The following is a 57671-nucleotide window of genomic DNA, read 5'->3' as shown; positions in this document are numbered from 1 at the left end:
CACATCCCCCTTATAAACACGGTCAGGACTGCTAGAATAAAGAAAATGTATATTCCTTAATGGAAAAATGAATAGTAGCCTCATAACTAAAAATATTTCCGTGGAACAGCTGTGCATAGGCTTATATGTGCACCTTGATGTGGGTTGGCTTAATCACTCCTTCGCCCGCAACAGTTTCAAGATCAAAAGCGACAAGCAAATCAGTGCAATCAAGCAACTGGGATTGAAAACAGTCCGGGTGGAGCCTGCGCGCAGCGATTGCCGCCCCCTGCCCGTGAGCCAACATCCCGCAGAGCCTGTAGAAGCGATAGAGCCCAGCCCCGAAGAACTGGAACTGATTCATGCGAAAAGGGCCAGGATAGAAAAGCTGGTGGCAGAAAGCAGTGCCATCGCGCAGTGCGAAAAAGAATTCGAAAAAGCCGCGAATACGCTGAAGAATATCTCCCGCAATTTATTCTCGCGCCCGCAAGAGGCGCAAAGAGAGGCCGACCAGTTGATACAGCAAATGCTGGAGTCGCTGCTTGCCGATAAGGATATTGCGATTCACTTGATGAATGACAAGATCGCCGGCGAAGAAGCTTACTATCATTCGCTGAACGTATCGGTACTGGCCATGATGCTGGCCAAGGAACTGCACCTGTCCGAACCGGACATTAAAATGATAGGCGTTGCCTGCCTGTTTCACGACATAGGCAAGATAGAAATACCGGACAGGATAGTCAACAAGACCTTTGCACTCACCAAGGCCGAACAAAACCTGCTGCAGCAGCATTGCCAGTACGGCGTTGTGATTGCCGAGAAGCTCGGGCTGCCCAAGCAAGTGATCGATATCATCCAGCAGCATCACGAATACGCTGACGGCAGCGGCTATCCGAACCGGCTGACATCCGGCCAGATGTCGCCATTGGCTCGTATCGTCTCGGTCGTCAATGCTTACGACAACCACTGCAATCGTCCAAATCCGGCAGATTCGCTAACACCTTACGAGGCGCTGGCTTTCATGTTCAAGCAGCAGCGCAAGCTGTTTGAGCCGGCAGCGCTGGACATGTTCATCCATTGCCTGGGAGTCTACCCGCCCGGGACCATCGTCCAGCTATCGGATGCCACGCTGGGGATGGTCATGTCCATCAATTCCGGCAAGCCTCTGCGCCCCAGCGTCTTGATTTACGACCCTGAGATACCCAAAAACGAGGCCATCATCCTGGATCTAAGCAAGGAAACAGACCTGGAGGTAGCCGCCAGCCTGAGGCCCAAGCAGCTCGCGCCCGAGGTCTATGAATACCTGAGCCCACGCAAGCGCATGTCGTACTTCATGGATACGCAGCGGACAGGCAATAAAATCCGTTCCTGATCAGACGATAAGCAGGCTAAGCTTTTTCCGGCGGCTACACAGTCGCTGGTCTTGTCAAAATCTACAGGCATTCACTCACCTCACCAAGGTTTGCCCCATTTGACACAGCCACTTGTCCTTTTTGGCTGAAATTGATGTAATCTTGAGACGAAGTTTCCTGCTAACCAGGACTCTGCTCGCCCTTAGGAGGGCGGCAGGGTACGATACACAGCCATACTGCATATCCATTCATCCTTCGCAAAGAGAATAGGTGACCCGATGACCGTGCCAGGAATTCAGGATGACCCAGAGAGCAGAGGCGTGAGCAAAGCCGTACCTGTCGTGTTTGGCGGCGCACAGCCGTGGCTTCCTTATCGAAGCTGGTTCGGATTACGGGAAAAGTTGGTCATGCTGGTACTAGGAGTGGCAATGATCAGCATGCTGTCCGCCGCAGGCGCCTTCCTGTTTGTCAGCCAGCGCTACATGGAAACGTCCATCGAGTCCCATCTTGCCTCCGTCGCGCGTCTGCACGCGCAGCGCATTGATGAATTCATGAACTTCCTGACCTCTGAATTGAGGCTTATCAGTAGTAGAACACCGCTGCGCAAGGCAGTCACGGATTATGTTGACCGCCGGGATAACGCGGCGCTGGACCAGATCAACTCTATCCTGTCAGACGCCAAGCGCTCCGTCTCTTCTTTCGAAAATTTACTGCTATACGGCATAGACGGAAAATTGATTACGTCTATCTCGGCACTGAGCCTGGAATCGCAGCAACTGGACAGCGGCATGCGCGACAAGCTGCTCAGTAATTATCAGGTGACATCGACCATCATCGGTGCGGAAGGACGGCGCGTGATCCAGGTCGGCGGCCCCATGATGGACGGTAATCGCGCGATCGGCATCCTGGTCGTCCTGACCAGCATGGAACCGCTGAGAGCCGCCTCCAGCGGCAGTGGCGGCTGGGTTTCCGAAGAACTGATCATTACCGAAGCCGACGCCAAGGGCCATGACAAGGCCATCACTCCATTGCGCTTTGCAATGGCAGAGGATGTACCGCCGTTGACGCTGACCCAGATCAAGGAGCAGGACAAGATCAAGTCCGACGAACGGAATCTGCTATCCGGCAAGGACTATAGAGGCGTGGCTGTGCTCGCCTCTACCCAGATGCTGAAAAATCCGGCATGGACCATCATGGTCAAGATAGACCAGGATGATGCCTTCCGCCCAATACGCGACCAGAGGGACTTGTGGCTGGCGATGATGCTGCTGGTACTGGTGCTGGTCGCCATCATCGGCGTTTGGCTGTCCAGCTACTTTACTATGCCTATCCTCGGGCTGGCCGAAGTCGCAGTGATGATCGCCAGCGGCGATTTCAAGCGCCGCATGCAGCATTTCTCGCGCGATGAACTGGGCATGTTGTCGTATTCCGTCAACCGCATGGCAGACAAATTGGTGGACGTCAGCGCAGAGCTGGAAACGCAGCTGCGCCTGCAGCATGAACGCGCAGACAGACTGAACGACCAATTGATTCATGCCAACAATGAATTGCACTGGCTATCCCGCACCGATTCGCTGACCAAGCTGTTCAACCGCCGTACGCTGGAAGAAACACTGGAAAATGAATGGCTACGGGCAATACGTACCGGCCATTCGCTGGCCGCCATCATGCTGGACCTGGATTTTTTCAAGAGCATCAACGACATCTCCGGCCATGCCAGTGGTGATGAATGCCTGCGCCGGGTGGGATCGGTATTGAAAGAAACCGTACAGCGCAGCGGCGATTTTGTCGCGCGCTATGGCGGTGAAGAATTCGTGATCCTGGTCATTGATGCCAATATTGAGCACGCCTGCACCTTTGCCGAGCGCATACGCACCCGCCTCGCCGAAGAAGCCATACCGCATCCATCTTCCGATCTGGCGCCGGTCGTGACTGCCAGCATGGGTATCACTGCGATGATACCCAGCAACGATCGCTCCCCGCAAGAATTGCTTGACCTGGCGGACCGGGCGCTTTACCTGGCAAAAGCAAGGGGACGTAACCGGATAGAAACAGTCGGCCCGGATCAGACATAAATCCGGCAATTCCTGCGGGGATATGCGCGCTATCCCACATAAACAATATTCGCACCGCGTTAAGCTGCCTGTATTTACACAGGGAGTAGCGATCATGACGCAAGTGAAAAAGCAGGCAACCCCATCTTCCGCCAATCCAAAAGATGCGAGCAACAGCACCCATATCAATACCGATGAGAAAGTCGTGAACGACGGAGAAAAGCGCCTGCCCCATGAGCGGGATCAGTCGCCGGATGCGCAGTCAATACAACCGAAGAAAGTCATGCAGCAAGCCAAGGCAGACCTGGACGCAGGACAAGTAGACACCGATATGCACGGTGAGCGCGGAGTAGAAAAAGTAAGCGGCAAAAATCCACGCCAGTAGCTGCGAAGATTTTTGACGGCGTGGGGGCTGAATAGCCCCCACGCCCCAACGTCAGAATGCGGCGATGCCGGTCTGTGCGCGCCCCAGTATCAGCGCATGGATGTCATGCGTGCCTTCATAGGTATTGACCACTTCCAGATTCACCAGATGGCGGGCAATGCCGAACTCATCGGAGATGCCGTTACCGCCCAGCATATCGCGCGCGGTACGCGCGATGTCCAGAGATTTGCCGCAGGAATTGCGCTTCATGATGGAAGTAATTTCCACTGAAGCCGTGCCCTCGTCCTTCATGCGCCCCAGGCGCAGGCAGCCCTGCAATCCCAGGGTTATTTCGGTCTGCATGTCGGCCAGTTTCTTTTGCACCAGTTGATTCGCCGCCAGCGGCTTGCCGAACTGCATCCTGTCCATTGTGTATTGACGTGCGGTATGCCAGCAGAATTCGGCTGCTCCCAAGGCACCCCAGGCAATGCCGTAACGAGCGGAATTCAGGCAAGTGAATGGACCTTTCAGACCTTCCACTTTGGGCATCAGGTTTTCTTCCGGCACGAAAACTTCGTCCATCACGATTTCACCGGTAATTGATGCGCGCAAGCCTACCTTGCCGTGTATCGCCGGCGCCGACAGGCCCTTCCATCCCTTTTCCAGGATAAAGCCGCGGATGCGGCCATCGTCGGTCTTGGCCCACACCACAAACACATCGGCAATCGGGCTATTGGTAATCCACATCTTGGCGCCGCTCAGCGCATAGCCGCCGGGCACCGTCTTGGCACGGGTTACCATGCTGCCAGGATCGGAGCCGTGATTAGGCTCGGTCAGGCCAAAGCAGCCTATCCATTCACCGCTAGCCAGCTTGGGCAGGTACTTCTGTTTCTGGGCCTCGCTGCCAAACTCATTGATGGGCACCATCACCAGCGAGCTCTGTACGCTCATCATCGAGCGGTAACCGGAATCCACGCGCTCCACTTCACGCGCAATCAAGCCGTAGCACACATAACTGAGCCCGGCACCGCCATATTCGGTAGGGATGGTTGAGCCCAGCAGACCCAGTTCACCCATTTCACGGAAAATGGAAGGGTCGGTTTTTTCATGGCGGAAAGCTTCCAGTACGCGCGGGGACAGTTTCTCTTCGCAATAAACACGCGCAGCCTCTTGCACCATGCGCTCGTCTTCGCTCAACTGGGTTGACAATAACAAGGGATCTTCCCAATGAAATACAGCTTTTGCCATCTGATTCTCCTGATTTATACGCAGCGGCGCTTAGCCCTGCTGATGTTTTAGTGATAATTCTAATTGCGCCCTGCGTGACAACCACAGGCTGGGGCGATACCGCGGATCTCCGGTATATGCCAGCATATTCTGCAATATCGTCAGTATACGCGATGCGCCGAGCTTGTCGCCCCATGCCAGAGGTCCAAACGGATAGGCAAGGCCCAGTTCCACCGCCCTGTCCAGATCATCCGGCGTACAAATACCTTGTTGCACTATATCGCAACCGATATTGACGACGCATGCCAAGATCCTCTGCGTGACAAAACCTGGGCTATCCTGGATCAGGCTTACACCCTGCCCGCTTTGCAACAACAGGGCGCGCGCCTGCTGGGCAATAGCGGTATCCGTCGCAGGATTGCTCATCAGGCTCAAGTGCCCCTGACAATCAAACAGGCTATCTATGCCCAGCGTGCGGCGCGCATCCAGCTTTTGCCTGACGACACAAGTGCTGACATCTTCACCCAGGGGGGCGACAAGGCATAGCGAATCTGCCGAGGGTTCGGGCGTGTTTTCTATATTGGCGCCGCAACGTTCTAGCAAGGCACGCACCGAAGCGGCGGCCTCAGGATTCTCCGGGCTGATCCAGATCCAGCCAGTCCACGGCTGCGCACCGGCAATGGCGTCGGCAGCATCAGCCTGAGGCACGGTCTGCGCTCCATCCGTGTAATCATAAAAGCCGCGGCCTGTCTTGCGCCCCAGCACGCCGCCCTGCAACCTTTGCGCAGTGATCACGCTAGGGCGGTAACGCGGCTCCTGGTAATACTGCTGGTAGATGGATTCCATTACCGGATGCGATACGTCCAGGCCGGTCAAGTCCAGCAGCTCAAACGGACCGAGCCGAAATCCTGCGGCTTCACGCATGATGGCATCGATAACAGGGAAGGCGGCGACGCCTTCCTGCAACACGCGTAAGGCCTCGGTGCCGTAAGCCCGGCCCGCATGATTGACGATGAAGCCCGGCGTATCCTTGGTGATCACCGGCCTGTGTCCGGTCTGATGGGTAAATGCCACCAGCCGCTGAACTACTTCCGACCTGGTACGCAAACCGGCTATCACTTCAGCCACTTTCATCAGCGGCACAGGATTGAAGAAATGCAGGCCGGCGACGCGCTCAGGCATCGCCGCACCTGCTGCAATTGCAGTCACCGAGAGCGACGATGTATTGGTTGCCAATATGCACCCGGCGCTGACAATAGCCTCCAGTTGCCGGAACAGATCGCGCTTTACATCCAGTCTTTCGACGATGGCTTCAATCACGATTTCGCAATCCGCCATTGCATCCATCGCAGTGACCACTTGCAGTTGCTGTTTTGCAGAGTGGAATTGCTGCTCGGTCAGCTTGCCCTTCTGCTGCAATTTTTCCCACTGCGCCAGTACTGCCTTACGGGCATTCTCGGCAGCATCTGCCTGCACGTCGAATAGCTTGACCTGCATCCCTGCTTGGGCCGCAATTTGCGCGATACCGCGCCCCATGGCTCCCGCCCCTATCACTCCGATAACGCCTATGCTGCCGTGAACTTCGGCTACCGCTGACACTGCTGGCAATTTCCGCTCCTTATTGGTAAATCATCTATATCCATCTAGTCCGGCACGATGGCTGTCACCTCTATCTCTACACGCGCCTGGTCTTCTATCAGGTCTGAGACCTGCACTGCAGTCATCGTAGGGTAATGGCGGCCTATGATGTCGCGATAAGCCTGTCCGATATCCTTGTATGCCGCTACGTATTCCTTCTTGTCCAGCACATACCAGGTCATGCGCACGATGTGCTCAGGGCCGGCATCGGCTTGCGCCAGCACTTCAACGATATTCTGCAATGCCTGCCTCACCTGGCCGGCAAAGTCGCCGGCTGGAAATTGCTGTTGCGCATCCCACCCTATCATACCGCTAACGCAGACAGTTCGCCCGCGGGCGGCTATTCCGTTCGCATATCCCTTGGGACGCACCCATCCCGGCGGCTGTAAAAATTCCATCTTGTTCCTCTCGCTGTATTCTCTTGAATTTCCGCGCATTGTTGCAAAGATCTGCACTAACAAGCTATGTTGCCTTCAATATTTCCCTGGCAATGATTAGCTGCTGCACTTCGCTGGCACCCTCGTAAATACGCAAGGCGCGGATTTCGCGGTAAAGCCTTTCTACCGGGACTTCGCTCACCACACCCATGCCGCCGAAGATTTGCACTGCCGCGTCTATCACTTGCTGCGCCGTTTCCGTTGCGACCAATTTGGCCATTGCCGCTTCCTTGGTCACGCGTTCGCCCTGATCCCGCTGCCATGCTGCGCGGTAGGTGAGCAAGGCAGATGAATCTATGCCCGTTGCCATCTGCGCCAGTTTGGCCTGAGTCAGTTGAAAATCAGCCAGGACCTGGCCGAACATCTTGCGCGAACTGGCCCTTTGCAGAGCCTCATCCATCGCACGCCTAGCGAATCCCAGCGACGCTGCCGCAACCGATGTACGGAACACATCCAGCGTTGCCATTGCCACCTTGAAGCCCTGGCCAGCCTCCCCCACCATTTTGGCGGCGGGAATGCGGCAATTACTGAAGCGCAGGCGTGCCAGCGGATGCGGCGCAATCACGTCAATGCGCTCAGCAATCTCCAGGCCTGGCGCATCCGCATCCACGATAAAAGCGGAAATCCCCCTTGCTCCCGGCGCTTCGCCGGTGCGCGCAAACAACACATAGAAGTCGGCAATTCCACCATTGGAGATCCAGGTTTTTTCGCCATTCAATACATAATGGCCGCCATCTGCACCGGATACAAAGCTCGCCGAGCACTGCATCGCCGCCACGTCGGATCCCGCATCCGGCTCCGATAATGCAAATGCGGCAATCGCCTCGCCGCGCGCCACGCGCCCCAGATAAGCCTGTTTCTGCGCCTCGCTGCCAAACAGGCTGATCGCACCGGAACCCAGGCCCTGCATCGCAAATGCAAAGTCCGCCAGGCCCGAGTGGCGTGCCAGCGTTTCGCGTATCAGGCAAATCGTGCGCGTATCTATCACGTCCTGCGCACCACCATGGCCCCGGCCTGCTACTGCATGCCGCAACCAGCCGGCCTGCCCCAGTTGCCGCACCAGACCACGGCAGGCCTGATCGACATCAGGTGCATGTTCCTGCGAGATGTGCTGGCTAGCCCATGCGTCCAGTTCGCTCTCCAGTTGCAGATGGTTTCCGGCAAAAAACGGCCAGCGCAAATAAGCCTTATCAGACATTGCTTCAGTCTCCTTCAAATACCGGTTTTTGCTTGCCGGCGAAAGCGTGGTAAGCCCGGTGAAAGTCATTGGTCATCATGCAGATGGCTTGCGCCTGCGCTTCCGCTTCTATCGCTTCATCGACGCCCATATTCCATTCCTGCTGCAGCATCTTCTTGGTCATGCCGTGCGCAAAGCTGGGGCCATCGGCCAGATCCCTGGCGTAGGCCTGTGCATCCGCCAGCACTTGCTCAGGGCTGCTGAGGCGATTGAAGAAGCCCCAGCGCTCGCCCTCTTCGCCTGACATGGCGCGGCCGCTATACAGCAAATCGGCGGCGCGCCCCTGGCCGATTACACGCGGCAGCAAGGCGCACGCGCCCATATCGCAACCAGCCAGTCCCACTCTGGTAAACAGGAAAGCCGTCTTGCTGCGCGCTGTGCCGACGCGGATGTCGGAAGACAGAGCCAGGATCGCGCCGGCACCTGCGCAAATGCCATCCACAGCAGCAATCACCGGCTGCGGACACGCGCGCATCGCCTTGACTACATCACCGGTCATACGGGTAAAGGCCAGCAGACCGGGCATATCCAGCTTGGTCAGCGGGCCTATGATTTCGTGCACATCGCCGCCTGAGCAGAAATTTTCTCCGGCGCCGGTCACCACGATGGCCTTCACATCGCTGGCATAGGCCAGCGCGCGGAACAGCTCGCGCAATTCGGCATACGACTCGAAGGTCAAGGGATTCTTGCGCTCGGGACGACTCAGCGTGATGGTCGCAACCCCGTCTGCCGTTTCATACAAAAAATGTTGTGCCTGATAGGCCGACATGCTTGTGCGGTTGCCAGGCAATTGCTGCGACTGGCCTGATAAATACTTCATCGTCTTTATTCCTCTGTAATATGTACTTCACTCACATGATTTTTTACCTGTGACAGCAGCTCGAACAGTTCGCCCTTCTGGCCTGCCTGCAGCGCTGAAAACATTTCCGCTATCCACTCTTCGTGGACTGCCGCCATGCGCTTGAAAGCCTTACGGCCCGCAGCTGTCAGTTTGACGCTGTAGGCGCGCCTGTCCTTGGCATCGGCAACGCGCACCACCAACTTTTCATGCTCCAGCTGGTCAGTAATGCCGGTCACATTGCCGCCAGTTACCATCATCCGCTTGGACAGCTCCCCCATGCGCAGTCCATCCGGATGCCTTTCCAGTTGCGCCATCAAATCAAAACGCGGCAGCGTAACGCCGAACTCGGTGCGCAAGCGGCCACGTATCTGGTTTTCTATCAGCACAGTACAGGACAGCATGCGCAGCCACAGCTTCAAGGACTGGTGATGGTCCTTGGTCATCCTGCTTTCAAGGTCATACACCGGCTCTGTATCACCGGGAATTTCAGCATCTTTTTGCATGGAAGCATTTTTCATTTTTTTGCTCCGTTCACATCACTTCGCCGCCGGCCACGGCTACAGACTGGCCATTCATCGCGGATGCCCCCGGCATGCATAGCCAGACCACCGCATCAGCCACTTCAACCGGTTGCACCAGGCGCTTCTGCGGGTTATTGGCCGATAATTCCGCAAGCGCCTGCTCCTCGCTGCGGCCCGTCTTGCTGACAATATTGGCGATCGCCTCGCGCACGATATCGGTTTCGGTATAACCAGGACAAACAGCATTGACCGTCACCCCTTTGGTCGCAACCTCCAGCGCCAGCGAGCGCGTCAGGCCGATCACACCGTGCTTGGCCGCGCAGTAAGCGGCGACATAGGCATAGCCGCTGAGGCCCGCGGTGCTGGATATATTCACAATACGCCCCCAGCCCGCCTTCAGCATTGCAGGCAATACCTGTTGGGTACAATGAAAGGTGCCAGTCAGGTTGACGGCCAGCATATGCTGCCATAGTTGAGCATCCGTCTTATGGAAAGGCGCCGACTGGGCCTGTCCCGCATTGTTGACCAGAATATCGATGCGCCCGAGCCGCTTGCTTGCCTGCTCAAAAGCCTGCTGCACAGAACCTTCGTCGGTGACGTCCAGCGTTACGTAGTTCACCTCCCCCATCTGTAGCAAACGCCTGACTGCATTTTGCAAATGGGCTTCATCGCGTCCAGCAATCGTTACCCTGGCGCCCTGCAACAGCAAGCCGGCGGCGATAGCCTCGCCTATTCCACGACCTCCGCCAGTGACCAGCGCATGCTTGCCATGCAGGTTCTTCATGTTCTCAGCCATCTCAGCCTTCCAATAGTTTTGCTGCAATCTGCTGCGGCGTCAGCCCGCCGTTGGCAGCCGCCAGTTGCCGCTCACGTTCAAGGTTGCGTTCCAGTTGTGCTTTGCCGGCAACATACTGCTTGGGCCATGGCATGTCGTCGTAACCCAACTTGGCTGCCTCATTCAAGGTCCAAGCAGGATTCGCCAGATGCGGCCTGGCAATCGCGCACAGATCGGCGCGGCCGGCCGCAATGATGCTATTGGCGTGGTCAGCCTCGTAGATGGAACCGACCGCTATCGTCGGTATTTTCGCTTCATTGCGGATGCGGTCTGAAAACGGAGTCTGGAACATACGGCCAAAGACCGGCTTCTCTTGCTTGCTGACCTGGCCGGATGAACAATCGATCATGTCCGCGCCTGCCTGCTCGAACAGACGGGCGATCTCTACCGCGTCGTCCGGTATAATGCCGCCCTCAACCCAGTCATGTGCGGAGATACGCACGCTGATGGGCTTGTCATTTGGCCAGACCGCCCGTATTGCATTAAAAATACGCAAGGGAAAGCGGCAGCGATTTTCCAGGGAACCGCCAAACTCGTCATTCCTGTGATTGGTCAGCGGCGAAATAAAGCTGGACAACAGGTAGCCATGCGCGCAATGCAATTCCAGCCAATCGAACCCGGCCTTGGCCGCTTCCAGCGTCGCCCGCACAAAGTCTGCGGTAATCCGGTTCATGTCGGCCAATGTGGCCGCACGCGCTACTTGCGACACACCTTTAAGATATTGCTGCTCCGACGCCGAAACCAGCGGCCAGTTGCCGCTTTCCAAGGGCTGGTCTATGCCATCCCACGCGCTGCGGGTTGATCCCTTGGCACCCGCATGGCCGAGTTGTACCGCTATCTTGGCATCGGTATTGGCATGCACAAAATCCACGATGCGCTTCCATGCCTGCGTATGCTCGGGTGAATACAGGCCGGGACAAGCCGGCGTGATCCGTGCATCGGCAGAAACGCAGGTCATCTCGGCAAATACCATGGCTGCGCCGCCCATCGCGCGGCTGCCCAGATGCACCAGATGATAGTCGCCGGCGACGCCGTCTTGTGCAGAATATTGCGCCATAGGCGAAACCACAATGCGGTTTTTCAGCACTACATTGCGGAGTTTGTAGGGCGTCAGCATGGGAGGAATCGCGGCATCGCCCGGTGGCAACTCGACACCCGCCTGCCGGTAAGCGCGTTCGGTAATCCACCGCTCAAAACTGCGCACGTAAGACGCATCCCTGACGCGCAGGTTTTCGTGCGACAGGCGCTGACTGCGGGTCAGCATCGAGTAGGCGAACTGCGGCGCTTCCAGTGCGGTATAGCGTGTTACGTTTTCAAACCATTCCATGGAATTGCGCGCAGCGCTCTGTATCTTGAGAACCTCGACCGAGCGTGAGCGCTGATAAGCCTCCAGCACTGCTGGCATATTCGATATATATGGCTGACCGCTTCCACCAAACCGCTTGAAGCAGTTGGCCAGTTCTATGGCGTCCTCCAGCGCCAGCTTGGTGCCGGAGCCTATAGAGAAATGCGCGGTGTGAGCAGCATCCCCCATCAACACTACCGGTACTTGCCTGCCATCCAGCGTATTCCAATGCACCCAGTTTTTGCATATTATGCGGGGAAACTTGATCCAGTTTGCAGCCCCCCGCAAATGCGTGGCATTGCTCATCAATGCATTTCCATCCAGGTATTTGGCAAATATTTTTTCGCAGAAGGCGATCGCCTGCTCCTGGTCCATTTTGTCTATGCCGGCCTTCAGCCATACTTCTTCAGGTGTTTCGACGATGAAGGTGGCGGTATCGCCGTCATATTGGTAGGCATGGGCCTGGAACCAGCCGAATTCAGTTTCTTCAAAGGCAAAAGTAAACGCTGGGAACAGCTTGCGGGTACCCAGCCAGACAAAACGGCATTTGCGGGTATCCACATCCGGCGCATAGGTGCTCTGGTAGCGGCTGCGCACGCGGCTGTTCAAACCGTCGCAGGCGATCACCAAGTCGGCATCATATTCGCGGGCCAGGGCCTGGTCGTCATTGGCATCGGTCTCAAATACAAGGCGAACGCCAAGTTCCTCGCAGCGCTGCTGCAGGATGTTCAGCAGACGTTTGCGGCCTATGCCGCAAAAACCGTGGCCACCGGAAGTCACCACCTGCCCTTTGAAATGGGTATCGATGTCATCCCAATGATTGAAGGACTGCAAGATGGAGCGCGCTGTCTCATCGTCTGCATTCACCAGATTGCCCAGGGTCTGGTCGGAAAAGACAACGCCCCAGCCGAAAGTATCGTAGGGCTTATTCCGTTCTATGATCGTGATTTCATGTGCCGGATCCTGCTTTTTCATCAGCAAGCCAAAATACAAACCGGCGGGGCCGCCGCCTATACAAATTATTTTCATGTTCTCTACTTTCCGCTATCCGGCTCGCGCAGCTTGTAGCGCTGTAACTTCCCGGTTTCTGTGCGCGGCAATGAAGCCTGGAATACCACGGCGCGGGGATACTTATATGGCGCAATGCTCTCCTTGACCAGGCACTGCAACTCCTTGACCAGTTCATCCGAAGCCTGCACCGCAGGCTTCAATACGACGAAGGCCTTGACGATCTGTCCGCGTTCTTCATCCGGCCAGCCCACCACCCCACATTCGGCAACCGCCGCGTGTGTCAGCAACACTTCTTCCACCTCCGGACCCGCAATGTTATAGCCGGCCGACACTATCATGTCATCGGTGCGCGCCCGGTAATAGAAGTAGCCATCCACGTCCATTTCATACGCGTCACCGGTCAAATTCCATCCGTCCTGGATATAGTTCTTTTGGCGGGCATCTGCGAGGTAACGGCAACCGGTCGGACCTTTTACCGCTAGGCGCCCAATGGCGCCAGCTGGGAGCTGCTTCCCCTGCTCGTCCAGAATGCAGGCCTGATAACCGGGCACCACCTTGCCGGTTGCCCCTGCCCTGGCCTCGTCGCCGGACGCGGAGATAAAGATGTGCAGCATTTCGGTGGCGCCTATGCCGTCTATCATGATGAGGCCGGTGGCCTGTTGCCATGCCAGCCGGGTAGACGCGGGCAGGACTTCGCCGGCCGACACTGCCTTTTTCAGGCTGGACAGATCAAAACTTCCGGCCAGCGATGTCATTTGCCGGTAAAAGGTAGGGGCAGTGAAACAGACGCTGGCACGAAACTCGGAGATCGCCTTCAACAGGCTTTCCGGGTTCAATTTTTCCAGCAACACCGTCGTGGCGCCGACTCTCAAAGGAAACAGCAGCAATCCTCCCAGGCCAAAGGTAAACGCCAGCGGCGGCGTTCCAATAAAGATATCGCTGCTTTCCGAATGCAGTACGGAACAAGGAAAACAATCGCAGATTGCCAGCACATCGCGGTGAAAGTGCATCGTCCCCTTGGGAATGCCGGTAGTGCCTGAAGTGAAGCTGATCAGGCAGACATCTTCGGCGGCAGTATCCACTGCCTCAAAATGTGCCGGCTGGCTCTTCATCATTGCTTCCAGCCCCGCAGTATCTTCGGGCGCTGAGTGGAAGTAGACTAGCTGCTTCAGCACGCTACAGCTGGCAGCGGCCACCTGCATTTCATCCTTGAGCGCAGACGAACACAGCGCTGCGCTCACCTGCGCTTTATCGATAATCGTCGTGAGCTCTTTCGCGCGCAGCAAAGGCATGGTGGGTACGACGATGCAGCCCGCCTTGAAAACCGCCAGCGTACAGGCCGCCATAATGGGATTGTTCGCTCCGCGCAGTAGCACGCGATTCCCGGGCACCAGACCCATCTCTTCTTTCAGCACATGAGCGATGCGATTCACCTGCTCCAGCAAAAAGGCATAGGTCCAAGTCTCCTGATAAGTGACTATCGCAGGCTTGTCGCCATGCAGCTCCGCATTTTGTTCCAGCAGTTCAGTTGCGCAGTTGAGCCTTTCCGGATATTGCAGCTCGGGCACCGGAAAAATCATCTCCGGCCATAGCTCCGGCGGCGGCAGATGGTCGGCTGCAAAGGTATCCAGATGAGCACTACCGGTATCAAGCAGTGGGGGCATTTTTTCTCCGATCAAGTTGCCAAAACATCACAATCAGACCAAAATATACTTTAAACCTAAAATATTTATAGGTAAAGCAAATTTTGGCAGAAATGAAAAACGATAGACGATGCAGAGAGGGATGGAGAGAAAAATGCGGGGGTAGGGAAAAGCAGAGGAATGACTTGGGAGCCCGTGCAGCTATGGGTATTGCAGACTCTTGGCCGGCTTGCAGAGGAAGAATCTTGGAGATGAAACGAACGGAATGCTACAGATGAAAACGCAGGATATACCGGCCCCGCATGAGTTGCGACTGCAGGCCAGGCCCTGCGGTCACTACTCATGAATGCTTACTGTCGGCACATCCTGCCTGAAACTTATTTTTTACCGGAATTTATTTCAACCCGCTTTTCGTTGATGTGTATCTGTGCCGGCGATTCCTTGATGCTGTAGCTATCAGGAACCGTAAATAGTGCGCTACTCGGCTCGCCGCGCTTCAGATTTGCCAGGCGATAAATCAGGTCGCCCGTGCGTGGATCGCTGTGCTTGGAATACACGGTGACCTGCAGTTCAGGCGAGTACCAGGTTTCAGTTGACACAGTGATCGGGTTCTTGTTACCGATCTGCCCGGCTGGGATGGAATAGGAGCTCATTTTCCCCTCCGCCTTGATGCCGTCAAAGTCCTTGCTGCCGAGATCTTTTTTTGTCGATTTCGAAGACATGCCGGCATCACCGAAGGCGTTGTATATCGGCCCCATGCGCACCATTTCGCCGAGGCTGGCGCCCATGGTGTTCAGGGAAGATAAATTAGCTGCCAGTTTTTCTTCCTTATCTGCGTTCAGACGGATAACTTTCACCCTCACCTCTTCCCGCACATCCTTGCCATCCGGCCCCTTGGCCGCATCCTTGCCGGTATCGCTGCTCTTTTCACTACGCTTGACGATAATTTCCTGTCCGCCTCCTTCGCTCTGGGCAGCCGCCAGTTTTCCCTCTTTTCTCGCTATCTCCGCCTTGGCTCTCGCCACTTCTGCCTTGGCCTTGGCCTCCTCTATCCGGCGCGCGAAATCCTTATCCACGGATATTTTGAAGGCTGTCTTGCTGGACGGGTTGAGCATGTAGCGCGTACCCTCCACCGCGTCATTGATAATGACCTGTCGTACTTCACCCTTGCCGTCGCGGATTTCCTGCCGTGTGCGCCCCTGTGCGTCGCGATAAGACATTGTGCTGGTCTTGCTGCCGATCTGGTTTCCATCGGCCAGCGTCTGGATTCTTTCGGAAACGACTTCGGTGCTGTAAGGTGCGTTTTTCACTACCTTGCCGCCGGGCAGTAAGGGCGCGCTCGACAGCGCCTCCGACATTGCGGTAGAAACGATGGTTTCTATCTGCGTAGGACTAGGCACGTCTGCCAGCGCCGCCAGTTGTATCGGCGCAGCATCAAAGCTCCGGACCTCCAGCCTGCGGTCCATTATTCCCGGCGCACTCGCCGTCGAAACTTCATTAGTAACAACAGTAAAAGTTCCCTTGCGCAGTTCCAAGACTCCATTGGCTCCGTTAGCGCCATTAGCTGCGCCGTCTGCAGCGCTGGCCTGAGTAAAGCCAAAAGCGCCAAATGTGCCAAAAGCCGAGGTGATCAGCAGGGCAAGTAGGCTGACTGGTTTTTGCATGTCTTTCCTTCAGTAGTCAAAAAAATAAAATTCAATGTGGTGCAAGGCGCATCGCCAGCGGCTGGCCGGATTCGCTCAGCAACATTTGCGCATGTACCGGCTCATCGGCCATCTCCGGCGCCACCGGCAAACCCAACGAGGCCAGCCAGCTTCCGGGAACGTCTGCATCCACCAGGCGCGGTGCCGGCTCTCCCTCTATCCGCTCCAGCGAAGCAATCGCAATAAACGGCGTGCCAGTCTCGTCATTCAGCATCTGCCGGACTGCGGAAGTCGCCTCCATCGGTGTACGCACAGGCGAAATCATCATCGTGACCACCAACGCTGCAGTGCCGGCAATCGCACACGTGCTGGATATCCAGTGCCGTGAACGCTGGTACCAGGCCCTCAGAGGGCTTGGTACGGACGGAACACGCTGTGCCTGCACCGTATTGAATGCGGCCAGCAGCCTGCCTTCGAGATCAGCGGGAGCTTGCATTTCCTGCATTTGCTGCCGGAGCGCGTCGAAACCCACGTCCAGCGCATCAGCTTGTTTATCCGGTTTATCGTCATTCATGATCTTTTCCAGTTTTGGCGCTACTTCTGCAATGACCTGGCTAGCCTCTAGCCAGCCGTTCCACCGCGTACTGCAGAGTTGCCAGGCTCCAGATGGGCGAGTTTTTTCAACAACGCAGCACGTGCACGGGACAGGCGGGAGCGCACAGTCCCTATATCAATCTGGCAAATCTGCGCAATATCGACATAAGACATATCGTGCATTTCATACAGCACCACAACATCGCGGTAGTGCGGCGCCAGCGCCGCGAGCGCCTGCCTGACCTGCTCCGCTACCTGGTTGGAGAACAGTTGCCGGGCGGGTTCATCTTCTTCCATCCTGTCCTCGCTCGCCCACTCCTGGTCTTCGTCCTCATTCTCGGCATCTGCGCTGGTGGAGACAAAACGCCTGCGCGCCTCCTCCCGCTTCAAAATCAGATTGCGCGCCACACCGAACAGGAAGCTTTGTAAATTACCGCGCAAAGGGTCGAACTGATAAGAATCCGTCAACAGCCCCATGAACACATCCTGCACCACGTCCGCCGCCACATCGGCCGATGCCGCCCTCAGCAAGGCGTAGCGATAGAGCGGCGCCTGATGCTGCCGGTACAGGGTCTGGAAGGCGGCGGTGTTGCCGGCTCTCATTTCCCTCAGCAAATTATTGTCGTGAAGTGGATTGGTCAGGGACATAGTCTCAGCGTCTTTTCTGATATTCCCTTGGGAAGCTTGAAAAGTTCCCGTTTTTTTTAACTATTTGATTTTCGCCGCTAAATTACTACGATTACTGCGACCTGAGACTGCAGTGCTTGATGCCTTGTTCAGTGCTAATGTGAATCGTCCGGCCCGGTACCCGGGCCGGACGCGGTTTCAGGTAGCAGACAGTTTGATGCCGAAACCTATCAACGCGACGCCCGCAATACGGTGTGCGAGGCGTGAAATCCGTGCATTGTTTTTCAGCCTGGCTGTGATCAGATTCACCAGCAACACGACGGAAAAACAAAACAGTATCGTCAGGCTGCTGACAGTCAAGCCCATTGCCATCAATGTCCATGCGCCGTGATGCTGCTCAGGATTGATGAACAAGGGGAAAAATGCCATGTAAAAGACTATTGCCTTGGGGTTCATCAGGGTAATGACGAACAGGCGGCGAAAATGCCGGCCTCCAACAGGCTGCTCGTCTGTTGATGGCTGGTCCTGTATTTTTGTACGCAGCAGACCTATGCCCAGATACACCAGGTAAGCAGCGCCGAGATACTGTATCGCTTTGAATACCAGCGGATTCGCCTGCAGCAAGGCAGCTACGCCTATGCCGGCGAGCAACATGTGTATCCAATCCCCTGCCACCACTCCCAGCGTGCTGGCAAAGCCTGCGCGCCTGCCATCTTTCCCTGCGGCAGCGATGATCCCCAGCAAGCCAGGACCGGGGATAGCCAAAAATAATAGAACTGTGGCAACAAATGTGCCGTAATTGATAATGCCAAACATGGTAGCTCCTCGAACGATACTGACACCAATAGTACACAAGCACACCAGACTCCCACAAGCGGCCCGAATACAGCGATATATGCAGAGGAAGCGAGTCCACCCCGCCTCAGCTTAGCCATTTAATCCTACAGGGCAAGTAGGCATCGTCCGATGGTGCCGCTTCATGGCCGCTCCTACCATCGAGGTACGGTTACAGACCAGCGCTACATAAGTTACCCGATAAGTCACCAATGACCTCAACCAGCCTGCACTCAGGACTGGCTCACCCAGGAAAACACCATGAACACAGCACAGGACGCAATAAAGGTAGCGATACTCGCCACCGACGGCTATGAACAATCGGAATTGCTGGAGCCCATGCAGGCACTGGAAAGCGCCGGCATGACGGTACACATCATTTCCGATAAGGATGGCGTCATTCAGGGCTACCACCATGAAGACAAAGCGCAGACCGTCGCCGTTGACCAGAACTTTGAACAAGCCAATGCCGAGGACTACGATGCGGTCGTCTTGCCCGGTGGCGTGATCAATAGCGATGCACTGCGAACATCGCCGCAGGCGCAAGCCTTCATCAGGCAGACAGACGCGGCTGGCAAACCCATTGCCGTCATTTGCCATGGTGCATGGCTGATGATTTCAGCGGATGTGGTACGCGGCAGGGCGCTCACCAGCTGGCCCAGCTTGCGCGACGACATCCGTAATGCTGGCGGTATCTGGCTAGACCAGGAATTGGTCAAAGACCGCAATATCATTTCCTCGCGCAGCCCGGAAGCTCTACCCGCCTTTAATCAGGCGCTGCTTGCAGCTTTACGCCAGCCTGCGCATCCGGCCAAATGGGCATCCTGAGCTCTCTGGATTTGATTATCCGGATTTGATTGACGACAGATTGCGAGTTTCAATGTCAGCACAAGCCACCCCGCAAGTACCTGCGCAGAAAACTGCGCTTCCGCCAGGTGCCATCAAGGCCTTGGTAGAAAATTTCTCGGCCTTGAAAACAGATGCAACGGTGGCCGCGAAGCAGGCCGGACTACGCTATGTCAGCGATCAGAGCCCTGGCATCCAGCGTGTAAGTGTTTTGAAGCAGGGGAAGCCGGAATTTCGCTATCTGGCAGCAGATGGCAAACGGCTGAGCGGTAAAGCCAGCGAGGCTTTGCTGGCGCGCATCAAATCCCTGGTCATCCCTCCCGCCTGGACCGACGTCTGGATATGCCCCTGGGAAAACGGGCACATCCAGGTTACCGCGAGGGACGCGCGAGGACGCAAGCAGTACCGCTATCATCCGCAATGGAGAGCTGTGCGCGATGAAGCGAAATACGGCCATCTATTGCAGTTCGGCCCGGCCCTGCCGCTTATCAGAAACGCTATCCACAAGGCACTGGCTAAACCGGGGCTGTCGCGGGAAAAAGTACTTGCGGCGGTTATCTCTTTATTGGAAAGCACGCATATCCGTGTCGGCAACTGGGAATACGCACGCTCCAATAACTCCTTTGGGCTGACGACGCTGAAAAACCGCCACGTGCAAATCAAGGGCACCAGTATTGCATTTGAATTCCGCGGCAAAAGCGGAGTCAAACATGCCGTCAGCCTGCGAGACGCAAGGCTGTCCCGCATCATCCGGCACATGCGCGAGCTTCCCGGACAAGAATTATTTCAGTATCTGGATGAAGACGGCAAACGCCACGCGATCGACTCGTCCGACGTCAACGACTATCTGCGCAACATCGCCGGCGATAGCTATACAGCCAAGGATTTCCGCACCTGGTCGGGCACGCTGTACGCGGCGCTGGCATTGCAGGAACTGGGGCCTGCAGAATCCGATGCAGAGGCGAAGAAAAACATCGTCAATGCCGTTGCGCAGGTAGCAAAAAAACTGGGGAACACGCCGGCAATCTGCAGAAAATGCTATGTACACCCGGATGTCCTGCAAGCTTATATGGAAGGCCGCCTGTGCGACGAATGGAAGGCATGCGCCTCTGTCGCGGCCAATTCTCCTACCTCGCTACAAAAAGAAGAAGCCATCCTGTTAAAATTCCTGGCCCTGCGCCTAAGGCAGGGCCATAACTAAAATCAAGACAATAGCCGTATCAGTGCATCAGGATGCACATTCCAGCCTATCAGCCCGGCCAGCCCCATCAGGATACCAAAACCGGTAGGTATCAATGCCAAGCCATACAACCAGCGCTGGTGCGTCAGCGCGGTTACCGCGAGCAGGGAAATAGCGATCGCGATCAATGCATCTGAAAGATCGAACTGGTCGTCCCTGAAATTAGCGGCATCATAGTCCTTCTGATCCTGATCCGCCTGGGCTTTCAATTCATCTTTTTTCTTTTCCTGATCTGCAGCCAGTTTTTCATACTGGGCGATAGCCTCCTGGTATCCCTGCTGTTCACCAGCGGGACGCCCGGCAGCAGCAAGCCGCAGCTGCACCAGCGTGGATTTGGCGACTTCCTCGCGAATGTTGCGGGCCTGGTAAAAAGCCCAATGGTCCAGTTTATTGGCCTGCGCCTGCTGCATGGACTGGACGATATTATCGTCCTTGACCTTGCAGATGCCCATGAAGGTAGCCAGGATCGCCACCGTAATTGCCACCAGCATATTCAGGCGCATGGAGGCGCGATCTGATGTCCTACCCTCTTCCAGTTGTTCTACCGTTTCTATCGGATCTATATCCATGGTTTACTTATCTTCCTGCATTAATAATATTGTCGACTGCGCGCTCACCACAATTTCGCCACCGGCACTACGATACCGGTAAACAAAGCCCAGTCGGGCGACGCATTGTTCAAGCCGCGAATGACGCCAAAGTCTATCGTCATGCGCTTGCTGGGGCTATAGGTGAATGCCCCCAGCAATTGCGATGTGCTGTCCACGCCGGTACGGCGCGTGCCCGACCATTCAAAATTAACACCCCATTGCTCTGCAATCGGAAGTGAAAAGGAAGACGATACGCCAGTCTGAACCTTCGATGTCCCGATATCGACACCTCCCAGCCTGGTGAAGTTCAGGTTCAGATCCATGTGCAGCCTGCCCATATCCTTGCTAAAGATGCCGTTCAGCGAATAATCGGTACGGCCGCTACCTATGCTGTCTTTCGCACTCGGCAGCTTGCTGCCCAACTCCAGGCCGAAAGCAGTCGCGTCATCCACCAGGAAGGCACGCTTTAATACCAGGTTCGTATCACCTATGCCGCGCGCGCGGTTACCGCTATCGTCGCGTGCCGACACATAGGCCTCGCCGCCTATCAATACCCCCCACTGCGGGTTGAACGCCAGCTTGAACAAATAAGGCAGACTATCGCGCCTGGCATCCCCGCTCTTGGAGCTAAGCCCCCCTAATTCAAACTCCAGTTGCCCTTCCTGCGGCAACTGGGCCGGACTGGAAACAGAAGGTCGATAAGGAAGGACGCCCGCCTCCTCGTCCGCCATCGCCATTTCGATGTTGCCACATAGCAACATGAAAATCATCAATTTGTAACTAAACATAAAATTCCTAAAGACTTGAACTGCGGCAGAAATACCGGTTGGCAGCAAATAACACCTGCGGACACGCGCGTATTAAGCGCTTGGAAACATTGTACTTATCTAAACGCTGAAGTCTGTGATTCGCTCACATTCGCCATAAATATTCCAAAACTAGCGGCTGAATTGCCACAGTTGAGACAGTGGCAGCGTAAAAATATCCGTTTTGTATATTTTTTTATATTGCCCTGCTTCACGCGCAGCACATAAAAAGAATTACCAGTTCAGTCCATACCAACTAGTTTCTCAAACGAATTTTTTACATTTTTTAACATTGTGTTTCGATACGTCACAAGCTTGTTAAATAGTTACTGATAAATTGAAAAGCATTCTGCATGGGATCGTCAGTGGCCCCGCGTCTTCAACCACCTAGACCAAGTCCTTATCGTGAGCACCATTCAAGTCCCAGACTATATCTCCGAGCCATCCTCGGCAGTTGCTTCGGCACCCAGCGGCATGTCCGCATTGCACAATATTCCCAAACATCACGAACTTCACGGGCATATTCGTCAAATCTATTATGACTTCAAGCATCTCGGCTATTTCGACCAATACGGCAGCAGTTGCTTTGCCATGGCCGCATTGACTGCAAGGATCTTGCGGGCCAAAGGCTATGACACCGAGGTCAGGGGTTGCCACGCAATTTTCAGGAATGATAATAAAGAGTTTTATTTAGGCTACCAGGGCTATACGCAGCCTGGTCAAGTCGAGGGGCATGTGGTTTGCGTCGTCAACGGTATCAACGGTAATATCGTGCTGGATTTCGGGCTGGGAAATGTCAGAAAACACTATAAAGGATATTTTTACCGCGCAGTCGCCTGCATAGCCAGCAACTCAGGCCCGGTGCTGGCCTCCGTGGACTTTGGCAACGGTATCAATGTGCAATGGCGTACCGACTGGGTAGGCCCGGAAGTAGAAGGCGAGCTGGTCAAACAGGAGCCCTATCTGCTGCCCATCCTGGCCAAATACGAAAGCTACAGACAAAACCGGCTAGGCTACCTGGTCAGAAATATATTCAGCGGCCCCAATTCCAGGGCCACGCTCATCTAGGACACTCATTAAGCGCGCTCATCTAGCCCCATATCCAGCTTATTTCGGCTGCCAGTCTTCCGCCAGCTTTTTGGCCTGTGCGATTTCGTCCTTGCTCATTTTTGCTTCGGCATACTCGCGGTATTCCAGTGCGTCTTTATAGCCATCGGCCAGGATGAACCATTTAAGCGCTTCTACGTAATCCTGCTCTACACCGTTGCCCCTGAAGTACATCAGGCCCAGATAATGCTGTGAGCTGGCATTGCCCTTCTTGGCAGCCTTAAGGAACCAGGACTCCGCAGTGGAGAAATTCTGCTGCGCACCTATGCCGGTAAAGTACATGATGCCCAAGGTATACTCGGCGTCCGGATAACCTTGCGCGGCCGACTTCTGGTACCAGGAACGAGCCTGTCCATAATCCTGAACAACTCCCAGCCCCTTCGCAAACATGCGGCCATAATTCAGCTGCGCGCGCGCATTTCCTTGCCCGGCGGATTGCTCATACCAGTCCAGTGCCTTGTCGTAATCGCGCCCGACTCCTTCGCCATTTACATACATCAGACCCAGATTGAACTGCGCATCCGCATTTCCTTTCTTGGCCGCCTTCTCGAAGGAAGCCAACGCGCTTGCATAGTCTTTCTTTTCATACGCGGCGACTCCGTCAGAAAAATCATCCGCCCATGCTGTCGCCATCACAGCGGGCACGAACAAACAGAGTAAAAGCTTGGCAGGCAGTTTCATGAATCCATCCTATGAAGGTACTGAAGTTTCGCCGGCAGCCGGCGGAAACGAAATTCGGCGAATACCTCAATAATAAGATGTTTCAGAATGATCCACTAAAAAATGATGAGGCTCAAATCAAGCGACATACTGAGGCCGCGTATCGGCACTCAGCAAAAGCTGCCAGTGCCGCAACAGCCGGACATCATCCTGGCTCAGTGCAGTCCGCACCGAGGGTAGAGCTGGCATCGTCGCGGCAACAGGGGTTTCTGTACCCAGGCCCTGGGTGGAAGTATAGGCAACGCATCCGACGGCGTGCGCGCCAAGTACGGCATAAAGTGCAAGCTGATTCATGAAAGTTCCTTTAAACATGGAGAAGCGCCTGGCAACGGCAAAGTGGGCATTACTGCGATGACAGGAAGTGTAGTGACAGACGCGTTTTTGCTGAATACCGGATATTCTTGATACATTGCCTAATTCTCTAAAATTAACTTCAATTGAACTACATTTTCGCCATTTCATTGCCTAAAATAAATTTCATGAAAAATTTAAAGCCTCAGCTCACACAATTATCTTGATCTATTGCCTAATCCTATTGCCACAGCTAAGGAGCTCTGGACTGCCACTGTGCCGCTGGTGTTAAATGCGGCTATCTTCATTTCTTTGCCAACACCGCCATGAACTCCATCGACAAAATATCCCGGCAACAGCAACGCATGGTGGACCTGCTCGGCACACTGGCGCCGGCAGAAGGTCAAACCCTGTCCACGCTGGACGGCATTAAATTCATGCGCGCCAACAAATCCCTGCCGCGCACGCAGGTACTGTATGAACCGGGGATAGTCGTCGTGTGCCAGGGGAGAAAACGCGGTTTTCTGGGTGACCAGATGTTTACCTATGATTCACAGCAATTCCTGGTGCTTTCTGTTCCGCTTCCGTTCGAAAGTGAAACGATAGCCAGCCCGGAAGAGCCCTTGCTGGCAGTTTCCATCCGCATCAATCTGGCGGTTGCCGCAGAACTGGTGCTGTCGCTGGACGAGTCTCAGCATCATGTCGCGACCACGCCCGTCAGCATGTGCTCCACCCCGCTGGACGACAAATTAAGCGATGCTGTGCTGCGCCTGCTGGAGGCTCTGACGTCGCCGATAGACAGCCAGATACTTGGCCCGGCCATCATGCGGGAAATCTATTTCAGGGTCTTGACCGGCGAACAGGGCCCGGCAATACGCGCCGCGCTGACGCATCAAAGCCAGTTTGGAAAAATCAGCAAGGCACTGCGCCGCATCCACAGTAACTATGCCGACGGCCTGGATGTCGATACCTTGGCCACCGAAGCGGGCATGAGCGTGGCGGCCTTCCATGCTAACTTCAAGGGAGTGACGACAACGTCACCGATGCAATACCTGAAAACCACCAGGCTGCACAAGGCGCGGTTACTGATGATACAGGACGGGCTCAGCGCCGCCACTGCGGCGGGACGGGTAGGCTATGAAAGCACGTCGCAATTCAGCAGGGAATTCAAGCGCTTTTTCGGCCGTACACCCGTAGAAGAAGCAAACCAGATGAGGAGCCTGCTGGTCGAGATGCCTGCAGAAAGCAGCTCCCGTTACGTGACGGTACAGTAAACCAAACCGCAAGCCACGCGGGCGCTAGTGATCCGCCTCCCAAGGCGGAGTATCCTTGAACTCTTCCACCAGGAAATCGATCATCACCCTCACCTTGGCACTCAGATGCCGGCGGCTGGGATACATCGCCAGCACATCAATATCCGGCATCCTGTATCCGGGCAGGAGCTGAACCAGCCGCCCGGCCCGTAAATCCGCGCCAATCAGAAAGCTGGGCTGCCAGATGATGCCCGCACCGGCCAGCGCAGCCGCCCGCGCCGTGTCGCCGTTATTGGTGCGCATCGTATAAGGGACTTTTACTGAATGCACATGCCCCTTCTCATCCAGAAAGCTCCATTCATCGGCGGTCGGCGAATAGCTGTACACAATGCAATGGTGATTCACCAGGTCAGATGGCAAGACAGGTGCGCCATGCTTGCGCAGATATTCCGGTGAAGCGCAGATGATATTGTGCGAAGTTGCCAGCTTGCGGGCCGCGTGGGCCGTAGAGCCAACGCGGGAGATGCGAATCGCCAGGTCGTAACCTTCTTCGACAATATCGACCACCCGGTCTATCAACGCAATTTCCAGTTCCACTTCCGGATAGGCTGCCTTGAACTTGGGCCATAAAGGCGCCAGGTGCAGAATGCCGAAGCTGAGTGGCGCATTGATACGCAGCAGACCGCGCGGCTGCATGGAAGCCGACGAGGCAATCGCTTCCACCTCCACCATTTCCTCGACAATGGATTTTGCCCTCTCATACAGAGCCTCGCCGCTTTCGGTCAGCGACATCTTGCGCGAACTACGGTTCAGCAAGCGGGTACCCAGATGAGACTCCAGGTCACTGATGATGCGCGTCACGTTCGCTGGAGAAGTATCCAGCGCATCTGCGGCACGGGCAAAGCCATTCTTGCGGACTACTTCGACAAAGACTTCCATAGCACGCAGGCGATCCATTCATGGCTCCAGGATAGGTTCATAGGTCCTGAAGATGATATCAAAGTTTCTTCTTTACCATACGTCAGCTTGCAGGATTCTGTTGTTTGACCCTGTTTTCCGCCTTAGCCCGCCGTTTGATTCACATAAACTAAACGATCCATCAAGACTTTCCGTATTGTTGGTAAGCCGTGCCGCTCATATAGTAGTTGCACAGACAAACACATCTGTTTCAGCAACTCACACAAACCCAAGGAGCTATCATGAAACGTTTCGACAATAAAACAGTACTCGTAACCGGCGGCAACAGTGGCATCGGCCTGGCAACCGCGCAGGAATTCGCAAAGCAAGGCGCCAGAGTGATCATTACTGGCCGCGACCAGGCCACACTGGATGCAGCAAAAGCGCAACTCGGTGAAAAAGCCATTGCTCTGCGTACCGACGCCGGCGACATCAAGGCATCAAAAGAACTGGCCAGCACACTGACAGCGCAAGGCATCACACTGGATGCAGTCTTCTTTAACGCCGGCGTTGCCAAGTTCGCACCTTTGGAAGCCATAGACGAAGAATTCTGGGATCAATCATTTAATGTCAACGTCAAAGGTATCTTCTTCGCGATCCAGGCACTGACTCCCTTGTTCAATAGCGGCGCGGCAATCGTGCTGAACGGCTCCATCAATGCACACATAGGCATGGCGTCTTCCAGCGTTTATGCAGCCAGCAAGGCCGCGCTGATTTCCTTCGCAAAGACCTTGTCTGCAGAATTGCTGCCACGCGGTGTACGTGTCAACGTGGTGAGCCCTGGCCCTGTCAGCACACCTTTGTATGGCCGCCTGGGCATGCCAGCAGAACAACTGAATGAACTGGCAGCAGGCATACAGTCGCAAATTCCTTTGAAACGCTTCGGCACTCCAGATGAAGTTGCCAGCGCGGTGGTCTATCTGTCCTCGCCGGAATCTGCCTTCATCGTCGGCACTGAGCTGATTGTAGACGGCGGCATGAGCCAACTGTAATTTCATCTTCCCATTCGCGGGATGTCCCGCGAATGGGCAATTTCATAATATCCAGGAATCGATATGAACAAATCTACAAGCGTTGCCGTCATCTACCATAGCGGCTATGGCCACACTGCCAGACAGGCAGAAGCAGTTGCACGCGGCGCCGCCAGTGCCGGCAATATTGAAAGCATCCTGATCAGCGTCGATGATATCGACCAATACTGGGACAAGCTGGAAACTGTCGATGCGATTATCTTCGGTTCCCCTACCTACATGGGTAGCGCTTCAGCCAAATTCAAAGGCTTTATGGAAGCGACATCCAGCAAGGTGTTTGCCAAAGGCGGTAAATGGGCGAATAAAGTTGCAGCAGGCTTCACCAATGCAGCATCACGCTCAGGCGACAAGCTGGCAGTGTTACAGCAGTTGTCCATCTTTGCTGCCCAGCACGGCATGCACTGGGTGAACCTTGGTTTGCCACCCGGCCACAATAATTCGAAAAGCACTGAAGACAGCCTGAACCGCCATGGTTTCTTCCTCGGTGCTGCAGCACAATCGAATGCAGATGAAGGTCCGGATGTTGCCCCTACCAGCGCCGATCTGAAAACGGCGGAGCATCTGGGTGCACGCGTTGCCAAAGTGGCCATTCAGTTGGCTGCGGGGCGTCACGCAGTCGCTTAAGCAGCATCTGTAACATTTGTAGCATTTTTCTTTTTCCATCAAACCGCCGGGGCTTTTCCCTCAAACAGAAAGCCCGGCGGCATCGTGGATACCATCCCCACGAAAATTGGGAAGAGGCAGTACGCGAATCAGGAGCAGATCATGGGTTTATTAGTAGAAGGAAAGTGGCGCAACGACTGGTACGACACCAAGTCGACCGGCGGCGCTTTCGTCCGCAAGGCATCGAGTTTCCGCAATTGGATTACTGCGGACGGCAGCCCGGGACCCAGCGGCAACGGCGGCTTCAAGGCAGAAGCCGGCCGCTATCATTTGTACGTATCGCTGGCATGCCCCTGGGCGCATCGTGCGCTGATTTTCCGTAAGCTCAAGGGCCTGGAAGACATGATCTCGATCTCGGTCGTCAATTCCTTCATGGGCAACGAAGGTTGGACCTTCAATCCCGGCCCACAAGTCATTCCAGACACGGTGAACCATTTCAGCCGCATGCATCAGATATATACGCTGGCCGATCCGGAATATACGGGACGCGTGACAGTACCCGTGCTGTGGGATAAAAAGACACACACCATCGTCAATAACGAATCCTCTGAAATCATCCGCATGCTCAACAGCGCATTCGATGACATAGGCGCCCTCCCCGGTGACTATTACCCTGAAGACTTGCGCCAGGAAATCGATGATATCAATGCCTATATTTACCCGAACGTTAACAATGGCGTATATCGGGCGGGCTTTGCAACTACGCAGCAAGCCTACAACGAAGCGGTCGGCGAGGTGTTTGCGGCGCTGGATAACTTGAACCAGCGCTTGTCCACCCAGCGCTATCTGGTAGGCAAGCGCCAGACCGAAGCCGACTGGCGCCTGTTCACCACGCTGATACGTTTTGATGCGGTCTACGTCAGCCATTTCAAATGCAGCATACGCCGCATTGTTGACTACCCGCATCTCTGGGCTTATCTGCGTGATTTGTACCAGCAGCCGGGCATCGCCGATACGGTGAACCTGGACAACATCAAGGCCCACTACTATGGCAGCCATGGCTCCATCAACCCTACCGGCATCATCCCCGTAGGACCGGATCTGGATTTGATGGCAGCGCACGGCAGAGCGCATTTTTCATCTTGAATTTGAATTCTGAAAGTACATCATGACCGACACAATATCTTTTATCGTCCATTTACCGTCCAAGCCCGAAGTGCGTGAAAAAATGCGCAAAATGACTTTCGAGGTGCTGGATGCCATGTCGCAAGAACCGGACTTCATCAATACCTGGGTGCACGAGGATTTGAATGATCCGGACACGCTGGTGATTTATGAAAACTGGGCCTGCAGCCGCGACTATTTCCTGGAACATCATCTGAGCAAGCCTTACCGCCAGGCTTTTGAAGCGGCACTGCCAGAACTGCTTGCACATGAACGCCGGATAGAATTTTTGCGTGGCATACGCTCCTATCCCGGAAAATCACTGGCTTCTTAGAAAATCTTCAACGACTGCCAAGAGGCGCTTCGGGTGGGGCGCCTTTACTTATCCTACGGCAGCTCTGGGTGAGATGATCGGGCAAGAAACAAAAAATTCCCAGGTCATTGCAGATGGCTACTTGCCAGCTCTTCCAGCACTTTGCTAAGCGGATGAGGGCTGGGCTGCGTGACGATACCCAAACCAACGGATAGTTCTTTTCCCTCAGCCAGTTTTCTGTAGGCGACACCGGACAGTTTTAAAGAGGCGAAGGACTCCGGCAGAAAGGCAATGCCCTTGCCACTCGCCACATCGTTCAGCAATACGTGATGATCCAGTGGTTCGCGTAAAAAGCGCGGAGCAAATGCATGACTGCGGAAAATGGCATGGCAATGATCAAAGAATGCCGGCTGCCGCGCGCGCTCGAACCAGTAAACCGTTTCTGCATTCAAGTCTGCCAGAGACAGGCTGCGTCGCCTTGCCAACGGATGCCGGCTTTGCAACGCGACCATCATATCTTGTTGCACCAGGGACTGTACCTTGAGTTCATAAGTCTTGCTCGGCATTGCAATCACCGCAGCATCCAGTTTACCGGTGCGAATTGCACTGATCAGACGCGGAGAAGACGCAAACGTCAGTTCCAGGCTGGTTTGACCTAGTGCGTTTTCCAGCGAGCGAGTCAACCCTGAGAACAAGCCTGCATCGACAGACGTCGTCAATCCCAGACGGAAGCGTGCCATCCCTTGCTGGCGCATCAACGAATTTTCCGCCTCATCCAGCAAACCGAGTATTTGCTGAGCCTTGGGCAGCAAGTCTGCGCCTGCGCGTGTCAGTGCGACGCCCTGCGTGTTCCGCTCAAATAATTGCACTCCCAGCCTTTGTTCCAGCAGCTTGATCGCCCGGCTCAATGGCGGCTGCGACATATGCAGTTGCTCGGCAGCTTGCCGAAAATTCAGGCTTAAGGCCACCGCTTCAAACATTTGCAGGGCATTCGTATCTATCTTCCTCATACCAAAAAGGTATCACGAATTTGGTCATTCCACAATCAAGCCTCCCCTCCTACACTGCCCTCATCCCTGCACAACGAGGGGACACTACCGAAACCAATAAGGACTCACTATGCAAAAGCGCAATATAGGAAAGACGGGAATGCAGGTATCGGCACTAGGCCTGGGCTGCATGGGTATGTCGGAGTTTTACGGCCAGACGGATGACAGCGAATCACTGTCCACGCTGGAAGCCGCCTATGAAGCCGGAGTCAGCCTGTTTGACACCGCAGACTCATACGGCATAGGGCACAATGAAGAATTGCTTGGTTGCTTTCTCAAAGGAAAGCGAGACAAGGTGCGCATCGCCACCAAGTTCGGCCTGATCAGAAAACCCGGCTCCTACGAACGCCGCGTTGACAACAGCCCAGCCTATATTGTCAGCGCCTGCGAAGCATCGCTAAAACGTCTTGGCGTGGAGGCTATCGATTTATATTACGTACACCGGCTGAATCTGGAAACTCCATTGGAAGAGACCATAGGCATGCTCGCAAAACTGGTCCGGCAGGGCAAGATCAAAGCTATAGGCCTATGCGAAGTATCGCCGGCCACATTGCTGCGTGCCGCAACGATCCACCCCATCTCGGCAGTGCAAAGTGAATATTCCTTGTGGACGCGAGACCCAGAGCTGCAAGTGCTGGATGCCTGCCGGGAAACGGGGGCCAGCTTTTTTGCCTACAGCCCCCTGGGGCGCGGCTTCCTGACCGGCAAGCTCGCCGATGTTGCGACGCTGGATGACAAGGATTTTCGTAGTTTCAATCCACGCTTCACCGAAGAAAACATGCGGCACAACAAGCGTATCGTGGAAGTCCTCCAGGCCATTGCAGGCGAAAAATCCTGCACGCCTGCCCAACTGGCTCTCGCGTGGCTGCTGGCTCAGGGAGACGACATCATTCCTATACCCGGCACAAAGCGCAGCAAGTATGTACAAGAAAACCTGGGCGCGCTGCAGGTAAGTTTGAACCAGGACGAGCTGTCGCGCATCTCGGAGGCCCTGCCTCCCGGTATAGCTGCCGGCGCACGCTATAGCGAAGAGGGGATGAAGGGAATGAATGCCTGATGAATGTCTGGTGAACGTGTGATATCGGCACAGCCGGTGCTGTTAACAGCAGGACCAAAGGACCATGCCTGGCCCGCTGCTCCTCCTATACTACTATCCTGTATTCAGCTTATTTCGGCTGCAACGTTGCCCTTTTGGGAAAGCCAGGCGCGTGCACTCTGGAGCACAAGGGCAAATTCTTTTTCAACCGCCTCCAGCGACGTGGGCAGGGCTGCCTGCTGTTCCTCAACAATGGCCCGCTCCATCTCCAGTGCAGCAGCGACAAAGCGCTTGGTGCCCAGGGTCCCTATCGACCCTCGCATCCCATGCAGGCGGCGAGCCACTTCCTGATTGCGCCCGTGACTGAGATCTGCCTTGATTTCATCCACTGGAAGCATATCGGAGGCCACCAGGTCGCGTATCATTTTCACGATGACTTCTGCCGCCCTGGGGTCCATCGCCATGAATTCCAGCAGCTTGTCCGGCGCAAATATGTCGTCCGCATCAGGTGCGCCAGCCACATCTTCCAGCACCGGGGCAGGTATGTCCTTGCCACTTGCCAGCAGCTTCTCCAGCACACCGACCATTTGCATCACATCGAGTGGTTTTCCAATGAAGTCATTCATGCCTGCATCAGCGCACAGCTGACGCTCGGAAGTGGTCACCCCCGCCGTCATTGCCACAACCGGAATTTGCAAGCCTAGTTCCTGGCGTATCTTGCGCGTCGCGCTAAAGCCATCCAGCACTGGCATCTGTACATCCATCAGGACTGCATCGTAGCGGCCGGCATGCCTGGCGAGGTGATCAACCGCCTGTTGCCCATCTCCCAGCACATCGACAGTGGCTCCTTCGTGCTCCAGCAAGCCGCGCGCCACAATCTGGTTCAATGGATTGTCTTCGACCAGCAGCAAATGCAGGCCCTTTAACCTGCTGGTCATAGGCCGCTTCGACTTCAGCTTTTCAGCACCCGAGACTTTGGCGACAATGGCTTCGTGTACTGCATTAAACAGACTGGACCCGGTAATAGGTTTGGTCAATACAATATCAGCCTCATCGGCATGCGGGGCTCGCGCCATCTGGTCACGCGCAAACGCATTCACCATGATGATGACCGGCTGCCGGCTTCCCTGTGTCGTCTCGCGGATCGCTTTTGCAGTAGCAAGGCCATCCATCTCCTGCATGGTCCAGTCGGCAAGGATCACATCATAGTTTTCTTTTTTTGCCATGCGCCGCTTAAGCTGCAGTACTGCTTCTGCGCCGGAGCCGACGTCATCTGCCTGCCACCCCCAGCTACTGACCATTTTTTGCAGGAAATTGCGGCTGGTCTGGTTATCATCGACAATCAGCAAGCTCAATTTGCCGAGTACAGGCAAGCGCAGCTCTTCCTTCTGTTCGGCCACCACGTCGACAGGAAACGTGAACCAGAAACAACTACCCTGCCCCGTGCGGCTGCTGACACCGATCCGTCCGCCCATGATGTCGATCAGCCGCTTGGTAATGGTCAGACCCAGCCCGGTTCCACCAAAACGACGAGTGATGCTGGAATCAGCCTGAGAAAATGGCGCAAACAAACCCGCCTGCTGCTCTTCATCAATACCTATACCAGTGTCTTTGACCTCAAAACGCAAGACCGCCTGATTGCCGCTCCTCGACTCCAGGCCCACGCTGACAGATACTTCGCCTTCATTGGTAAACTTGACCGCGTTCCCGGTCAGGTTGACCAGGATCTGCTGCAGGCGCAGGCTATCTGCCAGCAAGATACGCGGCACCTCGGGATCGATACCTATAGCCAGCTCCAGCTCTTTTTCCCCGGCATTCATCGTCATCGTGGTGGCCAGCGAATTGAGTAGCTGGTCGATATCAAATTCAGCCGGTACGACCTCCATATGGCCGGCTTCAATTTTGGAAAAATCCAGCACATCATTCAAAATGCCCAGCAACGATTGCCCCGAGGTGCGCACCATCGTCAGGTAATTTCTTTGCTCCGCCGTCATGTCCGTGTTGCCCAGTAACTGCACCATGCCCAGCACAGCATTCATCGGCGTGCGTATCTCATGGCTCATATTCGCGACGAACTCACTTTTGGCGCGGTTCGCAGCCTGCGCACGGTCACGCTCTATTTCCAGTTCATGCGCGCGCTCATCAATCTCCTTGATCAATTGCTGTAGCCTGGCATCCGCGGCAAAACGCGACTCCATCAGTGCATTGAAGGCCTCAGTCAATTGTCCGATTTCATCCCTGCGTTTTACCGGCATGGCCGAAAAATCACTGACGTCAGGTCGCATGGACAAAATACCGTCCCTTAATTTACCCAGCGGCGCCAGCAATCGCGTTGTGATCCATCCGATAAATACGGCGGCCAGCAACGAACTGACGGCACCCAAGGCGGCAAGACGGTAAGAGACGTGCTCGAAAGGCGCAAATGCCTCGGCAATAGGAAGTGAGGATGCCAGCACCCAATCCACGGTCTTCAGCGACTTGAAGCTGGTCAGTGCCCGCAAGCCATTGCTGTTGGTGCTTTCCACCGTTCCCTCAAAGCCTTCCTTTAAAGCACGGGTAGTGGCCAGATTCGCGTTGACCGGCCGCGGTTTCAGCAATTTCTTTACATCCGGCTCCAGCACATAGATAGGGACCTCCGAACGAGTCAACGCAAAATAAAATCCTGTTTTCCCTACCTTGGCAGTTCTCAGGTGGCCCAGCACATTATCTTTGTAAAGGCGAAGCACGCCGATCAGCACTGCCTGCACATCACCATGCGCATCCAGCACAGGCGCAATGACCTGGACGATCGGCTCTCCCCTGGCCCTGCCGAACAGGGGTTCGGATATAAAGGCTTTCTTGGTCCGCATCACCGTCTTAAAATAGTCACGGTCCGCGGCATTGATCCTGGTGCGGCCTGCCACCTCGGGGGCATCGGCGATGACATCGCCCCGCTTGTTAAGAATCAGTATGTCGTCGAACAACGCAAGAATTGCCCTCTGTTCATAGTAATTTCTGAGCTTGGATGGCGTATCAATCAACTCGCGGGGAAGATGCTCAGCCGAACGCCGCAGGATATCAATCAGCATCGCAAGTTTGTCGTCAAGCTCTTCTGCCGTGCGATTGACCAGAGCCGTCTGCTGATCATATAAGACATGGGTGAAGTCTTCACGCATCTGCCGGATTTGCATTGCGGTGACAAGCGCAATCATGACGACTGTGGCAAAACTGGTCGCCAGGGCTATTTTGAATTTGATGCTTAGAGTGCTAAGAGGAAGGGGAATCATCTCTGTCTTTGAGGGGCTTTCAAATGAAGCCGATTAGCGATTCTACAGGGTAGCGGCATACGGGATTGACGGAGTATTTTGTCAAATAGCAGTACTTGAACAAGCAATATATGGGGAAATGTTGAGGATAGGATGAAATCACATTGGCAACTCATTGATAAGCACAAAGATTGAATGCATTCGTCCCAATATTGTCCTCTTGAAAAAAGTTACATAAAAATCATTTTAATCTATCAATGTCGTCCGCGTGCAAGTATCGAAGTTCCCGCAATTTCCTTGCAAATCTTCCAAGAAAATTTGCAGCGCCAGTGTATTCGTATAAATTCAAAAGCAAGAATTCCCAAAAAAATTATTGCTGTGTCCTAAATAGCTTGACCATCGCACCTGAAAATGGTTTGCTATGATAAAACATGGCTAGATATATAAAAAAACAAGATTGGGTAAAAGGGGCTTGCGTCAATATTTCTCAGCAGCGCCCACAGTAGGTTTCCTGTTATTACCGATGGTACCAGCGCCCTGTGCACGGGCACTTCGCACGCCATCTTGCCGGGGTAAGTATACTTATGCCAGCAAGATGTTTATCGGCTTCAGGCACGCAGGATTTACTGAAGCTGATGATGAAAAGGATAGCACCATGGATATCGTTCACCAGGAAGTGTTGCTGCCCAAACCGGAGCCCGACGATGCCGGAGTTCTGACGCAGCCACGCCCCTCCATGGAAAGCCCTGCTTCTCCAACAGCCGGTCCCCGGACGCTCTCCAGCATCAAACGCGCAGGCTCCCGCTTTTATTCCAGCAATTATTTCATCCCAGCCCTTGCCTTGTTGAGCGGCGTGGCAGTTTCAATCGCGCTGTTTTCCGCAGTTTCCAATCAGATCGAAGATGAAGCAAAGCTGCGCTTTGAGCGCCAGGCGAGCGATGCCCATCATGTTATCCAGTCTCGGATTTCGTCTTATGTGGAAGTCATCAGGGGCTTGTCTGCCTTGTTCCACACTTCAGGCAATGTATCCAGGCTGGAGTTTCATCGCTATGTCGCCGGTCTCAAGCTGGAGCGCAGCTATCCCGGATTCCAGAATCTGAACTACGCCCAGTTCGTGCAGAATGAAGAGAAGACTGAATTCGAAACCAATGTCAGGCGTGACATCAGCCTGAGCCCACAGGGCTATCCGGATTTTTCCATTACGCCTTCCGGAAAACGAGCCAGCTATTCAGTCCTGATCTATCAGGAGCCGATGGCAAGTAATGCGAGCACCTTTGGCAAGGACCTTGCCGCCAGCACCTCAGGGGCGCTGGCGCTGGCGAAAAGCCGCGATACGGGTGAATTGATATCTTCAGGTTCGCTGATTCGCGTCTCGGGTCCCAACAAACATGTAGGCCTGGCCATGCGCATGCCTGTATACCAAAACAATATGCCTTTGGATACGGTTGAACAACGGCGCCTTGCCTACAAGGGCTCGGTGGGTGCGGGTATCAACGTTAAAAACCTGATGGCTGGAGTATTGAATAGTGAAGGTCTGCAAAACATGCATTTCCGCATGTACGACCGTGGCCCTACCGGTGAGAAAGCTGCGACGCCCCCCGCAGGCGGCAATAGCCTTTTGTTTGACAGCAATGAAGCGCAGGAAGATGAACAACCTGTCTCTGAACTGGACCAACAAAACAAGCAGCGGCATACAACACTTTCGCTGGAAATCGGCGGACGCACCTGGGAGACTGAATTCACTTCGAAAGAAGGTGCGTTTGCGAATCACCTGGACGTATGGCTACCATGGATAGCATTGCTCGGTGGACTGTTGTCCAGCTGCCTGTTGTCCTGGGTCTTTTATGCAATGGCATTTTCCCGCAGCCGGGCAATAAAATTGGCGAAGGCGATGACCAGGAAATTGCGTGAAAACCAGGCCAACCTGGCAGAGGCGCAACGTACTGCCCATCTTGGAAGCTGGTCGCTGGACAGGGGCAATGGCGCCATGACCTGGTCGGCAGAGACCTACCGGATTTTTGAATGCGATGCCACGACCATGGTCCCGGAATTCGAGACTTTTCTCCACCGCATTCATAATGACGACCGCCCACAACTCAGCGCGGCGCTGGAGCAAGTTGTGTCGGTAGGTTACAGGGTCAGCGGAGAATACCGCATATCCAGCCGGAACAATACGATACGCTGGGCGCAGATCATCCTGCAGCCATCAAAGCCGGGCGAAGACCGCGTGTTGAACGGCACGATCATGGATATCACCGAAAGAAAACGGACTACCTTGCTGGCGGAGGTGGAACACAGGGTGACGCAACTGATGGCATCGGCCAAGGATACCGAGCTTGTGATGCCGCTGGTACTGGAAGCCTTGTGCAGAGGCCTTGGCGGCACAGCCGCCTGCTTTTATATCATGGCAGAAGACGGCCCCTGGTTGCGCTATGCCTCGTCCTGGTGGCTGGATTCGGTAAAAGATACGGAATTCCTGGACCAGAAAAAAGAAGTACGCATTTCACGGGGTATCGGTGCGGCAGGCCGTGCGTGGGAGCATCGCTGGCCGCTGCTGATGTCTAATTACGGCCCGGACCTTCAATCGGAGTTGCGCCACACCGAACTGGCCGGCATGCCCAGCGTTTTCACCTTCCCGATATTGTCCGATGACAGCGTGTTCGGCGTCATCGAATGCTTTGCGCGTCCGGATTACCAGACCTATGAGGGTCTGCAAAAAATGCTGATGTCTATAGGCGGCCAGATCAGCCTGTTCTTCCAGCGCAAGCTTGCCGAGACAAATCTACGCCATGTTGCGAACCACGACTCGCTGACCAATCTTCCTAACAGGAACTTGTTCACCCATACGCTGCAGCAGGCCCTTGCACGCAATATCCGCTACCGTCGCGGATTGACGATATTATTTATTGATGTGGACCGGTTCAAAGTCGTCAACGATACATTGGGGCACACTGCCGGCGATCAGCTACTGATTGAATTTGCCCGCCGCCTGAAAAATTGCCTGCGTGAATGCGACATCGTGGCGCGCCTGGGCGGCGACGAGTTTGCGGTCATGGTGGAAAATTACAATCACCTGGACCACATCGTCACTGTGGTTGAAAAAATCCTGGCCAGCTCAGCCCAGGCTTTCCAGATCAACGGCAAAGAATTCAAGACAACCTCAAGCATAGGTATTGCCGTTGCCCCGGATGACGGCAGCGACGTGGAAACTTTGTTAAAAAATGCCGATATAGCGATGTATCGCGCCAAGGTGGATGGCAACAACTACCAGTTCTATTCTCCGCAAATGAACGCCGATTCCTTGAAACGCTTCACGATGGAATCGGCTTTGCGGCATGCAGTGGAAAACAGGGAAATGTTTTTGCACTACCAGCCAAAGCTGAACTTGCAAACCGGATTGATTAGCGGCGTGGAAGCCTTGTTGCGTTGGCAGCATCCGCAGTGGGACATGGTGCCGCCGTCCGACTTTATCTCGCTGGCGGAAGAATCCGGCCTGATCATAGAGATAGGCACATGGGTAATGCATGAAGCCTGCCGCCAGGCTGCCATCTGGCAAAAACAAGGGCCTCAGCCTTTGCGTGTTTCCGTCAACCTGTCGGCACGCCAACTCAGGGATGAAAAACTGCTGATCAATATCAACAGCGCCCTGGAATCCAGCGGCCTGCCTGCGGAATTGCTGGAAATAGAAATCACGGAAAGCATGGTCATGCATGATGTACAGCAAGCGATACTGGCATTGCAAAACCTGAAGCAACTGGGCGTGCATATTTCCGTTGACGATTTCGGCACCGGTTATTCTTCGCTCGGCTATCTGCGCCAACTGCCGGTGGATAGCGTCAAAATAGACCGCACATTTATCAAGGACATCCCCCATGAAGCTGATGATATGGCGGTCACCACCGGCATCATTGGCCTGGCGCACTCACTGCGCCTAAAAGTAGTAGCCGAAGGTATAGAGACTGCCGAGCAGATGGAGTTTTTGAAGGCTAACGGATGTGACGAGATACAGGGGTATTTTTTCAGCCTGCCTTTGCTGGCCGCTGATTTGATGCCTCTGTTAGAACACAATTTTCACAAGTCTCTCGTGGAAACTGTGGAAACCCCGAGCCAGGCATCTGAGCTTGCGCAAGTTTAACTTCGACGTAAAGGATATAGACATGGTTACCGAACAACAATCCAGAACGATAGAACAAACCATCTCCGCCATTGAGGCGTTGGATCTTGAACCAATCAAATTCAAGCTGATGGCACCGGAAGGTGACGACAAGTGGACGCAAGAACAGGCCGACGCCAACGAACAAGGCTACCGCCGCTTCCTGATCCTGCTTGCAAAGTATCCCGGCGAAGCACTTGCACCACATAAAGACGTGGACAAATTCTGGCATGGACATATCCTGGACACGATGAAGTACGCTGAAGATTGCCAAAATACCTTCGGCTTCTTTTTGCATCACTTCCCTTACCTTGGCATGCGGGATGAAGAAGATGCAGTAGAAAGGATAGAATCGGCCAAGCTGATTGACGAACTTTCCCTGAAAGAATTCGGTGTCTATCACTATGGACCTGAAACCCGGCGCGCTACGGCGGCCGCTTATAGCGCGGCAGTTGGTGTTGAAAAAGTAGCAGCTTACAGCGCAGCGGTCGGCATTGATAAGGCAGCAGCTTACAGCGCAGCAGTCGGCATTGATAAGGCAGCAGCTTACAGCGCAGCAGTCGGCATTGATAAGGCAGCAGCTTACAGCGCAGCAGTCGGCATTGATAAGGCAGCAGCTTACAGTGCAGCAGTCGGCATTGATAAGGTGGCAGCCTACAGTGCAGCGGTTGGGATTGAGAAGGTAGCGGCTTACAGTGCAGCAGTGGGCGTTGATAAGGTCGCAGCCTACAGTGCCGCAGTTGGCGTGAAAAAGGTAGCAGCTTATAGTGCTGCGGTCGGCGTCGCCACCACGGCAGCTTACTCTGCAGCTATGCCACAGGCAGTGATGCAGGCCGGGCAAGACAAGATGAGAACCTGGTTCCGCCCACGCTCAAGGGCGGCACAATAGCTTGAAGCGGAAGCGCATGCGGCAAAGCTTCGATTTTTCTTTGCATGAATCGGAATGATGGCCTGCCTCCCTTCCAAATACTAATGCCCGCATAAGCGGGCATTAGTATTTTAAAAGCTAACAAGCGAATGGAAAACTACCATGCTTTCCATCAACGCAGCCCCTGGCAGCATGTATTGCCGGTCACGCCCTTATCCATCTCTATTTCACGCGCTGCTTCTCCAGCTTGCGTGCCAGCGTGCGGCGGTGCATGCCCAGGCGCCGCGCGGTTTCGGAAATATTGAAACCTGTCTCGGCCAACGTTTCATGAATACGCTCCCACTCCAGGGTCTTGATCGAGGTTGATCTGTTGGTCACCTCTATCTCGCTATTGCCTGCCACATGCTCAAAGGCGGCCTCAATATCATCGGTATTGGACGGTTTGGCCAGATAATGGCAGGCACCGAGCTTGATCGCCTCGACCGCCGTGCCTATGCTCGCAAATCCGGTCAGTACCACAATCAGCATCTCTGGATCATGCTTGTGCAGCATCTGCACGCAAGCCAGCCCGGAGCTATTGCCATCCAGCTTAAGATCGACCACCGCGTACCCAGGGGAGTGCTGCTGCAGCAGCGCCTCGGCCTGTTCAAGGTTGCTGGCAAGGATGACACGGTAGTTGCGACGCTCAAATGAACGACACAGCGTGCGCGCAAAAGCGGCATCATCCTCGATAATCAGTAGCTGGCGCTCAGCTGACATGCTCACTGCCCTCTTCCACGGTAATCGCCGCCAAAGGCAAAGTAAGACGAACTGCGGCCCCGCCCTCAGCGCGGTTTTGCGCGGCAACAATACCCCCCAGGGTACGGGCGACGTTCACAACCAGGAATAAACCCAACCCGCCTCCAGGGCGCCCTTTGCTCGATTGATAAGGCTTGCCGAACTGGCTCAGCATGGCAGGGGCAAACCCGGGGCCCGCGTCGGTGACCAATAAGGACAGGGAATCAGCATCGCGGGCGGCTTCAAAACTCAGCCATTTGGGCGATGCCTCCAGCGCATTATCCAGTATATTAAAAATCGTCTGCTTCAGCGTAGAGTCAAACACCACCGGAATATCTTGCTGGATGTGATTTTCATAAACGAATGAGGTGATAGGCCGGCTGGACTGCCACTCCTTGACTAGGTCATTCAGGAATTTATTCACCGTCGTCTTCACCGCCGATTCGCCACGGGTCTCGCCTGCCGACAGCAGGATACCGCTAACGATGCTTTTGCAGCGCTGCAATTGCGCCTGCATTTCAACAATTTCTTCCTGCAACTCGATATTCTTGCTGAATTCAGGCACCCGCTTCCAATCCCCCAATATCACCGACATCGTTGCCAGCGGAGTGCCCAGCTCATGCGCTGCACCTGATGCAAGCAAGCCCATGCGCACGATATGCTCTTCTTCTGCGGCGCGCTGCCGCATGTCCGCGAGCTGCGTATCGGCGATCTTGTGGTTGCTTTGGATGCGTGTGATAAAGATGACCAGCAACGCCGCATTCAGCACGAAACAGATGATCATTCCCTCGATATACAAGCTAGACAAACCCTCGCTATTCTGCGAAGGAAGCGCCAGCGGATCGGAGAACAGCGATAAGCCGGCCAGGCAGACGCAGGTAATGCCGACGATGGACCAGGTAGACCAGGCCTTTAGCAGCACGGCACTCAGAATGACCTGCATCAGGTAAAGCGAAGCGAAAGGATTGGTTGTGCCTCCACTCAAATACAGTTGCAAGGTCAGGATGCCGACGTCCACCAGCAGTGCAAAGAATAGTTCATCATTGGCCACCACGCGCCGCTCGTGCCAGCGCAGATGGCTGGCAATATTGAAGGCGATCAGGCAGGCCAGCACTTCCAGCATCTGCGGCAGCCTGAGATGTATACCCAGGCCGACAGTGGCGACGGTGATCGTCGTGATCTGTCCGATCACGGCTATCCATCGCAACTGTATGAGCTGCAGCATATTATTGTGGCCAGCCACGTTTTCAACCACGTTGGCTGCCGGCTGGCCCTTTACTGATTCTGCGTCCGTCTGCCTCGCAATATTTCCCGTCATTTTCGCTTTCCAGCCAAACTGCGCTCCTCGCGCAAGCTCCACAACAAAGCACCCGCCACCATCAGGGCAAGTACATACCAGGTGATAGCATATACCAAGTGGCTGTTGTGGAAGCTGACTACCGTCAGACCGCCTACCGGGCGGCCTTGATTGTCATCGGGCTGGCCTTTTTCAGCCGCCTGCGATGTGGCATCGGCATCGACGAAATAAGGCGCCGTCATCGGTAGGCGGAGGGCGGCGGCAATGGCGGAAACATCGCGAGAATACCAGCGGCCCGCAGCGGGATCATTTTTTCTCAGGAAGCCACCGCCAGGCTCGCTGATACGCAACAGCCCGGTCACGCTGGCCGGACTGCCAGTTTGATTGGAGGGGGAGAGGTCGGGGCCGGATTTTGTCCAGTCGCCCGCTTTGGAAGGCACAAAGCCGCGGTTGACCAGCACCGTGCTGCCGTCTGCCCTGCGTAGCGGTGTCAGCAGCCACCAGCCACTGCCGAGCGCGGTAGAAGCCTGCACCTTGACAGTGAGGTTATAAAGAAAGTGGCCATTCAGGCTTACATGCCGGTACTCGTCGGATTCGGCATTGATTTTTTGCCACTGGTCTGGCGGCGGCGGATCGACGGCAGGAGCCTTGACCCGCTGCTCTACCCGCTCTATCAGCGCCAGCTTCCAATACAGGCGCTTGACCTGCCAGGTGCCAAGAGCAGAAAAGCAGACAAAGGCCAGTATGGCGGCTATCACCAGCATCCACCGGATAGCCCTGGAGCGAGCGCGAGGCTCTGCCTCTGGTGAAGCAGAGCCGGCGGCACGCGCGGAAACCCCATCAGGAGTCAGCGTGCCGCGCGGGACAGAACTCATGGCATGGTTTTCACTTCTGGCTTGCCCTCTTGCATGCTAGGCGCACCATTCATGTCATGCCCTTTCATCATCTCGCCTGTCGTATCCTGCATCATGCCCGGCATCATATTGTGATTCAGGTGATACATGACCCAGATAGAGCCGCTCAGCATGATAAACACCACCATGCCGGTAAAGATCAAGGCCAGCATGGACCAGCCGCCCTCGGACTTGGTATTCATGTGCAGGAAATAAATCATGTGCACGACGACCTGCACTGCGGCAAAGGCCAACAGGATCAGCCCGGTCGTGCTGGACTTGTCAAAAACCTTGCCCATCACCAGCCAGAACGGTATTGCAGTCAGCAAGACGGCAAGCAGGAAACCTATGGTATAGCTTTTGAGGCTGCCATGATCAGCATGGTCGTCGTGACCATGGTGGCCATGGTCACCGTGATGCGCATCTCCGATGGGACGAGCAGGATGTTGTTGATGCTCGCTCATGGCAAGACTCCCATCAGGTAAACAAAGGTAAATACACCAATCCAGACCACGTCCAGAAAGTGCCAGAACATAGACAGGCACATCAGGCGACGGCGATTTTCCGGGCTCAGGCCGTGACGACCCAATTGGAACATCAGCGTGACGAGCCAGACAATACCGAAAGTCACGTGCAGGCCGTGGGTACCGACCAGCGCAAAGAACGAGGTCAGGAAGCCGCTGCGCTGAGGGCCCGCGCCTTCATGTATCAGATGCGCGAACTCGTACAATTCGAAGCCGATAAAGCAGGCGCCAAGTACGCCGGTCACAGCCAGCCAGATCAGGGTACTGCGCAAACGCTGGCGCTGCATCTCCAGCATTGCGAAACCGTAAGTGATCGAAGACAGCAACAGCAGCGAGGTATTCAGGGCCACCAGTGGCAAATCAAACAGTTCGGCACCGGTTGGGCCTTCTGCATAGTTACGGCCCAATACTGCGTATGTCGCAAACAGACAGGCGAAGATCAGGCAATCGCTCATCAGGTACATCCAGAAACCCAGCAAAGTGCCGTTCTCCGGATGATGCTCGTTGACGTAATAATGCGAGCTTGGGTTGGCGCTCATGGCGCCGGAGGAAATAGTGGTATCAGACATAGCTACCCAGCAGGCGTGTGCGTTCACCTTCGGTACGGACGACTTCGTCCGCCGAAATATAGTAATCGCGGTTGTAATTAAATGTATGGACAATAATTGCGACCATCATCGCGGCAAAGCCGACTACGGCCAGTAGCCACATCTGCCAGATCAGTGCAAAACCGCATACTGCGCTCAGAGCCGCGATGATGAAGCCGGCACCGGTATTTTTCGGCATATGGATGTCAACAAAACCTTTGACCGGACGGGCATAATCATTGGCCTTCATATCAGCCCAGGCATCATTGTCGTGCACGCGTGGCGTGAAGGCAAAATTGTAGGACGGCGGAGGCGATGATGTCGACCATTCCAGCGTACGGGCACCCCAAGGGTCGCCGGTAGTGTCACGCAGCGATTCGCGGCGTTTGAAGCTCACCACCAGTTGCACAATGAAGGAACCAATACCCAGCGCAATCAATACCGCACCGAATGCAGCGATCTGGAACCAGATTTGCAAGGACGGATCTTCGAAATGGCTGACACGGCGTGTCACACCCATCAGGCCGAGCACGTACAGCGGCATGAAGGCAAAGTAGAAACCGATGGTCCAGAACCAGAAGCTGCACTTGCCCCAGAAATCATCCAGCTTGTAGCCGAAAGCTTTAGGGAACCAGAAATTAATGCCGGCGAACATACCGAATACCACGCCACCGATAATCACGTTATGGAAGTGGGCGATCAGGAACAGACTGTTGTGCAACACAAAGTCAGCAGGTGGTACTGCCAGCAGCACGCCTGTCATACCGCCGATAACGAAGGTAATCATGAAACCTATCGTCCACAGCATAGGCACTTCAAAGCGGATACGGCCACGGTACATCGTGAACAGCCAGTTGAAAATCTTCGCTCCGGTCGGAATCGAGATGATCATTGTCGTGATACCGAAGAAGGAGTTGACGCTGGCGCCGGATCCCATCGTGAAGAAATGATGCAGCCAGACCAGATAGGACAGGATGGTAATCACGATGGTCGCGTACACCATCGATGTGTAGCCGAACAGGCGCTTGCTGCAGAATGTGGAAACCACTTCAGAGAAAATGCCGAATGCAGGCAAGACCAGGATGTAGACCTCAGGGTGGCCCCAGATCCAGATCAGGTTCACGTACATCATGGAATTGCCGCCCATGTCGTTCGTGAAGAAATTGGTGCCGGCCAGGCGATCCAGGGACAGCATGCCAAGAACCGCAGTCAGTACCGGGAAGGCTGCCACGATCAGTACGTTGGTGCACAAGGCTGTCCAGGTAAAGACAGGCATCTTCATCATGTTCATGCCGGGCGCGCGCATTTTTACGATGGTCGCAATCAGGTTAATACCGGACAGCAGCGTCCCTACCCCGGCAATCTGCAGCGACCAGATATAGTAGTCCACCCCCACATCCGGGCTGGACAATATACCGGACAAAGGCGGGTAAGCCAGCCAGCCGGTACGCGCAAATTCACCCACAAACAGGGATACCATGACCAGGATGCCGCCAAAGCAGGTCATCCAGAAACTGAAATTGTTCAGGAAAGGAAAAGCCACGTCGCGTGCGCCTATCTGCAGCGGCACGACATAGTTCATCAAACCGGTAACCAGAGGCATGGCCACGAAGAAAATCATGATCACGCCATGCGCGGTAAATATCTGGTCGTAATGGTGAGGCGGCAAGAAGCCGGCAGAATCACCAAACGCAAACGCTTGCTGCGCACGCATCATGATCGCATCGGAAAAACCACGTAGCAGCATGACAAGGCCGAAGATCACGTACATGATGCCTATCCTTTTATGGTCGATGCTGGTTATCCAGTCGCGCCATAAGGTGCCCCAAAAACGGAAGTAGGTAATGGCTCCCAGCACCGCAACGCCGCCGATGACGACGCCAATGAAGGTGAAGAGCAAGATGGGCTCGTGAAAGGGAATTGCATCCCAGCTCAGACGGCCGAAGATCAGCTTCGTCAAATCAATATGGTCTAGCATTATTACTTCCCGGAAAAAAATTGTATGGCGCTTACGGCTGCTTCAGTGTGTGCAGAGTCGCATATTGCCTGTGCATGATCGAGCTGTTGAAGTCTATTCATGGCGGCTACCCGGCTTGACGTTCAGGTCGGTGCTCATCACTTTGTCCATGCAGGCCTGGGCCGGATCTACACAGCGATTCACGATTGCGTGGTAGAGATCGGCATCCACTGCAGAGAAACGGCGTACTGGATCCTTGACGCTGGGCTTTTCAAGTTCGACGTAGTCGGCGCGCTTCAACGCCCCCCCAGCAGCTTTGGTGCTTTGCACCCACTTCTCGAAGTTCTCCGGTGTCATGCCATGGAACTTGAAGCGCATATCGGAAAAACCGGCACCGCTATAGTTAGCCGAAAAGCCCTCAAACTCGCCCGGGTGGTTAATCACCGCGTGCAAAGACGTTTCCATGCCCGGCATCGCGTAAATCTGGCCGGCCAAAGCAGGAATGTAGAAAGAGTTCATCACGGAAGAGGCCGTGATCTTGAAACGGATAGGCACATCCACCGGCGCTGCCAATTCGTTCACGGTAGCGATACCTTGCTCCGGATAGATGAATAGCCACTTCCAGTCCAACGCAACTACTTCAACGGTAATTGGCTTCACTCCGGCGGGAATCGGCCGGTTCGCATCCAGCCTCGAAAGCGGACGATAAGGGTCCAGCGTATGCGTGCTGATCCAGGTCAGCAGACCGAGTGCAATGATGATCAGCAGCGGAGCACCCCAGATCACCAGTTCCAACTGGGTGGAGTGATCCCAATCCGGTTTATAGGTAGCGGCAGTGTTGCTTTGCCGGTAGCGCCAGGAGAATAATACAATTAATGCAATTACCGGAATAATGATAACCAGCATTAACAATGTCGAGATGACAATAAGGCGTCCCTGTTGGGAAGCAATATCTCCTGAGGGGTTCATCACCACCGTATTACAGCCTGCCAGCAAAACGGCAGGGGCAAGAAATAGACCGCGACGGGCTAATTGGGATGCCATAAGGAAAAGTCCAGTCTAAACGTCAAATTATGCTAATGTACTTGTACAAGCAAACCTTGGCGATTGGACGTTTTGTCCCACCCCTTACAGATATTAGTAGAAGGGACGGGCGAGTTCAACGACCGAAACTCAAAATAGAGAGACACGATTATGTCAAGCACCAGCAGCCATAATGCCCCATTCCCTGCAGGGATACCTGCGCCTGCCCCAAAAAACACCAGTTCCGACCATGCATCGATCGCCCCGGGCGAGATAGCCATTGGCGTCGTCATAGGACGCGCATCGGAATATTTTGATTTTTTTGTATATGCAATCGCCTCCGTGCTGGTTTTTCCTTCGGTCTTCTTTCCGTTTGAACAGCGACTGGAAGGTACGCTATATGCGTTCGTGATTTTTTCATTTGCCTTTCTTGCAAGGCCTATAGGCACCGTTGCCTTCATGGCAATCCAGAAGCGCTTCAACCGCGAAGTCAAACTGACCATCGCGCTGTTCATACTCGGCATTTCCACGGCCGGTATCGCATTTTTACCGACCTATTCACATCTGGGCGCCGCCTCCATCGTCCTGCTGTCGTTCCTGCGGATAGGCCAGGGGCTGGCATTGGGCGGTTCATGGGATGGTTTGCCATCGCTGCTGGCACTGAATGCTCCCGAGAACAAGCGCGGCTGGTACGCGATGCTGGGACAACTGGGCGCCCCGGTAGGCTTCATTCTCGCCGGCAGCCTGTTTGCCTATTTGCTCTCCACCCTGACCACGGAAGAGTTCCTGGACTGGGGCTGGCGCTATCCGTTCTATGTGGCCTTCGCCATTAATGTCGTAGCGCTGTTTGCCCGCCTGCGCCTGGTATCAACCAATGAATACGCCCGCCTGCTCGATGAACGCGAGCTGGAGCCGACCAATGTCGTCGAAATGACTAGGACCCAGGGACGGAATCTGTTGATTGGCGCCCTGGCAGCGCTGGCAAGTTATGCGCTATTCCATCTGGTGACTGTTTTCCCGCTGTCCTGGATCACGATCTATTCACCGCGCTCGCTGAGCGGCTTCCTGGTCATCCAGATCATGGGAGCTGTATTGATGGCCGTCGGCGTGGTCATATCCGGCATCATCGCCGATCGCTATGGACGCCGCCGCACCCTGGGTACGCTGGCAATGCTGATTGCGCTGTTTAGCGCACTGGTTCCTACGCTGATGGATGGCGGCGAAGCTGGACAAAATGCATTCATCCTGCTCGGCTTCAGCTTGCTCGGCCTCTCTTATGGCCAGGCGGCCGGTGCTGTAACGGCTAACTTTCCGGCCAAATACCGTTACACCGGCGCAGCGCTGACTTCAGATCTGGCTTGGCTGGTAGGCGCCGGCTTTGCACCGCTGGTTGCTTTAGGCTTGTCGGCACATTTCGGTCTGGTATATGTCAGCCTTTACCTGCTATCTGGCGCGGTCTGCTCTCTCGCGGCGCTGAGCCTGAATCGTGCGCTGGAAATACGCGACTAAGACACAGCTAAGATGCAACTAAGACGCAAAAAAAATCCGCACCATAGAAAATGCCCGCATCCGCGGGCATTTTTACAATCAAGCCTGCAAGTCTGGATAGCCGAGAAACAGCGCTGTAATCCACTCTGCAAACACGCTGAGCTTCGATGAAGCCATGCGCCCTTGCGGATACAGCAGCGACACCGGCATCGGTGTGGGCGGCCATTCAGCCAGCACTTCTACCAGTGCCCCGCTTTCCAGATGCGTCCGGACCTGATAGCGTCCGCATTGGGCCAAACCGAGTCCTTGCAAGGCGCAGCACAAGTTTGCATCTGCATCATTGATCGCAACCGGCCCGCTCATTTCTACCTTGACGGCCTTGCCGTCGACAGTGAAATCCCAATCGAAGGCACGGCCCGTACGACCAGAAAAATGCACAATGCTTTGATGTTTGCTTAAATCCTGAATAGTCTCCGGCACTCCCCTGCTGGCAAGATAAGACGGCGCGGCACAGGTTAAAAAGCCCATATTGCCTATCCTGCGGCCTATCATCGAAGAATCCTGCAAGTCGCCTACCCGCAATGCGACGTCGATGCCCTCTTGCGTCAAATCTACCAGCCTGTCGGTCAGGCTGATTACCAGTTCAACTTCCGGATAGGCCGCGTGAAAGCTGGAAATATGCGGCAACACCAGATTGCGGCCCACTGCACCGGGAAGATCTACGCGCAATTTACCCTTGGGCCTGTGCGAATCAGGCCCACGAAATGTGGTTTCAGCCTCCTCGATAGATGCCAGTATTTCTACACATTTCTGAAAATAATGCGCTCCGTCCGATGTCAGCGACAGCCTGCGTGTCGTCCGCTGCAATAGCTTGGTGCCTAAGAAAGCTTCCAGGTTCTGCATGGTTGCCGTCAGCGAGGCGCGCGGCAGATTCAAGGTTTCTGCCGCCTTGGAGAAGCTGTTCGCCTCAACGATGCGAACAAAGGTTTGCATTGCCTTCAACCTATCCATGTCATCTCCCTCGCACTATTGTTCATTTAAAACGAAAAGTATAAGTGGATTATGCCCTAATTATCTTTAAATGACTTCCACCTACAATTCCCCCATCGAAAATTTTTTATTGAGAGGGAACAAAATGAGCGCGGATACCAAGCACGAACCAGATATTTCACGCGGCATGGTATGGCTGCTGGCCATTGCGGCCGGCCTGATTGTGGCCAACCTGTACTACGCACAAACCCTGGTAGGTCCGATCAGCGCTGCAACCGGGCTGTCCTCCCAGGCAGCGGGGCTGATTGTTACCTTGACGCAAATTGGCTACACCTTAGGCTTGCTGTTCATTGTTCCGCTTGGCGACCTGCTGGAAAACCGCAAGCTGATCTTTAGCGGACTGATTTTCACGGCAATTGCCTTGATGGCCGCTGCACTGAGTAGTAGCGCCTGGATGTTTTTGGCTGCCGCGCTGGGCATAGGCCTGGGATCTGTCGCTGCGCAAATTCTGGTCCCGTTTGCAGCGCATCTGTCCAAAGAAGCCACCCGCGGCCAAACCGTAGGCAAAGTCGTCAGCGGCCTGCTGATGGGTATCATGCTGGCGCGCCCAGCAGCGAGCCTGATTGCCGACCACTCAAACTGGCACATTGTCTTTGGCGGCGCATCCATCCTGATACTGGCGTTGGCGGCAGTGCTGCGCAGCAAACTGCCACTGCGAGTGCCGAACTCTCCAATGTCCTATCCGACGCTGATAGGCTCGTTGTGGAAACTGTTCCTGAGCACACCCGTACTGCGCCGCCGCGCCGCCTATCACGCCGGCCTGTTTGGATCGTTCAGCCTGTTCTGGACCGTGGTACCGATGGAGCTCGCCGGCCCGCATTTCCATATGTCGCAAACCGGGATCGCGGTGTTCGCACTGGTCGGCATGGCAGGCGCAATCGCCTCCCCGATAGCCGGCCGCCTGGCCGACGCAGGACATACCTTGTTCGCCACAGCCGCTGCACTGCTGCTGGGTGTCGCAGGCTTTGTCCTGCCGATGATTGTGACCGATTCGCACAATGTGGCATTGGCTCTGCTGGTTGCCGCATCCATCATTCTGGATATGGGTGTTGCCGCGAACCTAGTGCTGGGACAACGCGCAATATTCAGCCTCGGCGCAGAAGTGCGCAGCCGCTTGAACGGCCTCTACTTCGCACTGTTCTTCGCCGGTGGCGCGCTGGGCTCAGCACTTGGTGGATGGTCCTTTGCTTCTTATGGATGGCACGGCGCACTGCTGACCGGCATGGCATTTCCCGCCGCAGCATTTATCTACTGGTTGGTGGAATTGCTGGAAAAACTTCAGCTGCAAAGGCGCAAACTGGCCTGATCGATAGTTGTCCTTCAAATACAAATGCCCGCTTGCGCGGGCATTTGTATTTTGGCGGAGAAAGGGGGACTCGCCCCCCGAAAGTCTTTACCAGATATGCATCTCAGGGAAGCGCTGGCAAGAAATCGCCATTCAATCCTAGCTACGCCGTGAATCGATGTCAGCAGTCATTCCAATAAATTGAACTACCAGGAAAATTGACCGTGATTTACAACGCAGCTTCGAGCACGCAGCGGCTGAGCGCAAGCGTGACATCCTGTCGCCCCCACCAGGTCGGTCATGCCATGCGCTTCCAGCTGCTGGACAATCGCATCGATGTCCTTTGCGACGATATCGTAGGCGTGCTGACGCGTAGGTACGCCCAGCCCTTCAAAGAAGGCACGCATGCGCGCGATTGCGGCGTCAATGCACTCTGAATATCGCTGGCGGCTTGAGGGCATTGTGAGGGGCTACTTTTCAGACTCGACTATCTGATTCCGAGATGAGGCTTATTTCTCATTCATTTCAAAGCAGACAATTTTTATATCCTCGATACGCGCGTTGCCCAAGTATTGACAAAATTTTTAGACAACCACGACTAACATAGGCATCAATGCATCTATATGTAATGGAGTGAATAAATGAAAAATCCGTCTATCGATCATGCGCATCACTTGAGAGAAATCAGTGCACATCAAAGGCTGCGCCAACGTAGGAATATGAAGATGGTTTTGACCTACCTCACCGTCGCTTCCATGGCGGTCGCCAGCGCCTTGTTCTTTTCATTGAACGCTGTCCAGGCGTAAGCCTGGACTATCTGAGAGTCGTCGTATCGCATCAGGAGGCATCATTTCTACTGAGCAGCGAATCACCTGTAGCATTTTTATTACTCTGGCCATCTTTGCTGCTATGCTGCACCCGCGCAGCGCAGCGGTGCGCGCCGCCCCTGCTACAAGGCCGACACGTGCCGCCAATATCCAGGTCATCGAGAGTGAACAGCATTTCGGGTATTTCTTGGCCGAGCCTGTATCAGATGTTCTATACATCAGCCGCGCTGCCGCGCTGCGTCAAGTAGACCGTATTGCGAGAGCGCGCAATATGCCGCGTGAAGCCTTGCGGCTGTTGGTCAACTCCAGTATGCAGGCTGAGCCGCAACAAAACCCTGGCGATGGCAAGGTCAGCCTGCTGGCGTTGAATTTAATCCTGGACGTACAAAACATACACTACCGCTAGGGCGTGTTGACATATGCGTTTTAAGAAAAAGCGCACCCGGCAAACGAAGTATTCTCCCAGCAGAAGGCGATACACCTAACCGACACGCGTTAGCCTGCATAATCTCGCAACAGATTCTTAAGCGTTAGAAGTGGCTTGCATAAGATAGCGAAGAGCATGCAAGCGATGAATGGCAGCGGAAAAAGGCGGCATTTATTAACGGGAGCTTATGTTCCCGCAGAGACGCCGAAATTTATGCGTTATTGATGCCGAATAACAAAAGATTGATAAAACTTTTACATCGAAGCCGCTATCCTTCTGAGCTCATACAGCAGCCGCTGTTATGGTGGATGGAGAAATTTTATGTTCGAACTCAATAAAGACTACAGCCGTGAAAACATTCATCAGACTGTAGGTGGTAACAAGGAATCGTTCCTGCCAGCTTCTCGTGGAAAAATTGTCGCAGCATGTCTGCGTCCCGATTTAAATCCGAGAGCGCCAGAATATATTGTCTGCAATAGCGGAGCAGCAGCGCGAGCATCCGGCTTCACGCTGTCCCGCCAAATTGATCCCGTTCCCGTATTTATTCGCCAGGACTCGGATCGATACCGCTTCGTCGGCCATTTCGTTGTGCAGGAATCGTACACGACGCAAGTCGATTGCGCACCTTTTGCGCAGGGGACCGGATTCACCTCAGGCCAGATTTCGCGCGTCATCAAGATGACGCCTCACAAATAAACTTGGTGCACAAAAGAAAATGCCCGCTTACGCGGGCATTTGTATTTTGGCGGAGAAAGGGGGATTCGAACCCCCGGTAGGCTATGAACCTGTACATTCATTCCCCGCAAACCCTCATGGATAAAGGATATACAGGGATTTCACTGCGCTATTACTTCACCAATCCAGCGTCTGTAAGCTATTGAATATATTAGTTTTACATTTGTTCAATAGCGCAGTTCACGTCCCAAAAAAGCATGACGTTGCTGTGTCACTGCGGCGATACGATCCGGTCATCTCATAGCAGCCCAGATAACACTTTTACATTTCTCGCGAGTCGATCCAACAGCATAGATCTTAGTGAAGTTGGCAACTGTGATGCAACCTGTCCAAATGTTGATTCAATACGAACAAGTAGTGCGTCCAGATGGCTTGCGGCTTCTTGCGACGTTTTGAAACCAAACCGAACGGCGTCGGCAAGAAAGGCAGCACGACTTATTGCAAAGGTGCCGACTGACACTTGAAGCGTGAGACGCTTCGGTGTTTCGTCCGAGTTAGGGACAACGTCGAAGGCAGGCGACAGACGCCACCTGTGCTCGGACGGTTGGTATATGGCAGCATGATTTCTTGGATGGTCGTCGTCATTGCCAACAACAGCGTTGAACACCATACGGTCGAATAACTCCTTCCAGTCTTCGACTGGGGCACCTATCCGGCGCAGTTCCTCCGCCAGTCGGGGATAGCTCCAACGCGCGACTTCCGAAGAACTGGCCCCAGGGTACTCAGTCCCAAGCAAGGATGCTCCGCTGATAGTCATAAAGCGTCTTTCCCCATGCCTGTCAAAACGCAGTACCCGAACAACGCTCTGCTCGCCAGACAGGCGGTGTAGCACCGTCTTAGCGAAATTCATACCGGCCAGGGTCCCCCATTGGAGCGCCACATGCTCCAATAGCGGTATATCCGCCGTATCAGTAGGTAAAAACGGCTTGACCAACCAATAGTCATCTCCGTCACGAATCGTCGCCTTCGCTCTTGCTCCGCCTATGCTGGGGGTTCCAACAAGTCGCCTACGAAGCTTGGCATCGACCGGTGGTCGTCGCTCCGCAATGGCCAGCAGCTCCTGAGCCAACGCGTCAAGCTGGGGCAATTTTGGGAATGCCGTGTTTGCTACGGACGGCAATTTAGTTTTGCCGACCGCCAGTGCCCCCCACCTATCAGCATTGCTGGCTAACACGAGATACTTGGATTCATGCGTGTTGGATGGCAGCTGGTGTTCCTTTTGGAGCAGTAGTTTGCCCCAGGCGTCGGGACTTGCATCGCGAAGAGCATCATGAAGGCCGCTGTATCGCGGGGCGACGAAATCGTGGTTAGGGATCAGAGGAAGATTCACTGGGTCGATTGACCAAGCAAAGCCGGATTCTATGTAACTGGGCGCATAGAGGAATTTACCAGCATTCGTCGCAAGGTCCAGTGTATAACGTCCTACAGTGACCCACTCTCCGTTATCGGGGCGCTGTAGATAGATGTATAGCGGCCTAGAAGTCATCGTCAGCTTCCTTAGAATATCCCAGGCGGACCCTATGATTCACAGTGGAAGTGTTTTTCAGGTCGATCGGAAGCGATGGCGCCACGATCTCTATTGCCCCCAAGATCATGAAGGCATTGAGGTACAGCCCGGCGCCTGCCCCCGGGTCACCTTTCTCCAGCCGCCGCAACGTCGTATGGGTAATTCCCATACGCTCGCATAGGTCCACCATCCTGATATTCTGGGTCAGCCGTAGATTTCTGATACAGGCCCCCCAAGTGTGAAGGCGCTCTACAACAAGGGTTGGTGCTTCGTCACTGGGTAGGCGTTTCTTAGGCATTGACTCATCAGAAATGAATATAGATACTCTTTTATATCACATAAAAGAGTATCTATCAACATTATCTCATTTTTAAATTAAATATAGATGCTCTCTTAATGGCATTAAAAGAGCATCTATCATAGGAACCAAATTCCGACACAAGCGCTACATGTAAAATTTACCGCGGCGGCCATAGCTTAGTGGAACCACCGGCAGTTGGGGGGCAACTTTCGGTCAGCGGCAACATCCTTGTGGTTAGGAAACCCCAGCGAAGGTGGATATTTCACGTTACATACTCCTCCGATTTACATGCGAGGCAACCACATGCCCACTGTCGCCACGGCGATGCCAAGGCTCATTGCCAGGGTCACTCCAGTCAGCACTGCGGCCATGGCGATGTGCGCCATCACTCCTCCGCTCGTGCGACAGCGCAAGTAGAGCTCAAGCACTGCTAGCGGAAGAAGGTACTGGGCGTATGCCAAGAAACTCAGGAAGGGCCCGGTAAAAGTGTCCGGATTAAAGCCGGCAGGACCACCGTGGATGGCAAGCCAGAACATCAAGCCGATGCGGAAGAACCATACGCCGCCGACCGCCAAGAACAGTCGCAACGCCCAGCGACTGTGTGACGCAAAGTCGCGTCTTAGGGCCCGACGTAACGCCATGCCGGCGAACAGCAATATCAGTAAGGCGTTCAGGCTAGTGCCTAGGTGTTGGACCAAGTCGCCGACCGCGCCGCGAAACCACACCATGTACAAGCCGGTTAGACCGCCCATGACGGCGCCGGCCAGATAGAGCCTTCCATTCCAGCGATGAAAAGCGGGGGCGTTATGGCGCACTCCCGGAACCAACTGTAACGCACCGCTCATCATGACAACTAGTGCCAACAGCAAATGCACGCCGATAGCGACGTTACCCACGGAATCCCCAAGGATATGACCGTGCGTCATTACGGCATTCCAGCCATTGAAGTCGCCCCGTAGCGCCGAACGGCCATAAAGGGCCGCAATATAAGCCGCAAAGACTAACTGGCCGGCAAAGGTACACAGGAACCAAAACTTAACGGCAGACGCGAGCGCGGTCTTTGCCCATTCCGGGGGAGCAGGTTCGCGCACTAAATCGGCCAGGGATGTGGAGGTAACGGATGTCATATGTTCCTTTGTAATGTCATTGTGTATGCGCCACGATAGCCAGCTGAGGACGTTACAGACAACATGCTTTGCCAAACTATGCGACGAACGACGGTTTTTAGGGCTTGAACGAAGGTTGTGCATCGGTTATCGTGTGCCGATGACGCCATCGCCATCGCAACCCATGACCCGAACCGCCGCCAATATCCTTCCATCGGCATGGCAGGCACTCGTGGTCACGATTTTTACCTTGCTGCTGTCGTGGCTGTTGCATTTGGTCAGCGGCACGCCGTACTTGAGCGTGTTCGGCCGCATTGGATTTATCGGTGCGGCTTTGTTGATGGCGTATTCAGCGGCGGGCGCATTACGTCCGCGCTGGCTGCCTTTGGGCCCTGCCCGGCTGGGCGCAGTGGTGCTAACAGCGCCCGTCGCGGCATTCATCACAGCGCTGGTGACGCAACGCGGAAATTTCATTCCTTACCTAGCCCAGACCGAAACGCTAGTGGGTCATGGGTTGATGGTACTTCTGGCGGTGATCTTCGGCGTGCTTTTTTCCCTATTGGCGATGCGCAACGAGCGAAAGGAGCGTGAGCGCGCCGATCGGCTTCAGATTGAGGTGGAAAAGAATACAATTGAGCGGGAATTGCTGGATACCCGCTTGCGCCTGCTGCAGGCACAGATCGAGCCGCACTTCCTATTCAACACGCTTGCCAACATCGAAGCCCTGGTCGCTGCCGGCTCAGCTAATGCTGGCCCAGTATTGCGGCACCTGATCGCCTATTTGCGCGCGGCAATGCCGCGCCTTAGCGACGCCGACGCAACGCTGACGACCGAGCTGCATCTGGTTCGCGCTTACCTTGAACTGATGCACCTCCGCATGCCCGATCGTTTGCAGTTTGATGTGAATGAGGTCCCGCAAACGGCGACGCTACGCTTTCCCGCAATGGCGCTGTTGACACTGGTTGAAAATGCGGTCCGCCATGGTATCGACCCGAGCACGGACGGGGGCCGGATTGAAGTCGGCGGACGGCGCGAAGATGAGACTGGTGCAATGACAATATGGGTTAGCGACACAGGTGTAGGCATGTCCGAAACCGCGCAACCGGGCACCGGACTTGCCAACTTGCGCACCCGCTTACAAGCCTTTTACGGAGCAGGTGCTCGTCTTGATATGCATGAGCAAGCTCCCCACGGCGTGCGCGTCGAATTACATTTTCATCCTGGAGAGAAAGCATGAGGCATGCTACGGGCTTGATTGCCGACGACGAACCTCTGCTGCGCGAACGACTGCGCGCGCACTTGACTGCATTGTGGCCGGAACTCGTGTTGACCGATGACGCGCGCAACGGCCTGGAAGCGCTGGCACTGTTCGAACAACATCGTCCCCATATAGTATTCCTGGATATCCATATGCCCGGCCTGAGCGGCATCGACACAGCGCGAGCGCTCAACGGCCACGCCCACCTAGTGTTCGTAACGGCGTATGAACAATATGCGCTGCAGGCGTTTGAACAGGGCGCTATCGATTATTTGGTCAAACCTATCGATTCGGCCCGCCTTGCCCACACGGTGGAACGCTTGAAGCGTCAGCTAGCTGGACCGATAGCGGAGGGCGCAGCATTAGACCTCATGCTTGATCGGCTTGCACGCAGACTGGAACAGCGTGTGCAATCCAAATCATGGCTCCAGTGGATCAAGGCATCGGTGGGTAATAGCGTGCGCCTGATCCCGGTCGAACAGGTTCAATTCCTGCGTGCCGACGACAAGTATACGCTGGTCGTCTGGGACGAAGGCGAGGCGCTGATTCGAAAAAGCATACGTGAACTAGCGGAGCAGCTGGATCCTGAGCGTTTCGTGCAAACGCACCGCTCTGTCATCGTCAACCTACGATGCGTGATTGAAGTTATAAGAGGCGTCAACGAAACGGCGGAGCTGCACTTGCGCGGGCGCAGTGAGACGCTGCCGGTGAGTCGAAACTATTTGTGTCACTTCCGTCAAATGTGACCATCAACTTCAACCGCTTTCGCTTAAGAGGCAGGGCCGCGACACTTCATAACTGATTTTCTCGAACGTGCCAGGGCTATTTGTGGGATCCATACCTAAAATTATTATCTTAGAATTTCGTCGGGCATCCGATATTACGTTGGTAGGCCAAAGCAGTAAAGAATTTGGTCTCATCCCTAATAGCGCGGAGGTTTAGAACGGGTATTTTAATTATGTGTGTTAAACCGTCTGTTCGAAAGCACACTTAAGGGGCTAGAATATTGCTTTATATATATCAATATCAACACCGGTAACGTGGTATAACTGGTTCGGTCAACTAGTGATTTTCATTGGAGCTTGCTCAACCATGGCAACATTACCCAATATCTCTGACCGGTCAGAAAAAGCGGCGAGCTGCATTCAATGCAAGAAGGCAGAACCGTTGAACTT

At 54.6% G+C, this 57671-nt stretch carries 52 protein-coding genes and 1 pseudogene (1 of these 53 only partly in view); 22 read left to right on the top strand and 31 right to left on the bottom strand.

Annotation, left to right across the window (positions count from 1 at the left end; translation table 11 throughout):
- Nucleotides 1-67 precede the first annotated feature (67 nt).
- The 3 genes from IEW12_RS28025 to IEW12_RS28015 all read left to right on the top strand — a co-directional run bounded on the left by IEW12_RS28025 (nt 68) and on the right by IEW12_RS28015 (nt 3770).
- Nucleotides 68-1351, top strand: a complete 1284-nt coding sequence (locus IEW12_RS28025; protein WP_188569452.1) for an HD-GYP domain-containing protein — start codon at nt 68-70, stop codon at nt 1349-1351.
- Between the two features lie 387 nt (nt 1352-1738).
- A complete protein-coding gene (locus IEW12_RS28020; protein WP_188569451.1) occupies nt 1739-3406 on the top strand; it encodes a diguanylate cyclase in 1668 nt (555 codons plus the stop codon).
- 94 nt (nt 3407-3500) lie between these two features.
- Entirely contained in the window at nt 3501-3770 is a 270-nt protein-coding gene (locus IEW12_RS28015) for a hypothetical protein (protein WP_229751403.1), read from the top strand.
- A 51-nt stretch (nt 3771-3821) separates the two neighbouring features.
- Here IEW12_RS28015 and IEW12_RS28010 read toward each other — a convergent pair whose 3' ends face one another.
- The 13 genes from IEW12_RS28010 to IEW12_RS27950 all read right to left on the bottom strand — a co-directional run bounded on the left by IEW12_RS28010 (nt 3822) and on the right by IEW12_RS27950 (nt 18164).
- The gene (locus tag IEW12_RS28010; RefSeq protein ID WP_188569450.1) at nt 3822-4997 is read right to left on the bottom strand and encodes an acyl-CoA dehydrogenase; all 1176 of its coding nucleotides are present in this window, start codon (nt 4995-4997) and stop codon (nt 3822-3824) included.
- A 30-nt stretch (nt 4998-5027) separates the two neighbouring features.
- The gene (locus IEW12_RS28005; protein ID WP_268237278.1) at nt 5028-6575 is read right to left on the bottom strand and encodes a 3-hydroxyacyl-CoA dehydrogenase; all 1548 of its coding nucleotides are present in this window, start codon (nt 6573-6575) and stop codon (nt 5028-5030) included.
- 44 nt (nt 6576-6619) lie between these two features.
- Nucleotides 6620-7012, bottom strand: coding sequence for a RidA family protein (locus IEW12_RS28000; RefSeq protein ID WP_188569449.1), 393 nt, complete (start codon nt 7010-7012; stop codon nt 6620-6622).
- 64 nt (nt 7013-7076) lie between these two features.
- Nucleotides 7077-8249: an acyl-CoA dehydrogenase family protein gene (locus IEW12_RS27995; protein WP_188569448.1), complete on the bottom strand. Its 1173-nt coding sequence runs from the start codon at nt 8247-8249 to the stop codon at nt 7077-7079.
- A gap of 4 nt (nt 8250-8253) precedes the next feature.
- Nucleotides 8254-9108 (bottom strand): enoyl-CoA hydratase family protein, encoded by an 855-nt coding sequence (locus IEW12_RS27990; protein ID WP_188569447.1) that lies wholly within the window; start codon nt 9106-9108, stop codon nt 8254-8256.
- Between the two features lie 5 nt (nt 9109-9113).
- Nucleotides 9114-9647, bottom strand: a complete 534-nt coding sequence (locus tag IEW12_RS27985; protein ID WP_188569446.1) for a MarR family winged helix-turn-helix transcriptional regulator — start codon at nt 9645-9647, stop codon at nt 9114-9116.
- 13 nt (nt 9648-9660) lie between these two features.
- The gene (locus tag IEW12_RS27980; RefSeq protein ID WP_188569445.1) at nt 9661-10446 is read right to left on the bottom strand and encodes an SDR family NAD(P)-dependent oxidoreductase; all 786 of its coding nucleotides are present in this window, start codon (nt 10444-10446) and stop codon (nt 9661-9663) included.
- A 1-nt stretch (nt 10447) separates the two neighbouring features.
- A complete protein-coding gene (locus tag IEW12_RS27975) occupies nt 10448-12859 on the bottom strand; it encodes a bifunctional salicylyl-CoA 5-hydroxylase/oxidoreductase (RefSeq protein WP_188569444.1) in 2412 nt (803 codons plus the stop codon).
- A 5-nt stretch (nt 12860-12864) separates the two neighbouring features.
- Nucleotides 12865-14505 (bottom strand): AMP-binding protein, encoded by a 1641-nt coding sequence (locus IEW12_RS27970; RefSeq protein WP_188569443.1) that lies wholly within the window; start codon nt 14503-14505, stop codon nt 12865-12867.
- 356 nt (nt 14506-14861) lie between these two features.
- Nucleotides 14862-16148 (bottom strand): hypothetical protein, encoded by a 1287-nt coding sequence (locus IEW12_RS27965; protein ID WP_188569442.1) that lies wholly within the window; start codon nt 16146-16148, stop codon nt 14862-14864.
- 31 nt (nt 16149-16179) lie between these two features.
- Nucleotides 16180-16701, bottom strand: coding sequence for a hypothetical protein (locus IEW12_RS27960; protein WP_188569441.1), 522 nt, complete (start codon nt 16699-16701; stop codon nt 16180-16182).
- 47 nt (nt 16702-16748) lie between these two features.
- On the bottom strand, nt 16749-17369 hold the full coding sequence (locus IEW12_RS27955) for an RNA polymerase sigma factor (protein WP_188569440.1): 621 nt from the start codon (nt 17367-17369) through the stop codon (nt 16749-16751).
- 177 nt (nt 17370-17546) lie between these two features.
- Nucleotides 17547-18164 (bottom strand): LysE family transporter, encoded by a 618-nt coding sequence (locus IEW12_RS27950; protein ID WP_188569439.1) that lies wholly within the window; start codon nt 18162-18164, stop codon nt 17547-17549.
- Between the two features lie 279 nt (nt 18165-18443).
- Here IEW12_RS27950 and IEW12_RS27945 point away from each other — a divergent pair, with 279 nt between their 5' ends.
- Both IEW12_RS27945 and IEW12_RS27940 read left to right on the top strand, forming a co-directional pair.
- The gene (locus tag IEW12_RS27945; protein ID WP_188569438.1) at nt 18444-19010 is read left to right on the top strand and encodes a type 1 glutamine amidotransferase domain-containing protein; all 567 of its coding nucleotides are present in this window, start codon (nt 18444-18446) and stop codon (nt 19008-19010) included.
- Between the two features lie 52 nt (nt 19011-19062).
- Nucleotides 19063-20229, top strand: coding sequence for a DNA topoisomerase IB (locus tag IEW12_RS27940; protein ID WP_188569437.1), 1167 nt, complete (start codon nt 19063-19065; stop codon nt 20227-20229).
- Between the two features lie 2 nt (nt 20230-20231).
- On the opposite strand, the gene IEW12_RS27935 is transcribed toward IEW12_RS27940, so the two are convergent.
- A complete protein-coding gene (locus IEW12_RS27935) occupies nt 20232-20837 on the bottom strand; it encodes a DUF4337 domain-containing protein (protein ID WP_188569436.1) in 606 nt (201 codons plus the stop codon).
- A 44-nt stretch (nt 20838-20881) separates the two neighbouring features.
- Nucleotides 20882-21646: a transporter gene (locus IEW12_RS27930; RefSeq protein ID WP_229751402.1), complete on the bottom strand. Its 765-nt coding sequence runs from the start codon at nt 21644-21646 to the stop codon at nt 20882-20884.
- Between the two features lie 423 nt (nt 21647-22069).
- On the opposite strand from IEW12_RS27930, the gene IEW12_RS27925 reads away from it, so the two are divergent.
- A complete protein-coding gene (locus IEW12_RS27925) occupies nt 22070-22732 on the top strand; it encodes a hypothetical protein (protein ID WP_188569435.1) in 663 nt (220 codons plus the stop codon).
- Nucleotides 22733-22771: 39 nt separating this feature from the next.
- Here IEW12_RS27925 and IEW12_RS27920 read toward each other — a convergent pair whose 3' ends face one another.
- Complete coding sequence (locus IEW12_RS27920) at nt 22772-23452, bottom strand: tetratricopeptide repeat protein (RefSeq protein WP_188569434.1); 681 nt, start codon at nt 23450-23452, stop codon at nt 22772-22774.
- A gap of 117 nt (nt 23453-23569) precedes the next feature.
- A complete protein-coding gene (locus tag IEW12_RS27915; protein ID WP_188569433.1) occupies nt 23570-23785 on the bottom strand; it encodes a hypothetical protein in 216 nt (71 codons plus the stop codon).
- Between the two features lie 323 nt (nt 23786-24108).
- Between IEW12_RS27915 and IEW12_RS27910 the strand changes: the two genes are divergently transcribed.
- A complete protein-coding gene (locus tag IEW12_RS27910) occupies nt 24109-25056 on the top strand; it encodes an AraC family transcriptional regulator (protein WP_188569432.1) in 948 nt (315 codons plus the stop codon).
- A gap of 24 nt (nt 25057-25080) precedes the next feature.
- On the opposite strand, the gene IEW12_RS27905 is transcribed toward IEW12_RS27910, so the two are convergent.
- The gene (locus IEW12_RS27905; protein WP_188569431.1) at nt 25081-25992 is read right to left on the bottom strand and encodes a LysR family transcriptional regulator; all 912 of its coding nucleotides are present in this window, start codon (nt 25990-25992) and stop codon (nt 25081-25083) included.
- Between the two features lie 242 nt (nt 25993-26234).
- On the opposite strand from IEW12_RS27905, the gene IEW12_RS27900 reads away from it, so the two are divergent.
- The 4 genes from IEW12_RS27900 to IEW12_RS27885 all read left to right on the top strand — a co-directional run bounded on the left by IEW12_RS27900 (nt 26235) and on the right by IEW12_RS27885 (nt 29124).
- Nucleotides 26235-26984 carry an SDR family oxidoreductase gene (locus IEW12_RS27900; protein WP_188569430.1) on the top strand — a complete coding sequence of 250 codons (750 nt, stop codon included), beginning with the start codon at nt 26235-26237 and terminating at the stop codon, nt 26982-26984.
- A 63-nt stretch (nt 26985-27047) separates the two neighbouring features.
- Entirely contained in the window at nt 27048-27647 is a 600-nt protein-coding gene (locus IEW12_RS27895; protein WP_188569429.1) for a flavodoxin family protein, read from the top strand.
- Nucleotides 27648-27788: 141 nt separating this feature from the next.
- On the top strand, nt 27789-28772 hold the full coding sequence (locus tag IEW12_RS27890; RefSeq protein ID WP_188569428.1) for a glutathione S-transferase family protein: 984 nt from the start codon (nt 27789-27791) through the stop codon (nt 28770-28772).
- Nucleotides 28773-28794: 22 nt separating this feature from the next.
- Nucleotides 28795-29124 carry a putative quinol monooxygenase gene (locus tag IEW12_RS27885; RefSeq protein WP_188569427.1) on the top strand — a complete coding sequence of 110 codons (330 nt, stop codon included), beginning with the start codon at nt 28795-28797 and terminating at the stop codon, nt 29122-29124.
- Nucleotides 29125-29228: 104 nt separating this feature from the next.
- Here the strand turns inward: IEW12_RS27885 and IEW12_RS27880 are convergent, their stop codons facing one another.
- A complete protein-coding gene (locus IEW12_RS27880) occupies nt 29229-30113 on the bottom strand; it encodes a LysR family transcriptional regulator (protein ID WP_229751401.1) in 885 nt (294 codons plus the stop codon).
- Between the two features lie 109 nt (nt 30114-30222).
- Between IEW12_RS27880 and IEW12_RS27875 the strand changes: the two genes are divergently transcribed.
- A complete protein-coding gene (locus IEW12_RS27875) occupies nt 30223-31209 on the top strand; it encodes an aldo/keto reductase (protein WP_188569426.1) in 987 nt (328 codons plus the stop codon).
- A gap of 104 nt (nt 31210-31313) precedes the next feature.
- On the opposite strand, the gene IEW12_RS27870 is transcribed toward IEW12_RS27875, so the two are convergent.
- Nucleotides 31314-34454 carry a hybrid sensor histidine kinase/response regulator gene (locus IEW12_RS27870; RefSeq protein ID WP_188569425.1) on the bottom strand — a complete coding sequence of 1047 codons (3141 nt, stop codon included), beginning with the start codon at nt 34452-34454 and terminating at the stop codon, nt 31314-31316.
- Nucleotides 34455-35088: 634 nt separating this feature from the next.
- Between IEW12_RS27870 and IEW12_RS27865 the strand changes: the two genes are divergently transcribed.
- Together IEW12_RS27865 and IEW12_RS27860 are read left to right on the top strand one after the other, a co-directional pair.
- On the top strand, nt 35089-38568 hold the full coding sequence (locus IEW12_RS27865) for an EAL domain-containing protein (RefSeq protein ID WP_188569424.1): 3480 nt from the start codon (nt 35089-35091) through the stop codon (nt 38566-38568).
- A gap of 22 nt (nt 38569-38590) precedes the next feature.
- Nucleotides 38591-39475: a glycine-rich domain-containing protein gene (locus IEW12_RS27860; RefSeq protein ID WP_188569423.1), complete on the top strand. Its 885-nt coding sequence runs from the start codon at nt 38591-38593 to the stop codon at nt 39473-39475.
- Nucleotides 39476-39676: 201 nt separating this feature from the next.
- Here IEW12_RS27860 and IEW12_RS27855 read toward each other — a convergent pair whose 3' ends face one another.
- From IEW12_RS27855 to cyoA, 7 genes are all read right to left on the bottom strand, one after another.
- On the bottom strand, nt 39677-40213 hold the full coding sequence (locus IEW12_RS27855) for a response regulator transcription factor (protein WP_188569476.1): 537 nt from the start codon (nt 40211-40213) through the stop codon (nt 39677-39679).
- Complete coding sequence (locus IEW12_RS27850; protein ID WP_188569422.1) at nt 40203-41549, bottom strand: ATP-binding protein; 1347 nt, start codon at nt 41547-41549, stop codon at nt 40203-40205. The genes IEW12_RS27855 and IEW12_RS27850 overlap by 11 nt, the downstream gene beginning before the upstream one ends.
- A complete protein-coding gene (locus IEW12_RS27845) occupies nt 41546-42403 on the bottom strand; it encodes an SURF1 family protein (protein ID WP_188569421.1) in 858 nt (285 codons plus the stop codon). Before IEW12_RS27845 ends, IEW12_RS27850 begins: the two co-directional genes overlap by 4 nt.
- A complete protein-coding gene (gene cyoD / locus IEW12_RS27840) occupies nt 42400-42885 on the bottom strand; it encodes a cytochrome o ubiquinol oxidase subunit IV (protein ID WP_188569420.1) in 486 nt (161 codons plus the stop codon). The genes IEW12_RS27845 and cyoD overlap by 4 nt, the downstream gene beginning before the upstream one ends.
- Nucleotides 42882-43514 (bottom strand): cytochrome o ubiquinol oxidase subunit III, encoded by a 633-nt coding sequence (gene cyoC, locus IEW12_RS27835; RefSeq protein WP_188569419.1) that lies wholly within the window; start codon nt 43512-43514, stop codon nt 42882-42884. The genes cyoD and cyoC overlap by 4 nt, the downstream gene beginning before the upstream one ends.
- Nucleotides 43507-45510: a cytochrome o ubiquinol oxidase subunit I gene (gene cyoB, locus IEW12_RS27830; protein WP_188569418.1), complete on the bottom strand. Its 2004-nt coding sequence runs from the start codon at nt 45508-45510 to the stop codon at nt 43507-43509. Before cyoB ends, cyoC begins: the two co-directional genes overlap by 8 nt.
- A gap of 93 nt (nt 45511-45603) precedes the next feature.
- Nucleotides 45604-46533, bottom strand: coding sequence for a ubiquinol oxidase subunit II (gene cyoA / locus IEW12_RS27825; protein WP_188569417.1), 930 nt, complete (start codon nt 46531-46533; stop codon nt 45604-45606).
- Between the two features lie 150 nt (nt 46534-46683).
- Here cyoA and IEW12_RS27820 point away from each other — a divergent pair, with 150 nt between their 5' ends.
- Nucleotides 46684-48021: an MFS transporter gene (locus tag IEW12_RS27820; protein ID WP_188569416.1), complete on the top strand. Its 1338-nt coding sequence runs from the start codon at nt 46684-46686 to the stop codon at nt 48019-48021.
- A gap of 78 nt (nt 48022-48099) precedes the next feature.
- Here IEW12_RS27820 and IEW12_RS27815 read toward each other — a convergent pair whose 3' ends face one another.
- Nucleotides 48100-49011 carry a LysR family transcriptional regulator gene (locus IEW12_RS27815; protein WP_188569415.1) on the bottom strand — a complete coding sequence of 304 codons (912 nt, stop codon included), beginning with the start codon at nt 49009-49011 and terminating at the stop codon, nt 48100-48102.
- A gap of 124 nt (nt 49012-49135) precedes the next feature.
- Here IEW12_RS27815 and IEW12_RS27810 point away from each other — a divergent pair, with 124 nt between their 5' ends.
- Nucleotides 49136-50356, top strand: a complete 1221-nt coding sequence (locus IEW12_RS27810) for an MFS transporter (protein ID WP_229751400.1) — start codon at nt 49136-49138, stop codon at nt 50354-50356.
- Nucleotides 50357-50564: 208 nt separating this feature from the next.
- Here the strand turns inward: IEW12_RS27810 and IEW12_RS28980 are convergent.
- Nucleotides 50565-50763 (bottom strand): annotated as a pseudogene (locus tag IEW12_RS28980) (NADH-dependent alcohol dehydrogenase); the annotation flags it as partial.
- Nucleotides 50764-50976: 213 nt separating this feature from the next.
- On the opposite strand from IEW12_RS28980, the gene IEW12_RS27805 reads away from it, so the two are divergent.
- The 3 genes from IEW12_RS27805 to IEW12_RS27795 all read left to right on the top strand — a co-directional run bounded on the left by IEW12_RS27805 (nt 50977) and on the right by IEW12_RS27795 (nt 52285).
- The gene (locus IEW12_RS27805) at nt 50977-51141 is read left to right on the top strand and encodes a hypothetical protein (RefSeq protein ID WP_188569414.1); all 165 of its coding nucleotides are present in this window, start codon (nt 50977-50979) and stop codon (nt 51139-51141) included.
- A 103-nt stretch (nt 51142-51244) separates the two neighbouring features.
- On the top strand, nt 51245-51568 hold the full coding sequence (locus IEW12_RS27800) for a potassium-transporting ATPase subunit C (protein ID WP_188569413.1): 324 nt from the start codon (nt 51245-51247) through the stop codon (nt 51566-51568).
- A gap of 342 nt (nt 51569-51910) precedes the next feature.
- Nucleotides 51911-52285: a hypothetical protein gene (locus IEW12_RS27795; RefSeq protein WP_188569412.1), complete on the top strand. Its 375-nt coding sequence runs from the start codon at nt 51911-51913 to the stop codon at nt 52283-52285.
- Between the two features lie 277 nt (nt 52286-52562).
- On the opposite strand, the gene IEW12_RS27790 is transcribed toward IEW12_RS27795, so the two are convergent.
- On the bottom strand, nt 52563-53810 hold the full coding sequence (locus IEW12_RS27790; protein WP_229751399.1) for a type II toxin-antitoxin system HipA family toxin: 1248 nt from the start codon (nt 53808-53810) through the stop codon (nt 52563-52565).
- Between the two features lie 606 nt (nt 53811-54416).
- The gene (locus tag IEW12_RS27785; RefSeq protein ID WP_188569411.1) at nt 54417-55259 is read right to left on the bottom strand and encodes a DUF2306 domain-containing protein; all 843 of its coding nucleotides are present in this window, start codon (nt 55257-55259) and stop codon (nt 54417-54419) included.
- 163 nt (nt 55260-55422) lie between these two features.
- Between IEW12_RS27785 and IEW12_RS27780 the strand changes: the two genes are divergently transcribed.
- The 3 genes from IEW12_RS27780 to IEW12_RS27770 form a co-directional block, all read left to right on the top strand.
- Nucleotides 55423-56475: a sensor histidine kinase gene (locus IEW12_RS27780; RefSeq protein WP_188569410.1), complete on the top strand. Its 1053-nt coding sequence runs from the start codon at nt 55423-55425 to the stop codon at nt 56473-56475.
- Nucleotides 56472-57242: a LytR/AlgR family response regulator transcription factor gene (locus IEW12_RS27775; RefSeq protein WP_188569409.1), complete on the top strand. Its 771-nt coding sequence runs from the start codon at nt 56472-56474 to the stop codon at nt 57240-57242. The genes IEW12_RS27780 and IEW12_RS27775 overlap by 4 nt, the downstream gene beginning before the upstream one ends.
- 346 nt (nt 57243-57588) lie before the next feature.
- Nucleotides 57589-57671, top strand: the 5' end (the start) of a protein-coding gene (locus IEW12_RS27770) for an EAL domain-containing protein (RefSeq protein ID WP_188569408.1). It continues 697 nt past the right edge of the window; 83 of the gene's 780 nt are visible here — the first part of the coding sequence; the start codon lies at nt 57589-57591; its stop codon lies beyond the right edge, outside the window.

Source organism: Parundibacterium terreum (assembly GCF_014636315.1).
GTDB classification, from domain to species: domain Bacteria; phylum Pseudomonadota; class Gammaproteobacteria; order Burkholderiales; family Burkholderiaceae_D; genus Undibacterium; species Undibacterium terreum.
This window is presented reverse-complemented; position numbering and strand designations above follow the sequence as displayed.

What these genes read in the sequence shown, in the direction of transcription:
- IEW12_RS27960 (WP_188569441.1), bottom strand. Translation starts at nt 16,701, where the DNA reads ATGAATGACGATAAACCGGATAAACAAGCTGATGCGCTGGACGTGGGT.
- IEW12_RS27965 (WP_188569442.1), bottom strand. Translation starts at nt 16,148, where the DNA reads ATGCAAAAACCAGTCAGCCTACTTGCCCTGCTGATCACCTCGGCTTTT.
- IEW12_RS27885 (WP_188569427.1), top strand. Translation starts at nt 28,795, where the DNA reads ATGACCGACACAATATCTTTTATCGTCCATTTACCGTCCAAGCCCGAA.
- IEW12_RS28000 (WP_188569449.1), bottom strand. Translation starts at nt 7,012, where the DNA reads ATGGAATTTTTACAGCCGCCGGGATGGGTGCGTCCCAAGGGATATGCG.
- IEW12_RS27795 (WP_188569412.1), top strand. Translation starts at nt 51,911, where the DNA reads ATGTTCGAACTCAATAAAGACTACAGCCGTGAAAACATTCATCAGACT.
- IEW12_RS27995 (WP_188569448.1), bottom strand. Translation starts at nt 8,249, where the DNA reads ATGTCTGATAAGGCTTATTTGCGCTGGCCGTTTTTTGCCGGAAACCAT.
- IEW12_RS27785 (WP_188569411.1), bottom strand. Translation starts at nt 55,259, where the DNA reads ATGACATCCGTTACCTCCACATCCCTGGCCGATTTAGTGCGCGAACCT.
- IEW12_RS27880 (WP_229751401.1), bottom strand. Translation starts at nt 30,113, where the DNA reads ATGAGGAAGATAGATACGAATGCCCTGCAAATGTTTGAAGCGGTGGCC.
- IEW12_RS27905 (WP_188569431.1), bottom strand. Translation starts at nt 25,992, where the DNA reads ATGGATCGCCTGCGTGCTATGGAAGTCTTTGTCGAAGTAGTCCGCAAG.
- IEW12_RS27990 (WP_188569447.1), bottom strand. Translation starts at nt 9,108, where the DNA reads ATGAAGTATTTATCAGGCCAGTCGCAGCAATTGCCTGGCAACCGCACA.
- cyoC (WP_188569419.1), bottom strand. Translation starts at nt 43,514, where the DNA reads ATGTCTGATACCACTATTTCCTCCGGCGCCATGAGCGCCAACCCAAGC.
- IEW12_RS27935 (WP_188569436.1), bottom strand. Translation starts at nt 20,837, where the DNA reads ATGGATATAGATCCGATAGAAACGGTAGAACAACTGGAAGAGGGTAGG.
- IEW12_RS27910 (WP_188569432.1), top strand. Translation starts at nt 24,109, where the DNA reads ATGAACTCCATCGACAAAATATCCCGGCAACAGCAACGCATGGTGGAC.
- IEW12_RS27900 (WP_188569430.1), top strand. Translation starts at nt 26,235, where the DNA reads ATGAAACGTTTCGACAATAAAACAGTACTCGTAACCGGCGGCAACAGT.
- IEW12_RS27970 (WP_188569443.1), bottom strand. Translation starts at nt 14,505, where the DNA reads ATGCCCCCACTGCTTGATACCGGTAGTGCTCATCTGGATACCTTTGCA.
- IEW12_RS27810 (WP_229751400.1), top strand. Translation starts at nt 49,136, where the DNA reads ATGAGCGCGGATACCAAGCACGAACCAGATATTTCACGCGGCATGGTA.
- IEW12_RS27875 (WP_188569426.1), top strand. Translation starts at nt 30,223, where the DNA reads ATGCAAAAGCGCAATATAGGAAAGACGGGAATGCAGGTATCGGCACTA.
- IEW12_RS27930 (WP_229751402.1), bottom strand. Translation starts at nt 21,646, where the DNA reads ATGTTTAGTTACAAATTGATGATTTTCATGTTGCTATGTGGCAACATC.
- IEW12_RS27780 (WP_188569410.1), top strand. Translation starts at nt 55,423, where the DNA reads ATGACCCGAACCGCCGCCAATATCCTTCCATCGGCATGGCAGGCACTC.
- IEW12_RS27805 (WP_188569414.1), top strand. Translation starts at nt 50,977, where the DNA reads ATGAAAAATCCGTCTATCGATCATGCGCATCACTTGAGAGAAATCAGT.
- IEW12_RS27855 (WP_188569476.1), bottom strand. Translation starts at nt 40,213, where the DNA reads ATGTCAGCTGAGCGCCAGCTACTGATTATCGAGGATGATGCCGCTTTT.
- IEW12_RS28020 (WP_188569451.1), top strand. Translation starts at nt 1,739, where the DNA reads ATGCTGGTACTAGGAGTGGCAATGATCAGCATGCTGTCCGCCGCAGGC.
- IEW12_RS27865 (WP_188569424.1), top strand. Translation starts at nt 35,089, where the DNA reads ATGGATATCGTTCACCAGGAAGTGTTGCTGCCCAAACCGGAGCCCGAC.
- IEW12_RS27915 (WP_188569433.1), bottom strand. Translation starts at nt 23,785, where the DNA reads ATGAATCAGCTTGCACTTTATGCCGTACTTGGCGCGCACGCCGTCGGA.
- IEW12_RS27895 (WP_188569429.1), top strand. Translation starts at nt 27,048, where the DNA reads ATGAACAAATCTACAAGCGTTGCCGTCATCTACCATAGCGGCTATGGC.
- IEW12_RS28010 (WP_188569450.1), bottom strand. Translation starts at nt 4,997, where the DNA reads ATGGCAAAAGCTGTATTTCATTGGGAAGATCCCTTGTTATTGTCAACC.
- IEW12_RS27980 (WP_188569445.1), bottom strand. Translation starts at nt 10,446, where the DNA reads ATGGCTGAGAACATGAAGAACCTGCATGGCAAGCATGCGCTGGTCACT.
- IEW12_RS27940 (WP_188569437.1), top strand. Translation starts at nt 19,063, where the DNA reads ATGTCAGCACAAGCCACCCCGCAAGTACCTGCGCAGAAAACTGCGCTT.
- cyoD (WP_188569420.1), bottom strand. Translation starts at nt 42,885, where the DNA reads ATGAGCGAGCATCAACAACATCCTGCTCGTCCCATCGGAGATGCGCAT.
- IEW12_RS27815 (WP_188569415.1), bottom strand. Translation starts at nt 49,011, where the DNA reads ATGGATAGGTTGAAGGCAATGCAAACCTTTGTTCGCATCGTTGAGGCG.
- IEW12_RS27775 (WP_188569409.1), top strand. Translation starts at nt 56,472, where the DNA reads ATGAGGCATGCTACGGGCTTGATTGCCGACGACGAACCTCTGCTGCGC.
- IEW12_RS27950 (WP_188569439.1), bottom strand. Translation starts at nt 18,164, where the DNA reads ATGTTTGGCATTATCAATTACGGCACATTTGTTGCCACAGTTCTATTA.
- IEW12_RS28025 (WP_188569452.1), top strand. Translation starts at nt 68, where the DNA reads ATGAATAGTAGCCTCATAACTAAAAATATTTCCGTGGAACAGCTGTGC.
- IEW12_RS27955 (WP_188569440.1), bottom strand. Translation starts at nt 17,369, where the DNA reads ATGTCCCTGACCAATCCACTTCACGACAATAATTTGCTGAGGGAAATG.
- IEW12_RS27860 (WP_188569423.1), top strand. Translation starts at nt 38,591, where the DNA reads ATGGTTACCGAACAACAATCCAGAACGATAGAACAAACCATCTCCGCC.
- cyoA (WP_188569417.1), bottom strand. Translation starts at nt 46,533, where the DNA reads ATGGCATCCCAATTAGCCCGTCGCGGTCTATTTCTTGCCCCTGCCGTT.
- IEW12_RS27945 (WP_188569438.1), top strand. Translation starts at nt 18,444, where the DNA reads ATGAACACAGCACAGGACGCAATAAAGGTAGCGATACTCGCCACCGAC.
- IEW12_RS27975 (WP_188569444.1), bottom strand. Translation starts at nt 12,859, where the DNA reads ATGAAAATAATTTGTATAGGCGGCGGCCCCGCCGGTTTGTATTTTGGC.
- cyoB (WP_188569418.1), bottom strand. Translation starts at nt 45,510, where the DNA reads ATGCTAGACCATATTGATTTGACGAAGCTGATCTTCGGCCGTCTGAGC.
- IEW12_RS28015 (WP_229751403.1), top strand. Translation starts at nt 3,501, where the DNA reads ATGACGCAAGTGAAAAAGCAGGCAACCCCATCTTCCGCCAATCCAAAA.
- IEW12_RS27890 (WP_188569428.1), top strand. Translation starts at nt 27,789, where the DNA reads ATGGGTTTATTAGTAGAAGGAAAGTGGCGCAACGACTGGTACGACACC.
- IEW12_RS27920 (WP_188569434.1), bottom strand. Translation starts at nt 23,452, where the DNA reads ATGAAACTGCCTGCCAAGCTTTTACTCTGTTTGTTCGTGCCCGCTGTG.
- IEW12_RS27870 (WP_188569425.1), bottom strand. Translation starts at nt 34,454, where the DNA reads ATGATTCCCCTTCCTCTTAGCACTCTAAGCATCAAATTCAAAATAGCC.
- IEW12_RS27820 (WP_188569416.1), top strand. Translation starts at nt 46,684, where the DNA reads ATGTCAAGCACCAGCAGCCATAATGCCCCATTCCCTGCAGGGATACCT.
- IEW12_RS27800 (WP_188569413.1), top strand. Translation starts at nt 51,245, where the DNA reads ATGCTGCACCCGCGCAGCGCAGCGGTGCGCGCCGCCCCTGCTACAAGG.
- IEW12_RS27985 (WP_188569446.1), bottom strand. Translation starts at nt 9,647, where the DNA reads ATGAAAAATGCTTCCATGCAAAAAGATGCTGAAATTCCCGGTGATACA.
- IEW12_RS27790 (WP_229751399.1), bottom strand. Translation starts at nt 53,810, where the DNA reads ATGACTTCTAGGCCGCTATACATCTATCTACAGCGCCCCGATAACGGA.
- IEW12_RS27850 (WP_188569422.1), bottom strand. Translation starts at nt 41,549, where the DNA reads ATGACGGGAAATATTGCGAGGCAGACGGACGCAGAATCAGTAAAGGGC.
- IEW12_RS27845 (WP_188569421.1), bottom strand. Translation starts at nt 42,403, where the DNA reads ATGAGTTCTGTCCCGCGCGGCACGCTGACTCCTGATGGGGTTTCCGCG.